The following is a 57,671-nucleotide window of genomic DNA, read 5'->3' on the forward strand; positions in this document are numbered from 1 at the left end:
TCGTCTTCGCGCACGGTGATTTCCACGCCCTGGGTGCGGGTCAGGCCTTCTTCGGTGGCCGAGCCCAGCAGGCCGCCCGCGACCGCGCCGATTACAGCGGTGACGATGCTGCCACGGCCGCCACCGATGGCGCTGCCGCCAACACCACCGATGACTGCGCCAGCAGCGCCGCCGATTGGGGTCTTGGTGCCTTCGATTTTCACCGGACGCAGGGATTCGATGGTACCCATGCGCACGGTCTGAACGCGACGCGCCTCATCACGGGAGTACGAGTCGCCGGTCAGACTCGAGGCGCAGCCACCCAACAGCAATGACAGGGTGGTAAAGCAGGCAACTAGTAAAACGGACTTACGCATAGCATCAACTCCAAAGGACAGGTATTCATTAAACGCTGTGGCTTGGCGCCTGTCACGGCAAGCCGGGCAGAAAATTGCTTTCATTCAGCCTGAGTACAGACTGCCAGCACCAGAAAACACGACCAACGGTAGCCTAACTGTGGTGCGCAACGGTGCCATCAGCTGCTTGATCATTGTAGCCGCACAATCAAAAGCGCCGAAGTCTCCTGAATAGAGACGTCGGCGCAATGGGCATGATTAAGGCGCAATGACGAAAGGTGACGCTCAGGGCGCCAGACGCTCGCGGATCCATTGAGCGTCTTGTACACGATAGTTGAGACGATCATGCAGGCGGCTGGCGCGGCCCTGCCAGAACTCGATGCGCTCGGGCAGCAAACGGTACCCACCCCAATGCTCGGGGCAATCGGGCTGGGTATCGCTGAAACGCTGTTCGGTGGCCTTGAGCAGATCGTGCAGCTCTTCACGGTCACGAATGACCCTGCTCTGCGGGGATGCCCAGGCGCCGAGGCGGCTGCCCAACGGGCGCACCTGGTAATAGGCATCCGACTCTTCAGGGGTGACCTTGACCACGCGCCCTTCAATACGCACCTGGCGTTCCAGGGTCGGCCAGAAGAACGTCATGGCCGCAAACGGCCGCGCCGCAAGTTGCTCACCCTTGGCGCTCTGGTAGTTGGTGAAGAAGGTAAAGCCCTGTGCATCCAGGCCCTTGAGCAACAGGATGCGACAGTGCGGGCGACCGTCCTGGTCGACCGTCGCCAGGGTCATGGCATTGGCCTCCACCGGCGGCTGTTCGGTTTTCACCGCGTCGCCAAACCATTGGTGGAACAACGCAAACGGCTCGCCGGGGGCCTGGGCCTCGCTCAAACCGTCCCGTGTGTAGTCACGGCGCATATCAGCCAGTGCCTGGGTCATGCGGCTTTATCCTTATGGTTCAACGGCTCAGTTTTTCGCCTGGTCGTTCGAAGCGGGTGCAGCAGCCTTGGCTTTGGTTGCAGCCGGCTTCTTCGCAGCAGGTTTGGCCGCGGCCTTTTTAGCCGCTGGCTTGGCGGCCGCTTTCTTGGCCGGAGCCTTCTTGGCTGGTGCTTTTGCCGCTGGTGCCGGGGCTGGAGCATTCTGCACGGCAACCATTTCAGCAACCGGTGGCGTCTTGCCCGAATTGTACTGGCTCAGCAGTGCAAGCATCGTTGTACGCTGAGTGAACATGATTTCCATGCGACGATTCAGCGCACGCCCCTGGTTGCTGTCGTTGGCGGCACGCGGCATAAGGTCGCCCATGCCACGCAGCATCAAGCGGTCCTGCTTCAAACCACTGAGGCTGAAGATCGAAGCAATCGACTGCGCACGCTCCTTGCTCAACGCCTGGCTCGCAGGAGCGCTGCCGGTGGCATCGACGTGGCCCAGAACCAGTACGGCGGTCTTGGGATCAGCCTCAACGGCCTTGGCCACACGAGTGAACGGGCCCAAAGTCACCGGCAGCAGCATCGCCGGACGCTTCGGGTTGTAGGAACCGTCTACCGGGGCAATCACGACCAGCACGTTGTCGCGACGCTCCAGTTGCAGCGAACTGCCCTTGATGGCCTCGCGCAGGCGTGGCTCGTAGTCGTCCAGCCAGGCTTGGGTGATTTTCGGGTCAGGCATTGGCACATTGGTCACGTCGACCTTGGCCAACGGCTTTGGCTTGCTTTCGAACGGCCACCACCAGCGGGGTTCGGCGTCGGTCTTGGCGACGACAGGTGCCGCGTCGGAAGTCGGGGTTGCGGCCTTCAGGTCGGCTTTCAGGTCGGCCTTGGCATCGGCGGCTTTTTCTTCGGCACTCTTGGTGGAGAACGGCCACCAGCTGTAGCCGGTATCAGCCTTGGCGGGCGAAGCAGGTGCAGCAGCAGCGGCGACAGGTTCAACAGGCTTGGCGCCAGCAGCTGGTTTGGCATCCGGCTTGGCGTCGGTTTGGGTCACTGCGTCCTTGGTCGCAGCCTTGTCCGATCCAAATGACCACCAATGCCCACCTTCGGCATCATTTTGTGGAGTTTGTGCGCAACCTGTAATAGTGAGGCATAGCGCCAGTGCCAAGGACTTGTTCGATAACATGAGATATCCACAAAATGAGAAAAAACCAGGGGGCCTGATGACCCGTTAAACAGACGCTTAAAGAACATTCAAGTTACAACATGTCGTTCAGCATCTTTTTATACTTGCCTTTGTAACAAAAAATTGTGAAACAGCAAGGGGTTTATAGACAACCGGCCAATATTCCGACCAACTTCTGCGCACGCGGGTCCATAAGTACGTAAGGGCCCAGGGTATTAGTCACAAAACCGAACGCTACATCATGTTCAGGGTCGGCAAAACCCACTGAGCCCCCTGCGCCGGGATGCCCGAAAGCACGTGGCCCGAGGCCGAACGTGGCATTGGGCAGCTGCGGTTGATCCAACATGCAGCCCAGGCCGAAACGGGTTTGGGTCAATAAGGTTTTATCCGGCCCAATACTGTGTTCACGGGTCAATTGTTCGAGCATGTCGCTTTCCAGCAAACTACCGTCCAACAAACCGCTATAAAACCCGGCCAGGCTGCGCGCATTACCGTGACCATTTGCCGCGGGCTGCTGCATGCGTCGCCATTCGGGCTTATTAGTACTGGTCAGAATAGACGGTGGATTGGCAAATGCCCGTGTGGTCATCGCCGCCGGTTCGCGCATCATTACTTGAAGTAACCGTTGCGCGGCCTCATCCCCCATATTGCCCTTGCTGCGCGCTATATGGGCCACCCGATAAAACTCTGCATCCGCCAGGCCAACGTGGAAGTCCAGCCCCAGCGGCCGTGCGACCCGTGCCACGATCGACTCACCCGGCCCGCGCCCATCGGCGCGGCGCAACAGTTCGCCGACCAGCCAGCCGTAGGTAATCGCCTCGTAGCCATGACCCTCGCCTGGTGTCCACCACGGCGCCTCGGCCGCCAGGGTGTCGACCATCAGTTGCCAGTCATACAGGGCTTCGGTAGGCAGCATTTCGCGGATGGCCGGCAGCCCGGCCTGGTGGCAGAGCAACTGGCGCAATGTGATCGCCTCCTTGCCCGCCGCCGCGAATTCCGGCCAGTAGTCAGCCACCGGTGCATCAAGCTTGAGCTTGCCCTCGGCCACCAGTTGCAAGGCAGTGACAGCCGTGAAGGTCTTGGTGCAGGAGAACAGGTTGACGATGGTATCACTGTGCCAGGCTTCGGCTCCGTCCTTGTCGGCAGTACCGGCCCACAGATCGACGACGGTTTGCCCGCCTACCTGGATGCACAGCCCGGCACCACGCTCCTGGGGATCATCGAACAATGCGGCAAAGGCTTCGCGTACCGCTTCGAACTGCAGCTCGTAATGACCCTGAATCTGCACCTGATTCCCCTCGCAAAGCACCATGAAAAGTGGCCGCCATTCTTTCAGCCATTGTGGGTTTTGTGAACCCGTCAACGACGAATCAATGACCGTTGCCGGAGTGCCCACCGGCATGTCCAGCGCCCTGCCCTGCGCCTTTGCCGCCCTGCCCCTGCCTGGCGCCTTCACTTTCACGCGCCGTGCGGGTCGCCTTGGCTTTTTGCGCCTCACGGCCCAACTGGTCGACCGCCGCCAGGTTGCTCTTGCGCACACTGTCAACGAAGCCCTGGAAAGGTACATCGGTGATGCCGACAAGGCCGAAATGGCCGTTTTCGCCATCCAGCAGACGCCCGGTGACCGGCTGGTCCAGGTACTGGAACCAGTGCACGCCAACAATCGACGGCTCGGCCATGGCCTGCTTGAGGAACGTGGCGTACGCCGTACCGCGATCTTCTTCGCGGGCCAATTGCGTCACGCCGCCCCAGAACGGGCCACGGTCGGCCGAGCCGAAGTTGAATTCGGTGATCAACACCGGTTTGTCCAACGCACGCAGGGCGGCGAAGTCATAACCGTCCTGGGGTTTTAGGGTGTACATGTTGAAGCTCAACACATCGCAATACTGCGCGCACGACGCCACTGCTTCCGGGGTGCTCACGGCAAAACGGCCGCCCAGCAACAGTTGATTCGGCGCGTGCCACTTCAGCGAGTCGGAAATGGTCTTGAAGTAAGCGTCGGCGAAGGTCTTCTGGAAGTACTTGAAGTCAGCTTCGATTTCCGGGTGTTCAGGGCTGGGCATCGGTGGTTCGAAGCCTGGGTCTTCCATCAGTTCCCAACCCGCCAGTTGAATGCCCCAGGCTTTGGACAGACCTTCTTCGTTGCGATATTTGTCACGCAGCTGCTTGAGGAAAGCGCGCTTGGCCGGAACATCGGTGGTCATGCGCAGGGTGCCGTAAGCCAAGGCGTAGCGGGATTTTGCATCGTCGCCAGGACCGGCCCAGGCCAGTTCGTTGTCGGCAAAAAAGCCGATCAACCACGGATCGTCGCGGTGATCACGAGCGGCGATGGCCACGGCGCGTTCGGTGGCCATCGCGAAACGTGGATCGAACGGATCGGGCATACCGCCCCACCAGTCGGTGCCGGTGCTGATGCTCGCGTAGTCACCCACAATCGACAGCGGCAGGGTATAAGGCACGCGGTCGGCAGTGGCCAGGTCCTCGTCGCTCCAGTTGCCCACGGTATTGAAACCCCAGGCTTGCAGACGGTCCAGGGTGTGCGTCACCCAGCGCTTCTGGTCCAAACCCTCGCCGCCGTAAGTGCGCTGCAGGTTGGCGCCATAAAAGTCATACCAACGCCCCGAACCAAAGCCGCGACCTTCGCCGGCACCGTTGCCGGTGCGGTTATCGCTGCTGCCGTAATACTTGTCGAAGGGTTCGCCGGCCTTGGGCAACGCCGCGAACATCCACTCACGCCCTGCCACGTAGGTCTGGCTGTTATCCGCAGCCACGGTGTTGACCCCCAGTGAATAGAACGGATGACCTTCAGGCGTCACCAGATACCAGCGGCCGTCGCGCTTCTCTGTGCGGAAAAAGCCGCTGGAATCGAACGCCGGGCCTTTGTTCCAGCCGCCGTATTGGTCCAGGGAGGATTTGTCTCGCTCAGCCAACCAGGTTTTGAGCTGCTGCTGCTCTTTGGCAGCCGACGCCTTGAGCTGCTCGTCGCTGCTGACCTTTTCCGGCCAGCGCGCCCGGGTGGACTGGCCAAAAGCATCGACCAATTCGCTGTAGGCGGCCTTCGTTACCGGCTCGCTGTCCTGCACGCCAAAGCGCTCCAGCAGGATGCTTTGGGCGGCATTGGGCTTGATCATCGACAGGGTCACCGACACCACCTGGCTGCGGTCGATTTCGCCGGCACTGCCGGCCAGCAATACGCGCTGGCCATCCACGGTCATCGGCATCGGCGGACCAGCCTTCATGCCCTGGCTCAGTGGCGAGTTGGCTTGTAATGGTACCAGCAGGGTCTGCGCAGGCCCGGCCGGCAAGTCGATGCGGCTGACCAAGGTCTTGCCGTCGGCGCTCTGCACCTTGACGTAGAGGGTCAGTGCCCAGTTCATCGCGCTCTGGATACGCAGGCTCATGGCGCTCGATTGCGACCAGTCCCACACACCGGATTGCGGGCTGAGCACCAGGCTTGGCTCGGCCGCCGGGTTGAAGGTGATACGGCGCAGCACCTCGCCTTCGGGAGTTTGTTCGGCGTTGTATTGGGGCAGGCTGGCGTCCTGAGTCGCCACCTTGACCACATCGGCAGGCCGGACGAAGTTGAACAGCGTTTGTTGCCCGGCAGGCGCGGCCATCAACGGCGCAGCGAACAGCAAGGCAAAAAGAGCGGGCAGCGTGCGAATCATACGAACAAGGTTCTCCCAAACGGCCGGTGAATGGCCTGGTGATAGTGATGAGATAGACCACAAAGTGGGCGAATTCGCCCACGGGGGTTTAAGAAATTTCGCGCCTGAACGGCGGCAACGCATTGAGGATAGCTTTGCCATAGCGTTGGGTGACCAGGCGGCGGTCAAGCAAGGTGATGGTGCCGCGGTCTTGCTCGGTGCGCAGCAAGCGCCCGCAGGCCTGCACCAGCTTCAATGAGGCATCCGGCACCGAGATTTCCATGAACGGGTTGCCGCCACGGGCTTCGATCCATTCGGCCAGTGCGGCCTCGACCGGATCATCGGGCACCGAGAACGGGATCTTGGCGATCACCACGTGTTCGCAATAAGCGCCAGGCAAGTCCACGCCCTCGGCAAAACTTGCCAGGCCGAACAATACGCTGGAATCACCGCCGTCGACCCGCGCCTTGTGCTTGTTCAGGGTTTCCTGCTTGGACAGGTTGCCCTGGATAAACACCTGTTTGCGCCAGTCGCGATCGAGGCCATCGAACACGTCCTGCATCTGTTTGCGCGACGAGAACAGCACCAGGGTGCCGCGCGAACCTTCCACCAGTGACGGCAGATCGCGAATGATCGCCGCCGTGTGGGCCGCCGCATCCCGAGGGTCAGCCTTGAGGTCCGGTACGCGCAGCACACCGGCATCGGCATGATGAAACGGGCTCGGTACCACAGCGGTAACGGCCTTTTTCGGCAAACCGGCGCGCATACGGAAGCGATCAAAGGTGCCCAGGGCGGTCAGCGTGGCCGACGTCACCAGGCAGCCGTAGGCCACGTTCCACAGGTTGCGACGCAGCATTTCAGCGGCGAGGATCGGGCTGGCGTTGACCTCGATATCAAACAGCGCACCGCTTTCCGACAGGGTAAGCCAACGGGCCATGGGCGGGTTGTCTTCCGGATCTTCCACGGTGAACGCGGTCCACAGCTCCCAGTTGCCCTGGGAGCGGGACAACAGGCTGCCGAACAGCGGGTACCACTCCTCGGCCTGGTTGCTGGCGATACCGATATTAACCTCGCCATCCATGCCTTCCTTGAGCAAATCCGTAAGGCGGGTGAACAAGTCGGTCAGGCGTGAAAAGCCTTTCTTCAGCTCGATGCCCATTTCGCGCATGTGCTCGGGGATCATGCCGCCGACAAAACGGTGGCGCGGGCGCTCACGGCCCTCGACATCTTCGCCGGGTTTGAAGTCGGCCACCTGTTCGCAGGCGCTGAACATGAATTGCTGTTGGGTCTTGATCTCCCGCGCCAGTTCCGGCACCTGTTCGATCAGCTTGCCCAGGTCGCCGGGCAGCGGATGCTGGGCCAGCAACTTGGTGAGGTTCTTGGCAGTGGTTTCCAGCCAGTCGGCAGTGGAACGCAGGCGCGTGTAATGGGCGAAGTGGCCGATGGCTTTGTCCGGCAGGTGGTGACCTTCGTCGAACACATAAAGCGTGTCGCGTGGGTCGGGCAGCACCGCGCCGCCGCCCAGTGCCAGGTCGGCCAGCACCATGTCGTGGTTGGTGACGATGACATCCACCTTGCCCATGCCTTCGCGGGCCTTGTAGAAGGCGCACTGGCCGAAATTGGGGCAATGGCGATTGGTGCACTGGCTGTGGTCGGTGGTCAGGCGCGCCCAGTCGGAGTCTTCCAGGGCGGTGGGCCAGCTGTCGCGGTCGCCGTCCCATTTGTTGCCGGCCAGTTTCTCGATCATGCTGGTAAACAGCTTCTGGCTGGCCTCGTCGACCTCGATCTTGAAGCCTTCTTCTTCGAACAGCGACGCGGTGGCGGTTTGCGCATGGCCTTCCTGCAGCAACACGTCGAGCTTGGACAGGCACATGTAGCGGCCACGGCCCTTGGCCAGGGCGAAGGTAAAGCTCAAGCCGCTGTTGCGCATCAGGTCGGGCAAGTCTTTGTAGACAATCTGCTCTTGCAGGGCGACGGTGGCGGTGGCGATTACCAGGCGCTTGCCGGCGGCCTTGGCGGTGGGGATCGCGGCCAGGCTGTAGGCCACAGTCTTGCCAGTACCGGTGCCGGCCTCGACGGCCACGACCGCAGGTTCGCCCTCGCGGCGACCTTCGTCGTCGGTGTCGATATCCCCGAGGACTTTCGCCACTTCGGCGATCATCAGGCGTTGGCCGTAGCGCGGTTTCAAGCTCTTGGCTTCGAGAAAACGCGAATAGGCGCCCTGGATCGTGGTTTTGAGTTCAGTGCTGATCATGGATAGTCGGGCGCAAAAAACGCTGGATAAATTTTCAGTGGTTCGGATCGGCCGCTATCATACCCCGCTAATTAATCCCGCGCAGAACGGAGTACCACAATGACCGCGTTTAGCCTCGCTTACACCCTGCATGTACTGGCCGCCCTGATTTGGGTCGGCGGTATGTTTTTCGCCTGGATGATCCTGCGACCCGCCGCCATGGCGGCCCTTGAGGGCCCTGCCCGGCTCAAGTTGTGGGCAAATGTGTTTCAACGTTTTTTTGTGTGGGTGTGGGTCGCGGTCGTGATTTTGCCGATCAGCGGCGTTGGTTTGCTGCAACTGCGCTTCAACGGTTTTGAAACCGCGCCGCGCTATGTGCAGGTGATGATGGGGTTGTATCTGGTGATGACCGCGCTGTTTATCCGCATCCAGGCGTTGAAGTTTCCTGAACTGAAGGCCGCGGTGGCGGCTGAGGATTGGCCGGCGGGCGCGGCTGCGTTGGGGCAGATTCGCAAGTTGGTGGGGGTTAATTTGATTGTGGGGTTGGTGGTGGTGGCGATTGCTTCGGCCCGGCCGATGTTTTGAAGGCGAGGCTTGCACTGCGATCGGGGTGTGGATATCTACACAACTGCAGTTCGCAGCACCCAACGGTAACCACGATGCGAAGCGAGCCGCTCTTGCTCTTGATCTGCGTTTGATCTCAGGCGCCCCGTCAAACCACGCTGGCCGGAATTCGACAGGGATTTGGGGGGTAAACCGGCAGGGATGCCGGTTTAGCCGCCCCGCGCCATGGATGGCGCGTGGCGGCGGCCCCCCAAATCCATGGCGGATTACGGGCACACCGAGCCCAGGCGAGGTGCCGAGTGGTGGGGCAAGAGCGCTTTGGTTACTTTCGCCTGGGCCGGCATTCCGGCTTTTCGAAAGTGACCCGCCGTAAGGGCGGAACCAATAGCAGCCGTTACCCAAACAACGGATATGTACTCGGTCTGATCCAGCATCCTGGTCGGCCCTAAGGCCGCCATCGGGGGCAAGTCGGAACAGTCGACTCAGAGCCGCTGAATAGTCACCGCCCCCGCAGGCCCAGCCGGCCCCGGCTGCCCTTCAAGCCCAGGCCGGCCCTTGTCGCCACCATCGGCGCGGTACACCAGGCAGCCCTTGGACTGCCCACCCTTGCCAGGTTTACCCGCCACGCCAGGCAACCCACCGGCACCGCCGTCCACCCAGACCTTGATTTGCTCAATCGGGAAGTCCTGCGGCAACTCCAGGCGTACCTGCGCACCCGCCGCACCCGGCAGGCCGTCACCGCCGTTGTCACCGTTAAACCCGCGCCCGGCCGAACCCCAGGTGCAGCCTGGGTCCACGCCGTTGGCGCCATCCAGGCCCGCGTACCCTTGGGCACCGGCACCGCCGCGGGCGTCTACCGACAACACTTCAGCAGTGAGGGAATTGATCCGCAAGGTCAGGTCACGCCCAGCCTTGGCAGGTTTTTCATGGGTGCCGGGGGCGCCGCGGGACGTGATCTGGCTACCCTGCTCCAGTTGCGCCTGGCGCACTTGCATTTGCAGCGCGCTAGCGCCGGGAACAATGGTGATGCGTGCGTCACGCCCCAGGTGCAACTCATCCACAGTGACCTGACTGATAGTGGCCGGAATCAGCAAAGTGCCATAGTCCGCCACGTCCAGGCGCTCAAGCTGCAACACGCTGGTACTGCTGGGCAGGCGCATCAACGAGTTGGTTTCGACACTGACGCTCTGGGCCAGGGCAATGGGGCTGACCAGCAGGGCCAACAGAAAAACCTTACGCATCATGGGGCTCCTGAGTGTTTTCAAATTTTTCTTTGAGCGCACAGTAACGACTTCTACCGGCGATTTGCCAGTGAAGGATCAAAAAACTTCCGCAGGTACGGTACAAGCCGCCGTGGCCCTGACCGCAATGTCCTAGGCTCGCACGCCCAGCCGCGCTAGTCTCTACCGTCCTGATGTGAGGATCTGCAATGACCGCTGGAATTTCTTCCCGTACACCCCAGCAAGCCCTGGCTGCCCTGCTTGAATTGCACCAGCCCAAACGCCTGCTGTTATTGGGCGCCAGCCAGTTTCCGGCGCTGGAGGCGTTTAAAACCGCGCACCCGGATGTGAACGTCTGTGTCGCCGCACCTGGGCCACTGCCTGCCGAACTGGCAGCGCAGCGTTTTGATTTGGCGCTGGTAGTCGATTGCCTTGAACACTTGCCCAAGCCTCAAGGTCTGACGCTTCTGGGCGGCATTCGAAACCTCAATGCCAGCCGGATCGCGGTGCTGGTCGACCTGCGCGCCTGCGAATGGAAGGACACCGACTTCTTTTCCCTGGCCCTGCAAGCCGGCGAGCGATTCCAGCGCGATGAGCAAGTTCTGACGCTGTTTACCTATGATCTGCTTGACTATAAACAAGTGCCCGACTGGCTCAACGCACGCTTCTGGGCCAACCCGGAGAATTTTGGAAAGTATTGGTGGTAACCCGATGAGTACATCCATTTGCCCGTGCGGCAGCGGCAATCTGCTGGATGCCTGCTGCGGCCATTATCACGCCGGCCACCCGGCGCCCTGTGCCAGTGCGTTGATGCGCTCGCGCTACAGCGCCTATGTGATGGGCCTGGTCGATTACCTGGTGGCCACCACCCTGCCCGCGCAACAGGCCGGTCTGGACCGCGACGCCATCGCCGCCTGGAGTGCGCAGAGCACCTGGCTGGGCCTTGAGGTGGAAAGCTCCGAGGTCTTCGGCGGCCAGCCGGAACACGCATTCGTCACCTTTACTGCGCGCTGGCATGACAGCACCGGCGAACATAGCCACCGCGAGCAGTCTTCTTTCGTACAGAATGAGGGGCGCTGGTACTTCATAGACCCGACGGTGGAACTGAAGGCCGGGCGTAATGACCCGTGCCTGTGCGGCAGTGGGCAGAAGTTCAAGAAGTGCTGTTCCAGCTACCTTTAATTCACTCACAGGGATAACGCCATGCTTCGGATTTATAGCTTGATGCTGGCGTTAACCCTGGGCCTGACCGGCTGCGCCTCGTGGTTCGAAGATGACTCGCCGCCACCTCACGTATCGCTGGTGAAGGTCGAAGTCGTGCGCGCCAAGCTGCTGGAGCAGAAATTCAAACTCTACTTTCGCGTGGACAACCGCGACGATGCCGACCTGACCGTGCGCGGCCTGATCTACAAGGTCACCCTTGGCGATCTGGTGTTGACCGAAGGCGAATCCAATGAATGGCTGACCGTGCCGCCGCGCGGTCATAAAGTCTTCCGGGTCTCGGTACGTACCAACCTCTGGCCACGCGTACGCGATGTGGTGCAGATGCTGAAAAATCCCGAGCGCCCCGTGCCCTATCGCCTGGAGGGCGAGCTGAAAACCGGATTATTCATCGGTAATGACGTGCAGGTGGCTCACAATGGCGAGATAATCCCCGGCGATTTTATTCCGGAGCAACATCGATGACTCAGCAACCCCATGTCCATGGTCCTGACTGCAACCACGATCACGATCACCATGATCACGACCACGGCCATGTCCACGGGCCGAACTGCGGCCACGCTCACCAGGAACCGGTGCGCAACGCCTTGAAGGATGTTGGCCGCAACGATCCTTGCCCGTGCGGCAGCGAGAAGAAATTCAAGAAGTGCCATGGCGCATAAGCCGCACTGATGATCAAAATGTGGGAGGGGGCTTTCTCCCTCCTACATTGATTTGCACATAGCTTGAGCACTCACGCAATTACACAACTCCCGCTTGCGTCGTTTCGCCGCGCTCACTAACGTAGCGCCTTTACTGACGCTACCCCCCGCAGGAGCTTTGCCATGGCCTCGCCAGCCCTCTTACACTTTCTTCCCCGGTTCGGCGTTGCCGCGGCAGTGGCCAGTGCCTTGGGCCTGGCGGGTTGCCAGCTCCAGAACACCCAGGACACCCTGCCACCCGTGGCGGGCGTACAGCCAATCAAGGGCCTGGCACAGAATGTCTCGATACGCCGCAATGCCCAAGGCATGCCGCTGATCGAAAGCAACACCTTCCACGACGCGCTGTTCAGCCTTGGTTATGTGCACGCCAGCGACCGCATTACCCAGATGGTCACCTTGCGCCTGCTGGCACAGGGCCGCCTGGCGGAAATGTCCGGGCCGCAAGTGCTGGATGTCGACCGTTTCATGCGTGCGGTCAACCTCAAGAAAAGCGCGGGCGAGCTGTACAACGCCTCGTCGCCGCGCCTCAAGCGCTTCTTTGAAGTGTATGCCCGGGGCGTCAATGCCTACCTGTTCCGCTATCGCGACAAGCTGCCGGCGGACCTGGCCCAAAGCGGTTACACACCCGAATACTGGAAGCCGGAAGACTCGGCGCTGCTGTTCTGCCTGCTCAATTTCAGCGAGTCGAGCAACCTGCATGAAGAGATTTCGTCCTTGGTGCTGGCGCAAAAGGTCGGCGTCGACAAACTCGCCTGGCTCATCCCAAGCGCGCCGGACGAAGCCGTGCCGCTGGCCGAGGCCGACAAGCTCAAGGGCGTGAACCTGGGGCAGATCAGCGGCCTCGCCGCCCTGGACACGGTAAGCCAGCAGTTGAGCGGCCTCAACACGCTCGGGGTCACCACCTCAAGCAACTGGGCCATCGCCCCGCAACGCAGCCGCAGCGGCAAAAGCCTCCTGGCCAACGATATCGCCGCCACGCCACAAGCCCCGTCGCCATGGAGCTACGTGCAGATTCGCGCGCCTAAATATCAGGCCGTGGGTGCTTCGATCGCTGGCCTGCCGACCCTGCTATCCGGTTTCAACGGCAAGGTGGCGTGGAGCATGAGCGCGGTCAAGGGCGACACCCAGGACCTGTTCCTGGAGAAGGTCAAGCGCCAGGGCAACGCGTTGTACTACGAGAACAACGGCAAATGGCTGCCGGCTGGCGTGCGCAACGAAACCTTCTTTATCAAGGGCCAGCGCTCGATTCGCGAAACGGTGTACGAAACCCGTCACGGCGCGCTGCTCAATAGTAGCCAGGCCCTCACCAGCGGTCTTGGCCTGGCCCTGCAGACTGCCGACTTCAAGGAAGACAAGAGCCTGGACGCGTTCTTCGACCTGTCCCGTGCGCAAAACGCCGGCAAGGCCTCGGACGCCACTCGCGAGATTCGCGCCATCGCGTTGAACATGATCTTTGCCGACGCCAGCAATATCGGCTGGCAAGTCACCGGTCGCTTCCCCAACCGCCGCGAGGGCGAGGGCCTGTTGCCATCGCCGGGTTGGGACACGCGCTTTGACTGGGACGGTTATGCCGATGCGATGCTGCACCCCTACGACCAGGACCCGGCCCAGGGCTGGATCGGCACGGCCAACCAGCGCACCGCACCGCGTGGCTACGGGATGCAGTTGTCCAACTCCTGGGACGCACCGGAGCGCAGCGAACGTCTGGCGCAATTGGCCGGTGCCGGCAAGCATGACAGCCGCAGCCTGATTGCCATGCAATACGACCAGACCACGACCTTCGCCGCCAAGCTCAAGAGCATGTTCCAGGCCCCGGGCATGGCCCAGCCGCTCAAACAGGCAATCGACGCCCTGCCGCCAGCGGAGCGCGCCAAGGCTCGCGAAGCACTGGAGCGCCTGATGGCATTCGATGGTCGCCTTGCGCCAACCTCGGCTGACGCGGCGATCTACGAGCTGTTCCTGCAGGAAAGCGCCAGGCAGATTTTCCTCGACAAACTCGGCCCGCAAGGCAGCGCCAGCTGGAAAGCCTTTGTCAGCAACGCCAGCCTGTCCTACTCAGCCATCGCCGACCACCTGCTGGGCCGCGAAGACAGCCCGTTCTGGGATGACACGCGGACCGCGCAAAAAGAAGACAAACCGGCGATCCTGGCCCGCACGCTTGCCGCCGCTATCACTGCCGGTGACAGCCAACTGGGTGCCGATCACAAAGCCTGGCAGTGGGGCAAGCTGCACAGCACCACCTGGAAAAACACCAGTGGCCAGGTGATTCGCGGTCCCTTCGCCAGTGGTGGCGACCACAACACCTTGAACCCGGCGCCGTATAACTGGGGTGAGGATTTCAACACCGCCCAGGTATCGGCGCTGCGCATGATCATCGACTTCGGCCTGGCCGAACCCATGCTGGGCCAGGGCGGTATCGGCCAGTCCGGCAACCCGGCCAGTCCGAACTATGCCAACGGCATCGACCCGGCGCTCAAGGCGCAATACCTGAGCTTCCCGATGCAGCCGCAGAACTTTGAAAAGGTGTACGGCAAGGCCAGGTTGACCCTGACGCCCGGCAAGTAACCCGGTTTCCCAGCAGAAACCGAATCCAAATGTGGGAGGGGGCTTGCTCCCGATAGCGGTGTGACAGTCAACACATTCATTGACTGAACTACTGCTATCGGGAGCAAGCCCCCTCCCACATTTGGATCCCATGCATTCAGATAGAACTTCTACACCCAGCCCCGCCTCATAACTAACAAGCCCATCTCCCCGGTCACCCCATGGACCTCGTCATCGCCCGCCCCGAAGGCCTCTATTGCCCTGCGGGTGATTTCTATATCGACCCCTGGCGCCCAGTGGAACGTGCGGTCATCACCCACGCCCACGGCGACCACGCCCGCACCGGCAACCAACACTACCTGGCCGCCGCCCCCGGCGAAGATATCCTGCGCTGGCGCCTGGGCCAGGACATCAACCTGCAAACCCTGGCCTATGGCGAGCAGTTGGTGCATCACGGTGTTACCTTGAGTTTCCATCCGGCCGGGCACGTGCTCGGTTCGGCTCAGGTGCGCCTGGAATATCAGGGTGAAGTCTGGGTCGCGTCCGGCGACTATAAGGTCGAACCCGATGGCACCTGCGCGCCTTTCGAGCCGGTGCGTTGCCACACCTTTATCACCGAATCCACTTTTGGCCTGCCGATCTACCGATGGCAGCCCCAAGCGCAGATCTTTGCCGGGATCAATGACTGGTGGCAGGCCAATATCGCCACGGGCAAGGCCAGCGTGCTGTTCTGCTATTCCTTCGGCAAGGCCCAGCGCATTCTGCATGGCCTCGACGCCAGCATCGGTCCGATCCTCAGCCATGGCGCCGTCGAGCCGTTGAACCGGGTCTACCGCGAGGCCGGCATCTACATTCCCGAAACCCTGTATGCCGGGGATTTCAAGAAGACCGACCCGTTGCTGCGCCAAGCTTTGATCATCGCCCCGCCCTCCGCCGGCGGCAGCACCTGGATGCGCCGTTTTGGCGACTACAGCGACGCCTTCGCCAGCGGCTGGATGCGCCTGCGCGGTACACGGCGCCGGCGTGGGGTGGATCGCGGCTTTGTACTGTCAGACCATGCCGATTGGCCCGGGCTGTTGTGGGCCATCGAACAAACCGGCGCCGAACGGGTGATGGTTACCCACGGTTCGGTCGGCGTGCTGGTACGCCACCTGCGAGAAAAGGGCCTGGACGCCCAGGGCTTCAGCACCGAATACGGTGATGACGAAGAAGAGGCCACGGCATGAAAGCCTTCGCCGAGCTGTACGCCAACCTCGACGCCACCACCTCCAGCAATGCCAAGCTCGCAGCCCTGCAAGCCTACTTCCTGCAAGCGCCGCCGGAAGATGCGGCATGGGCGGTGTACTTCCTCTCCGGCGGGCGACTACGGCAACTGGTGCCCACACGCTTGCTCAGGGATATGGCGACTGAGGCGGCGAGCATCGAGCCGTGGCTGTTCGAAGAGAGCTACCAGTCCGTAGGCGACCTGGCCGAAACCATCTCCCTGCTGCTCCCCGAATCGACCTACAGCTCTGAAGACGGGCTTGCCGTGTGGCTGGAAGAAAAACTGCTGCCGCTGCGCGGTCTATCGCCCATGGACCTTGCCGCGCGCCTGCCGGCGCTATGGGCGCAACTGGATCAACCGAGCCTGATGGTATGCATCAAGTTGATCACCGGCAGCTTTCGCGTCGGCGTCTCCAAGCTGCTGGTTACCCGCGCCCTTGCCGCCATGGCCAATCTGGATAGCAAGCGCGTGGCGCAGCGGTTGGTGGGCTATACCGACCTGTCCAACCGTCCTACAGCCGAGGGTTATCTCAAGCTGATCGCTGCCGAATCATCCGACGAACATGCACAACGTGGCGGGCAGCCGTATCCGTTTTTTCTCGCCCACGGGCTGGCGCAACCCGTCGAGCAATTCGACAGCCTGCTCGGCCCCCCCGCCGACTGGCAGGTGGAATGGAAGTTCGATGGCATCCGTGCGCAGTTGGTCAAGCGCGAGGGGCGCCTGTGGATCTGGTCACGAGGCGAAGAGTTGGTGACCGAGCGTTTCCCCGAGCTTCACAGCCTGGTCAGTGGCCTGCCCGACGGCACGGTGATCGATGGCGAAATCGTGGTGTGGAAAGACGCGGTGCAACCCTTTGCGCTGCTGCAACAGCGGATCGGTCGCAAAACCCTGAGTAAAAAGGTGCTTGAGGATGCGCCCGTCGCCGTGCTCGCTTACGACCTGCTGGAGTATCAGGGCGACGACTGGCGCAACCACATCCAGGCCGAGCGCCGCACGCAATTGGAACAGGTGATCGCTGTGTGCAACCAACCGGTGCTGTTGCCTTCGCCGCTGATCGAGGGGCCAACCTGGGCAGCGCTGGCGACCCAACGCGAAGCCTCTCGCAGCCTTGGTGTTGAAGGCATGATGCTCAAGGATCGCAAGGGCCTGTACGGTGTGGGCCGCACCAAGGACATGGGCCTGTGGTTCAAATGGAAGGTCGACCCCTTCAGCGTCGACGCCGTGTTGATCTACGCCCAGCGCGGCCATGGCCGGCGCGCCAGCCTGTACAGCGACTACACCTTCGCGGTATGGGACGGCCCGCCGGGCAGCGAGCGCACGTTGGTGCCGTTCGCCAAGGCCTATTCCGGGCTGACCGACGAGGAAATGCGCAAGGTCGATGCGATTGTGCGCAAAACCACCGTGGAGAAGTTCGGCCCGGTCAGCAGCGTGACGCCAAGCATGGTGTTTGAATTGGGGTTTGAGGGTATCGCCCTGTCCAAGCGGCATAAGAGCGGGATTGCGGTGCGGTTTCCGCGCATGTTGCGCTGGCGTCAGGACAAGACGGTGGAAGAGGCTGACAACCTCGCCACACTGCAAGACCTACTGACTTGACATAAATCCCTGTGGGAGGGGCTTGCTCCCTCCCACATTGGGATCCCCACAGACCTGCAATGGTGCACTCACTTTCAGATGCCCATTTTCGGGCATCTCCTACACTCAGCCTTGCCTTATCCCACCTTTTAAAAAGCCCGTCCGGAACTATGGTGCAGAAATTGCTACTTGTGCTGCGTCTGACACCGTTCAGTAACAGTCCTAAACGCGCCACAAGCGCTTATCTTGGTTTCCAGGGAATACATAATGAAAAAAGCATTGCTGACCCTTTCTGCACTGGCTCTGTGCATGGCCGCTGGTGTCGCTACCGCCAAGGAATACAAGGAATTGCGTTTTGGTGTCGACCCGTCCTACGCACCGTTCGAATCCAAAGCCGCCGACGGCAGCCTGGTGGGCTTCGATATCGACCTGGGCAATGCGATCTGCGCGGAGCTGAAGGTCAAGTGCAAGTGGGTTGAAAGTGACTTCGACGGCATGATCCCAGGCCTCAAGGCCAACAAGTTCGATGGCGTGATTTCGTCCATGACCGTAACGCCGGTGCGCGAAAAGGCAATCGACTTCTCCACCGAGCTGTTCTCCGGCCCCACGTCGCTGGTGTTCAAGAAAGGGGCTGGCTACTCGACACCTGAGTCCCTCAAGGGCAAGTCTGTGGGCTACGAGCAAGGCACCATCCAGGAAGCCTACGCCAAGGCCGTGCTGGACAAAGCCGGGGTAACCACCAAGGCCTACGCCAACCAGGATCAGGTGTATGCCGACCTGACCTCCGGCCGCCTCGACGCGTCGGTGCAGGACATGCTGCAAGCCGAACTGGGCTTTCTCAAGTCGCCGGCTGGCGCCGGTTATGAAGTCAGCGCCGCCATCGACGACCCGTTGCTGCCGTCGAAAACCGCTGTCGGTATCAAAAAAGGTAACACTGAACTGAAGGCGCTTTTGGATAAAGGTATCAAAGCGTTACACGATGATGGCACCTACGCCACCATCCAGAAGAAACACTTTGGCGATTTGAACCTGTACAGCGGCAAATAATGCCTGGAGCGCCCCTCCCCGCAGGGGCGCTTTTCTATCGCCATAGGTCCTGATTTATGTTCGAAGAACTGTTGCAAACCCTCGGGTTGAGCGCGCTCAGCTTGAAGGGTTTCGGCCCGCTGTTGCTGCAAGGCACCTGGATGACCATCAAGTTGTCGGTGCTGTCCCTGGCCGTCAGCGTACTGCTGGGCCTGCTCGGCGCCAGCGCCAAACTGTCCAGCCTGCCGTTCCTGCGCATTCCCGCCCAGCTCTACACCACGCTGATTCGCGGGGTGCCCGACCTGGTGCTGATGCTGCTGATTTTCTACAGCCTGCAAACCTGGCTCAGCAGCTTTACCGACTTCATGGAATGGGAATACATCGAGATCGACCCGTTCAGCGCCGGGGTGATCACCCTGGGCTTTATCTACGGCGCCTATTTCACCGAAACGTTTCGCGGCGCTATCCTCGCCGTGCCCCGCGGCCAACTGGAAGCCGCCACTGCTTACGGGCTCAAGCGCGGGCAGCGGTTTCGCTACGTGACCTTCCCGCAGATGATGCGCTTCGCCCTGCCGGGCATAGGCAATAACTGGATGGTGATGCTCAAGGCCACCGCGCTGGTATCCATCATCGGCCTGGCAGACCTGGTGAAAGCCGCCCAGGATGCGGGCAAAAGTACCTATCAACTGTTCTACTTCCTGGTACTCGCCGCGCTGATCTACCTGTTGATCACCAGCGCCTCCAACTTTGTCTTGCGCCGTCTGGAACGTCGCTACTCCGCCGGCGCCCGGGAGGCAGTGCGATGATCGAGCTATTGCAGGAATACTGGCGCCCCTTCCTTTATAGCGACGGCCAGCACATCACCGGCCTTGCCATGACGATGTGGTTGCTGACGGCTGCACTGGTCATCGGCTTTCTGGTGTCGATCCCGCTGTCCATCGCCCGCGTCTCGCGCAAGCGCCTGGTACGTTGGCCGGTGCAGTTCTACACCTACCTGTTTCGCGGTACGCCGCTCTATATCCAGTTGCTGATCTGCTACACCGGTATCTACAGCATTGCCGCCGTACGCGAACAACCGCTGCTGGATGCGTTTTTTCGCGACGCGATGAACTGCACCATCCTGGCCTTCGCGCTCAACACTTGCGCCTACACCACGGAGATTTTCGCCGGGGCGATCCGCAGCATGGCGCATGGCGAAGTCGAGGCAGCCAAGGCTTACGGCCTCAGCGGCTGGAAGTTGTACGCCTACGTGATCATGCCGTCAGCGCTGCGCCGTGCGTTGCCCTACTACAGCAACGAAGTGATCCTGATGCTGCACTCGACCACGGTGGCGTTTACCGCAACGATCCCGGACATCCTCAAAGTGGCACGGGACGCCAACTCCGCCACCTTCATGACCTTTCAATCATTTGGCATCGCCGCGTTGATCTACCTGGCGGTGACCTTTGCCCTGGTCGGCCTGTTCCGCCTGGCGGAGCGCCGCTGGCTGGCCTTTCTCGGGCCGAGCCACTAAGGAGCCTTCATGCGCCATCAGCGACATGACCTGATCGCGCCGGTGCCCGGCACGGCGCGGCAGATCCACAGTTTTCACTTCGGCCCGCAGCAGGCCGCAGGCAAGGTCTACATCCAGTCGTCGCTGCACGCCGATGAATTGCCGGGCATGTTGGTGGCCTGGCATTTGAAAGTACGCCTGGCCGAGTTGGCCGCGGCCGGGCGCTTGCGTAGCGAAATCGTGCTGGTGCCGGTCGCCAACCCGGTGGGCCTCGAACAAGTGTTGATGGACATCCCCTTGGGCCGCTATGAACTGGAAAGCGGGCAGAACTTCAATCGCCTGTTCGTCGACCTTGGCGAAGAGGTCGGCAACCAGGTCGAAGAGCTGCTGGGCGATGATCCCCAGCACAATGCCCGCTTGATCCGCAGCGCATTGTCCAGCGCCCTGGCCGCGCACACCGCCCAGACCCAACTGCAATCCCAACGCCTGGTACTGCAACGCCTGGCCTGTGATGCCGACATGGTGCTCGACCTGCATTGCGACTTCGAAGCCGTGGCGCACCTGTACACCACACCTGAAGCCTGGCCACAGGTAGAGCCATTGGCGCGGTACCTCGGCTCCGAGGCCAACCTGCTGGCCACCGACTCCGGCGGACAGTCCTTTGATGAGTGTTTCACCCTGGTGTGGTGGCAGTTGCAGCAACGTTTCGGCGAGCGCTTCCCGATTCCCATGGGCAGTTTTTCGGTGACCGTCGAACTGCGCGGCCAGGGCGATGTAAACCATGGTCTTGCCGCGCTGGACTGCCAGGCCATCATCGATTACCTGATCCACTTCGGCGCCATTACCGGCGATGTGACGCCCCTGCCCGCCCTGGCTTACCCGGCCACGCCATTGGCGGGTGTGGAGCCCGTCACCAGCCCGGTCGGCGGCTTGCTGGTGTTCAGTGCCTTGCCGGGTCAATACCTGGAGGCCGGGCAACTGCTCGCCGAAATCATCGATCCCATTACCGACCGCGTAACGCCGGTGCGCTGCGAGCACGCCGGCCTGCTGTACGCCCGTTCGCTGCGACGCATGGCCACTGCCGGGATGGTCATCGGCCATATCGCCGGCACGCAGGCCTACCGCAGCGGCTATCTACTTTCGCCTTGAGGATGCACGCCCCATGTACAAACTGACCGTTGAAGGCCTGCATAAAAGCTATGGCGACAATGAAGTGCTCAAAGGTGTTTCGCTCAAGGCCAGGACCGGTGACGTGATCAGCCTGATCGGCGCCAGCGGCTCCGGCAAGAGCACGTTCCTGCGCTGTATCAACTTCCTGGAAACCCCCAACGATGGCGCCATGACCCTGGACGGCCAGGCGATCCGCATGGTCAGCGACCGCCACGGTATGCGCGTGGCCGACGACGCCGAGCTGCAACGCTTGCGCACACGGCTGGCGATGGTGTTCCAGCACTTCAACCTGTGGAGCCATATGAGCGTGCTGGAAAACATCACCATGGCCCCGCGCCGCGTGCTGGGGTGCAGCAAGAAAGACGCCGAAGACCGCGCCCGCCGCTATCTGGACAAGGTCGGGCTGCCGGCACGTGTAGCCGATCAGTACCCGGCGTTCCTGTCTGGCGGCCAGCAACAGCGGGTAGCCATCGCCCGCGCCCTGGCGATGGAGCCTGAGGTGATGCTGTTCGATGAACCCACCTCGGCCCTCGACCCGGAACTGGTGGGTGAAGTGTTGAAGGTGATCCAGGGCCTGGCCGAGGAAGGCCGCACCATGATCATGGTGACTCACGAGATGAGCTTTGCGCGCAAGGTCTCAAGCCAGGTGCTGTTCCTGCACAAGGGCCTGGTGGAAGAGCAAGGCACCCCCGAGGATGTGCTGGGCAATCCGAAAAGCGAGCGCCTGCAGCAGTTTCTAAGTGGCAATTTGAAGTAAACCTTTGTGACGCCTGGAGGGTCTCTGCAATAGAGCCTCCAGAGCGTCCGCTGCCGCATGGCAAAAAACCCCGATTTCGCCAAACAATGGTTTGCCGCCAAAGGTTGGAAACCGTTCGCCTTTCAGAAACATGTATGGGCAGCGGTCAAGGCTGGCCAGTCAGGGCTGCTGCATGCCAGTACCGGTGCAGGTAAAACCTATGCCTTGTGGTTCGCCGCCCTCAACCATTTCGCCATCACCCGCCCGCCCGCTACCGGCAAGCGCAAGCCACCCGCTGAACCATTGACGGTGCTGTGGATCACGCCGATGCGTGCCTTGGCTGCCGATTCCGCACGTGCCCTGCAGGCACCCTTGGACGCCCTGCAAATTCCCTGGAGCGTGGGCCTGCGTACCGGCGACACCAGCAGCAGCGAGCGCGCACGCCAGACCCGCCGCCAACCCACCGCTCTGGTCACCACCCCGGAAAGCCTGACGCTGATGCTCGCACGGGCCGACAGTGAGACGAGCCTGGCGCACCTGCGCATGGTGATCGTGGATGAATGGCACGAGCTGATCGGCAATAAGCGCGGCGTGCAGTTGCAACTGGCGCTGGCGCGCTTGCGGCGCTGGCATCCTGAGTTGATGGTGTGGGGCATTTCCGCGACGCTGGGTAATCAGGCCCACGCTTTGGAGGTTCTGGTCCCACAGGGCGGTGGGATCAATGTACAGGGGCAGACGGCCAAGGCACTGCAGGTCGACACCTTGCTGCCGCCCGTCACCGAGCGCTTTCCCTGGGCCGGGCATATCGGCTTGAAGATGTTGCCGCGAGTGGTCGCAGAGGTAGAGGCCAGCAGCAGTTGCCTGGTCTTTACCAACACCCGGGCGCAATCGGAGATCTGGTATCAGGCGATTCTCGATGCCCGCCCGGACTGGGCCGGATTGATTGCCCTGCACCACGGCTCGTTATCGCGGGAGACCCGGGATTGGGTGGAGCGAGCATTGAAAGATGGGCAGCTCAAGGCGGTGGTGTGCACCTCCAGCCTCGACTTGGGTGTGGACTTCCTGCCGGTGGAGCGAGTGTTGCAGATCGGCTCCGCGAAAGGTGTGGCGCGGCTGATGCAACGCGCCGGGCGCTCCGGCCATGCACCGGGTCGGCCGTCACGGGTGACGCTGGTGCCGACCCATAGCCTGGAGCTGGTGGAGGCGGCTGCCGCCCAGGATGCAATTGCGCAGCGGCGCATCGAAGCGCGGGAATCGCCACACAAGCCGCTGGATGTGCTCGTGCAACACTTGGTCAGCATGGCCCTGGGGGGTGGGTTTACCCCGGATGCGCTGCTGGCGGAAGTGCGCGGCGCCTGGGCCTATCGCGATCTCACCGAAGCGGATTGGGCCTGGGCCCTGGGGTTTGTACGCCATGGTGGCCTGTCACTTACCGCCTATCCGGATTACCGCCGTGTTGAGCCCGATGAGCATGGCATCTGGCGTGTCCCGGATGCCCGCCTGGCACGCCGTCACCGCATGAGCGTCGGTACCATCGTCAGTGATGCCAGTATCCAGTTGAAATTCTGGAGCAAGGGTGGCGGCGGCAAGAACCTGGGCAGTGTCGAAGAGGGCTTTATTGCGCGGCTCAAGCCGGGGGATGGGTTTCTGTTCGCCGGGCGTTTGCTGGAATTGGTGCGAGTGGAAAACATGACCGCCTACGTGCGCCGCAGCAGCGCGAAAAAAGCCGCGGTGCCACGCTGGAATGGCGGGCGTATGCCGCTTTCCAATGAACTGGCCCAGGCGGTGGTCGAACGTTTTGATGCGGCGGCGCATGGGCACTTCGACGGCCCGGAGATGCAGGCGGTACAACCGTTGTTGCACACCCAACTGCGCTGGTCTGGCCTGCCGACGCGCGACAACCTGCTCGCCGAAACCCTGCAATCACGAGAAGGCTGGCACCTGTTTCTGTACCCCTTCGCCGGCCGTCAGGTACACCTGGGCTTGGCGAGCTTATTGGCGTGGCGGGTCAGTCAGCAGCAGCCGGTGACCTTCTCCATAGCCGTGAATGATTATGGCCTGGAACTGTTGAGCGCCACGCCAGTGAACTGGTCGTTGTTGTTGAATACGGCGTTGCTGAGCCCACAGCGCTTGCTGGAGGATGTGGCCGCCAGCCTTAACGCAGGAGAACTGGCCCTGCGCCGCTTTCGCGAAATCGCGCGGATCGCCGGGCTGGTGTTCGCCGGGTATCCCGGTGCGCCGAAAAGCACGCGGCAGGTGCAGGCTTCCAGCGGATTATTCTTTGAAGTGTTCAAGCAATATGACCCGCAGAACCTGCTGCTGGCCCAGGCAGGGGAAGAAGTCTTGCGCGATGAGTTGGATATTCGTCGGCTGGAAGAGACATTAAGTCATCTATCGGCACTGAAACTGGACGTGCATACGATTCAGCGGCCCACGCCCCTGGCCTTCCCGCTGTTGGTGGAACGAATGCGCGAAAGCATGAGTTCGGAGAAGTTGTCGGAGCGCATCGCCCGGATGGTCAAGGACCTGGAAAAAGTCGCCGACAAAGGAAAAGCTTGATGCATTGTGCACTGACGCTTGCAGGCGAAGAACTGTGGTTATTGGCGGACAAGGCCGTGTACTGGCCCGCTCGCCAGTGCCTGCTTATTGCCGATGCGCACTTTGGCAAAGCATCGGCCTATCGCAGCCTGGGACAACCTGTGCCCCAGGGCACCACCACGACGAATCTGGAACGCCTGGACAGGCTGTTGTCGGCACTGTCGTGCGCGCAGTTGATCTTTCTCGGTGACTTCCTGCATGGCCCAGGTTCTCACGCCAGCGGCACCCTCAGCGCGATCCGGGCCTGGCGTGCACGCAATGGCGAACTGGCCTTGACCTTGATTCGCGGCAATCACGATAAACGGGCAGGCGACCCGCCTGCTGACCTGAGGATCGAGGTGGTGCCAGAGCCACTGCTGATGGGCCCTTTCGCCCTGCAACATGAGCCTGACGCCCATGCCAGCCACCACGTATTGGCGGGGCATGTGCATCCGGTGTACCACTTGCGCGGCAAGGGCCGCGAGCGCTTGCGCTTGCCGTGCTTCCAGATCGGCGAACGGGTCAGCCTGCTGCCGGCGTTTGGCGCCTTTACCGGGGGCTATGCCGTGCAGCAGGGTGATGAGCACCGAATCTTTGTCATCGGCGAACACAAGGTTTGGCCCATCAGTAAGTGACTGATTGGCCGTCCAGGTATCAGGCGACAGGCGCGGGTGGTGGCTCGTCTGGCAGGGTCGGCTCACCGGGCTCGGTAGGCTGGGGGTAATCGGGCTCGGGCTGGCCTGGAATGCCGCCCGCATGGGCAGGGTTAGCCATCAGGGACCAGGCCAGAACACCAATCTGGTTGGGTTCAAGCCGGGCGAGTTCTGCGCTGATTCGCGGGTCGATCTTCATAAGGTACTCCTCAAGCGTGGCCCGACGCGTTTTGCACGCGCCGAGGCAGTACACCTGAATAGAGTCACTTTGTGCAGACTAATTCCCTTTAACCGTAGGAGCTTTCGATCAAGCGCGTGGGAGAGTGACGCCACGTTGGCCCTGGTACTTGCCGGCGCGGTCTTTGTAGGACACTTCACAAGCCTCGTCGGACTGCAGGAACAGCATCTGTGCCACGCCCTCATTGGCATAGATCTTTGCCGGCAAGGTGGTGGTGTTGGAGAACTCCAGGGTCACATGACCTTCCCACTCCGGCTCAAGCGGGGTGACGTTGACGATAATGCCGCAACGAGCGTAAGTGCTTTTACCCAGGCAGATGGTCAATACGTCGCGGGGAATGCGGAAGAATTCCACGGTACGCGCCAGGGCGAAGGAGTTGGGCGGGATGATGCACACGTCGCTCTTGACGTCGACGAAGCTTTTTTCATCGAAGTTCTTCGGATCGACAATCGCCGAATTGATGTTGGTGAACACCTTGAATTCATCGGCGCAACGCACGTCATAGCCATAGCTGGAGACCCCGTACGAAATCACCCGCTCATCACCTTCGCCACGAATCTGGCGCTCGACGAACGGCTCGATCATGCCGTGTTCCTGCGCCATGCGGCGAATCCACTTGTCCGATTTGATGCTCATGGCGGTGTCCTGAATAGCGAGGTGGAAAAAATCTGTGGGCCATCTTACCGGGGCCAGCCTTGGGGTTCAAAGGCCGCAAGGGTTTTCTTGATCAAAGCCCTGCCCGCTATAAGCCTCAGCCAACGCGGCCGGGGCCGGTATTGCCGTCAGGGATGGCTGTAAATACCACCGCCAGTCACGAAAATAGAGAAACCTTCGGAAATACCATTGGCACGTTCCGGAAAAAGGGTTAAGGTGGCGCCACTGTGCTGCTTGTGTCACTGAGAATCTCTACACGATATGTTGAATTTCGATCCAACCATCTCCAAGAATTTTTCCTGCTCTTTGCACTCAGTCTCGGCCAGGGCTTTTCCTGAGTCGCAGTTAACTTTGTCCAAGGAGTTACACCATGTCTAATCGCCAAACTGGTACCGTTAAGTGGTTCAACGATGAAAAAGGCTTCGGCTTCATCACTCCACAATCCGGTGACGACCTGTTCGTTCACTTCAAAGCTATCCAATCCGACGGCTTCAAAAGCCTGAAAGAAGGCCAACAGGTTTCTTTCATCGCTACCCGCGGTCAGAAAGGCATGCAAGCTGAAGAAGTTCAAGTTATCTAACTTGTACTGACTCAGTCGAAAAACCCCGCCCTTAAAAGCGGGGTTTTTTTATGCCTGGATTTTGAGAGAGGCCTGAACAAAAGCCGGGCATAAAAAATGTGGGAGGGGGCGTACCCCCTCCCACATCCAAGCTTTCAAGCTGCGTCGCTTACTGGAACAACGACTCACTCGACAAGCCATTCTTCTCAAGGATCTCACGCAAGCGCTTGAGGCCCTCCACCTGGATCTGCCGCACCCGCTCACGGGTCAGGCCAATCTCCAGGCCTACATCTTCCAGGGTGCTGCTCTCGTGACCACGCAGGCCGAAGCGGCGAATCACCACCTCACGCTGCTTGTCCGTAAGCTCTGACAGCCACTGGTCAATACTTTGGGAAAGATCATCGTCCTGCAACAGCTCGCAGGGATCGGTCGGGCGATCATCCGTCAGGGTGTCCAGCAGGGTTTTATCCGAATCCGGCCCCAGCGAGACATCGACCGACGATACACGCTCGTTAAGGCCCAGCATGCGCTTGACCTCCCCTACCGGTTTTTCCAGCAGGTTGGCGATCTCTTCAGGCGAAGGTTCATGATCGAGTTTTTGCGTCAGCTCACGCGCCGCCCGCAGGTAGACGTTGAGCTCCTTGACCACATGGATCGGCAGCCGGATCGTGCGGGTCTGATTCATGATCGCCCGTTCGATGGTCTGGCGAATCCACCAGGTGGCATACGTCGAGAAGCGGAAGCCCCGCTCGGGGTCGAACTTCTCCACCGCCCGAATCAAGCCCAGGTTGCCCTCTTCGATCAAGTCCAGCAGCGACAGCCCACGATTGACGTAGCGTCGGGCGATTTTCACCACCAGGCGCAGGTTGCTTTCAATCATGCGTTTGCGCCCAGCCGGATCGCCCTTCTGCGACAAGCGCGCAAAATGGACTTCTTCTTCGGGAGTGAGCAGAGGGGAAAAGCCGATTTCATTGAGGTACAACTGAGTCGCATCGAGCGCCCGAGTGTAGTCAATGTACTTGTGTTGCTTTAACGCGGAGGCGTTCCTGGATTTGGTACGAACTGAAGGTGGTGCCGCTCCTTCATTATCTGACATCGGATCCGTATCGATGCCGGCCTCCATAAGGAGAACCTCATCGTCGATGTCAAACTCCGGCGCTTCTTTACTGAGAGCCATTGTTATAGTCCTTTGGTGAGTTCGACCTCAAGCTCAAGCGACGCCTTTATCCTTGGCAACGCTGGAGCCTGTTCCTTCTACGTGAGGGAACAGGCTGTGCAACACATCAACGACGGGGCAGGAATTGCAGCGGATCTACAGGCTTCCCTTGGCGGCGAATCTCAAAGTGCAGTTTCACCCGGTCTGTGCCCGTTGAACCCATTTCGGCAATTGTCTGTCCGACTTTGACCTGCTGCCCCTCCCGAACCAACAGCCTGCGGTTATGACCGTAGGCACTGACGTAGGTATCGCTGTGTTTGATGATGACCAGCTCGCCGTAGCCCCGTAGACCACTCCCGGCGTACACCACTGTCCCATCAGACGCAGCTAAAACAGGCTGTCCCAAATCCCCGGCGATATCAATGCCTTTATTCAAACTACCGTTTGAAGAGAATTTTCCAATCAGTACGCCATTTGAAGGCCATCCCCAGCCGGTCGGCGCCGGCCCTGCAGGTGGCAACGGCGCGGGTGCGGGCTTGCTTGCAACGCTAGGCGAAGCACTGCCTGCAGGCCGGGTGATGACGGTGGTTTTGCTCGAAGACGATGGCGAAGATCCCGACTTTGTCACAACTGCCGTAGCCGCCGAACCTGTGCGGCCATCGAAACGAATGGTCTGCCCTGGATGAATGGTGTAGGGCACGGGAATGTTGTTACGAGCGGCCAGCGCCTTGTAGTCCCAGCCATAACGGAAGGCAATGGAGAACAGTGTGTCGCCTTTGCGCACCACATACTGGCCCGTGGTCACCGTGGGCCGCTGCGGTGCTGCGTTGGTGCGGTCAACGACACGCGCACCGCCCGATGGCGTGCTCGAGCAGGCGGCCAATAAGGAACTCAAGACAAGGCCAAGCACCAGTCGCTGAAAGCTTGTTTTACTCATTCGCTGCGCAGGACCTGTGAGACTCACCCGCCGCTCCCTTTGTGGTGGCTGAACGTTAACGCCTGGATCAGGCTTGAAATATGACGCAAGTATAACTGGGCATTGGCTTTTTACTGGCACCCGACTGAAACGAAAAATTCATCTTGTTCAATTGCGGCTGCCAAGCCTGTTGATTCAATAGACCCCGGCGTAAGACACATCCTCGCCAGCAGAATTCACTGCCAGGGAATAAATGCTCAGGCCAAGGGGCCATTCAACAGCGGCACGAAGCGCACGGCGCCCAGCACGTGCCGGGAAAAGCCTTCTTCCTCGCGGATAATAAGCATCAACTGTTGCACTTCGCCGGAGCCCACCGGGATGACCAGCCGCCCGCCCGGCGCCAACTGATCCAACAGAGCTTGAGGCACATCGGTGGCCACGGCGGTGACAATAATGCCGTTGTACGGCGCCAGCGCCGGCCAGCCTTCCCAGCCATCGCCCCAGCGAAACACCACGTTGCGCAGGTTCAGTTCTACCAGGCGCTCCTTGGCACGGTCCTGCAGCACCTTGATGCGCTCTACCGAAAACACTCGCTCTACCAACTGTGACAGCACAGCTGTCTGGTAACCGGAGCCGGTGCCGATCTCCAGCACCTTGTCCAGGGGCCCGGCCGCCAGCAACAGCTCGCTCATGCGCGCAACCATGTAGGGCTGGGAGATGGTCTGGTTGTGGCCGATAGGCAACGCCGTGTCTTCATAGGCGCGGTGCGCCAGGGCCTCATCGACAAACAGGTGCCGCGGCGTACGCCGAATCACTTCCAGCACCTGGGCGTTGGACAAGCCTTCTTCGTACAGACGCTGGATCAACCGCTCCCGGGTGCGCTGGGAAGTCATCCCGATGCCACGGCGCAACAAGTCGTCTTGTTCACGAGCCATCAACGCAGTCCCTCCAGCCAGCCATCGAGGCCACTGAAGGCATCACTGAAGGTGCGATCCAATTGCAACGGGGTAATTGACACATAGCCTTGCATCACCGCATGAAAATCCGTGCCTTCCCCGCCATCCTCGGCATCACCGGCCGCGGCGATCCAATAGCCTTCCTTGCCGCGCGGGTCGACCACCTTCAGGGGCGCCGCCGCGCGCGCGCGATGGCCCAGGCGCGTCAGCTGGATACCGCGGATACGGTCGAGGGGCAGATTGGGAATATTCACGTTGAGTACCGTACGCGGCGGCAGGTCCAGAGACTCATGGGCCTGCACCAGCTTGCGCGCGAAATACGCCGCGGTCGCCAGGTTATCCAGTTGCCGCGAAGCAAAGGAAAAGGCGAACGCGGTGCGCCCCAGGAAGCGCCCTTCAAGGGCCGCCGCCACGGTGCCGGAATACAGCACGTCATCACCCAGGTTGGCGCCCAGGTTGATTCCCGACACCACCAGGTCCGGCTCATGCTCCAGCAAACTGTTGATTGCCAGGTGCACGCAGTCGGTGGGGGTGCCGTTTACGCTGATAAAGCCATTGGCCAGAACCTGCGGGTGCAGCGGACGGTCGAGCGTCAGCGAACTGCTGGCGCCGCTCTTGTCCTGGTCGGGGGCAACCACCACGCACTCGGCGTAATCCTGCAGCGCAGCATAGAGCGCGGCAAGACCGGGTGCGGTGGCACCGTCATCGTTTGATATCAGAATACGCATGGGCTGTCCGTCTGCCCCACCGGCACCAGATCAACAAGCTCGCGCACCAAGACAGTGGCGAAGCATCCGGCCGGCAGGACGAATTCCAATTGCAGAATGTCAGGCCCGGGATAATGCCACGTCAACCCGCCAATGGGCAGTCGCAGAATGCGACGTTCCTGGCTCATTCCTGCATTCACCAGCCAATCACGTAGGTCGGATTCGCTGGCAGCGACAGATTGTTCCAGATCATGCGTAAGACCTTTCGCCGGCGAGTCGCCTTCGCCCCATTGTGGGCCAGTCGGGTGCAAGTCCAGGATCGCCAGGCGCGGGTCGCTGCATTCAGCCTCCCCGGCAGGGAAAAAGCTGCGACTGTCGGTAAAGGCCAGCAGGTCACCCACCTGGGCGCGCTGCCAGGAACCGTCGGCGACACGCGCTGCCAGCACTTTGTTGAACAAGTAGCTACGAGCGGTGGACAGCAACCGCGAACGCACGTTGCGTTGCTCCGGCAGGGCCTTGCGAGCAGCCCATTCACGGGCATCCACCACGTTGCCACCGTTGTGGCCAAAGCGCTGGGCGCCGAAATAATTGGGAATGCCATGCCGGGCAATCAACTGCAAACGCGCGTCGATGGCGGCGGTATCGCCGGCCAGTTGGGTCAGACGCAAGGTAAAGCCGTTGGCCGAATGCGCACCACGTTGCAACTTGCGCTTGTGGCGGGTGGTTTTCAGGATCTTGAGGGTGTCGTTTTCCGCACCGCTCAGGTCCGGGTCGGCCTTGCCGGGCAACTGTACGCTGAACCATTGGCGGGTCAGGGCCTGACGGTCCTTGAGCCCGGCATAGCTGACGGTGCGCAGCGGCACACCGGCGGCCTTGGCGATACGCCGTGCGGCCTCTTCAGTATTCAAGCCGCGCTTTTCCACCCACAGCCACAGGTGCTCACCGTCACCAGTCAACGGGATGTCCAGCACCTCATCAACCTGGAAGTCTTCTGCCGTCGCCTTCAGCACCGCGCTGCCCAAGGCCTCGCCGTAGGCCCGCGGGCCCAGCAGTTGCAAATCGTTCATGCGCGCAGCAACAAGGCAACGGAGTGCACGGCGATGCCCTCTTCACGACCGGTAAATCCGAGCTTTTCGGTGGTGGTGGCTTTCACGTTGACTTGATCCAATTCAATTTGCAGGTCTGCGGCAATCAGCGCACGCATCGCTTCGATATGGGGGGCCATCTTGGGCGCCTGGGCCACGATGGTGTTGTCGACGTTGCCGACCTTCCAGCCCTTGGCATGGATCAACCCGACCACATGGCGCAGCAACACACGACTGTCCGCACCTTTGAAGGTCGGATCGGTGTCCGGAAAGTGCTTGCCGATATCGCCCAATGCCGCCGCGCCGAGCAAGGCATCGCTCAAGGCATGCAAGACAACGTCGCCGTCGGAATGAGCCAGCAACCCATGGTGGTGTGCGATGCGCACGCCGCCCAAGGTGATGAAATCGCCCTCAGCGAAACGGTGCACATCGTAGCCGTGGCCAATACGCATAAAAAAACGCCCCGATTTAATTCAGGGCGTGATTCTACCTACTTTTGCCTCACATTAACCGAGCAAAGCACGACCATGATGGCGCAAATGGTCTTCGATGAAGCTGGCGATGAAAAAGTAGCTGTGGTCGTAGCCAGGTTGCAGGCGCAGTTCCAACGGATGGTTGGCCGCCTTGGCCGCTTGCTGCAGGGCCTCGGGCTTGAGCTGAACCGCAAGGAAATCGTCACGATCGCCCTGGTCCACCAGTAGCGGCAGTTTTTCCGAGGCTTCGCTGATCAGCACGCAGGCATCCCATTCACGCCACTTGGAACGCTCTTCGCCCAGGTAACGGGAAAAAGCTTTCTGGCCCCAGGGGCAGTCCATCGGATTGTTGATTGGCGAAAACGCCGACACCGATTGGTAGCGTCCCGGGTTACGCAGCGCGCATACCAATGCGCCATGTCCGCCCATGGAGTGACCGCTGATGCCGCGTTTAGCCGACGCCGGGAAATGCGCCTCCACCAAGGCCGGCAACTCCTGCACTACGTAGTCATGCATCCGATAGTGCTGGGCCCAGGGCTCCTGCGTGGCGTTCAGATAGAAACCAGCGCCGAGGCCGAAGTCCCAGGCGTTGTCCGGATCGTCCGGCACACCGGGGCCGCGGGGGCTGGTGTCCGGTGCGACGATAATCAAACCCAGCTCGGCGGCCATGCGCTGGGCGCCAGCCTTCTGCATGAAGTTCTCATCGGTGCAGGTCAAGCCGGACAGCCAGTACAGTACCGGCAACTTACCGCCCTGCTCTGCTTGCGGCGGCAGATAGACGGCGAAGGTCATGTCGCAACCGAGCACATCGGAATGATGCTTGTAGCGTTTATGCCAGCCGCCGAAGCTCTTCTGGCATGACAGGTTTTCCAGACTCATGGCCGACCTCAGAAGTGAATGACGGTACGAATGCTCTTGCCTTCATGCATCAGGTCAAACGCTTTGTTGATATCTTCAAGGCCCATGGTGTGGGTGATGAAGGTGTCCAGCGGGATCTCACCGGTCTGGGCCATTTCCACGTAGCTTGGCAGCTCTGTGCGCCCACGCACGCCACCGAATGCCGAACCGCGCCAGACGCGCCCGGTGACCAGTTGGAACGGACGCGTAGCGATTTCCTGGCCGGCACCGGCCACGCCGATGATCACCGACTCGCCCCAGCCTTTATGGCAGCACTCAAGCGCCGCACGCATCAGTTGCACATTGCCGATGCACTCGAAGGAAAAGTCCACGCCGCCGTCGGTCAAATCGACAATCACGTCCTGGATTGGGCGGTCGTAATCTTTCGGGTTAATGCAGTCGGTAGCCCCCAGTTGCTTGGCGATTTCGAACTTGGCCGGGTTGATGTCGATGGCAATGATGCGACCGGCCTTGGCCTTGACCGCGCCGATCACGGCCGACAGGCCGATACCGCCCAGCCCGAAGATAGCCACGGTGTCGCCCGGTTTGACCTTGGCGGTGTTGAGCACCGCGCCGATGCCTGTGGTGACGCCGCAACCAAGCAGGCAGACTTTTTCCAGCGGAGCTTCCTTAGGAATCTTGGCCACGGAGATTTCCGGCAACACGGTGTACTCGGAGAACGTCGACGTGCCCATGTAGTGGAAAATCGGCTGGCCCTTGTAGGAAAAGCGCGTAGTGCCATCCGGCATCAGGCCTTTGCCTTGGGTAGAACGGATGGCCTGGCACAGGTTGGTCTTGCCCGACAGGCAGAATTTGCACTTGCCACATTCCGGGGTGTACAGCGGGATCACATGATCGCCGACAGCGACTGAAGTTACGCCCTCGCCGATGGCTTCGACCACTGCGCCGCCTTCGTGACCCAGGATCGACGGAAAAATGCCTTCCGGGTCCGCACCCGACAACGTATAGGCATCGGTGTGGCACACGCCGGAGGCAACCACCCGCAACAGCACCTCGCCAGCCTTGGGCATGGCGACGTCCACTTCCACGATCTCAAGGGGCTTCTTGGCTTCGAAGGCTACGGCGGCGCGGGACTTGATCATCCGGGTTTCTCCAGGGGGTTAAAAATTGATTGCAGCAGTGTAAAACATGGCTGCCTGATTAATAATCCAGGCGAAAGCAAAACTTTATTGCTGTACAGGGATAATGACCATGCTGGAAAACCGCTGGGAAGGCATCGATGAATTCGTCGCAGTGGCCGAGTGCAGCCAATTCACGGCGGCGGCAGAGCGCCTGGGAGTATCGTCGTCCCATATAAGCCGCCAGGTGGCACGCCTGGAGGAGCGGTTGCAAACGCGCCTGTTGTATCGCAGTACACGCAAGGTGACGCTGACCGAAGCGGGTCAGACGTTTCTGCAACATTGCCAGCGTTTGCAGGATGGTCGCGAAGAAGCCCTGCGGGCAGTAGGCGACCTCACCAGCGAACCCAAGGGCATGTTGCGCATGACCTGCGCAGTCGCCTATGGCGAGCGCTTTATCGTGCCACTGGTGACCCGGTTCATGGCGCTCTATCCGCAACTGCGGGTGGATATCGAACTGAGCAACCGTCAATTGGATCTGGTGCACGAGGGCCTGGATTTGGCCATCCGCCTGGGTCGCCTGCAAGACTCGCGCATGGTCGCCAGCCGCCTGGCACCGCGGCGCATGTACCTGTGCGCCTCCCCTTCCTACCTGGAACGCTATGGTCGGCCACATAGCTTGTCGGAACTGAGTCGGCATAACTGCCTGATCGGCAGCTCGGATATCTGGCAACTGGCCCAGGACGGGCGGGAATTTTCCCAAAGGGTTCAGGGAAACTGGCGCTGTAACAGTGGGCAGGCGGTGCTGGATGCGGCGCTGCAAGGTGTAGGGCTGTGTCAGCTGCCGGATTATTACGTGCTGGAGCATTTGCACAGTGGTGCGCTGGTGTCGTTGCTGGAGGCGCATCAGCCACCGAATACGGCGGTGTGGGCGCTGTACCCGCAGCAGCGGCATTTGTCGCCGAAGGTCAGGAAGCTGGTGGACTTTCTCAAAGAAGGCTTGGGTGACAATTCGGTCTATCGAACATAAACAGCTACCGTTCGTGCATTGCCTGGACACCGGTTAATAACCGCTTTCATTAGAAAACCAGGCAAGCCCATGACGTCCAACACTCGGCAACTCCAGCATATCAATCATTTTGTCCGAAAGGTTCTGGCCGACTTTCCGGTGCCCAGCGCAATCGCAGCCCAATTGCTTTGCGAGCATCTACAACCATTCACTCAGGAACAACTGGACCCGGATACTACGTTCCTGACCACTCTGGAATACAACCTCGACAATCCCAATGCACCCTACACTGCAGTGATCGTCCAATCCATGAGCCTGACCGAGGCCATGATCTGCAATGCGCCCCATGCCCCTGGCGGCATGATCAACAACACGGGCTTTTCCACTATCGCGCCGTACTTCAATATCGTCGATGAACTGCCGCGCCTGATGGATAACCGCATACCGCAAATGTTCAACGAAGAGTTCATCACTTCCGGCTGGATCCCGCCCAGACGGTATGAGGCGCTTTACCGGCAAAGCGAACCTCAGGCCTACGACCCGACCACCCAACTGGAGATCGCGCCAGCCGTTCTCAGAAAGGTGATTGACTCAAGCAACTTTGAACAAACCTATGACAAGGCCATCACCCAATTCTGGGGGGAGCATCGGGACAATTACACCACCCTGATGCGCATTGCCTTCGCCAAGGCTTACCTCAATCAGTACGAAGAATTCACGCTCACCGAAGCAGAACGGCAACTGGCCGCACGAGCGGCAGGTATCGGCGTCGACAGGGACGCCAGCAACCTGACCCTTGAAGATTTTCAGGCGCCCTACTCACCGGATAAAAACTTATCCGTGCGCGTGCTGCGCATTCATCAGTTCGACGCCACCGACATTCTTACGATTACCGACACCCAGAGCCAGATCACCCTGCTGTACGTCCCCGGCAACTCCTCCCCCATCCATGGTTTCAACAGCCCAACGGACATGCGCAATGCGCTGGTAAAAGTGGCCAAGGACCCGACCCAGCGCAAAGCGCTGACCAACCACTTTGAACCCGACTCGATTGACTCCGGCCTGATCTACTGTGGTGTCGAGGAAGCATTGATCGGTATGGCGATGTACCCGGAATCTTCCAGCCCCGCCGGTTTTTTCAATAGCTTGTTGCGCAACGGTTATTGGGACCCCGAGCAATACATTAATAACCCAATGTATCCGGCGCTCAGAAGCAACCCATTTGCGTTTATCGCACGACAGATCCGCAGTCGGATTGCAAAATTGGCAGCCAAAACCGTTGTCTCGCCCTTGGACACATTCAAAGCCGACACCCTCGACGCCTTGGATAAAGCCTGCCTGCTGGCGATCCCCGTGGCGCTGACCATGGGCACCGCGTTGCTGGCGGAGTTTTGTTTCATTACCTCAGGTTTGACTGGCATGGCGATCGGCGCCGATGACGTGCTCAAGGACAAACCCCACGCCGTTGAGCGCATGGTGTTCGGCGCCCTGAACGCGCTCCCGGTGGTTATCCACGGCATCAGCAAAGGCGCGAGCAGTCTCGAGGCGTTACGCCCCGTGCTTGGCCCGGCTACGCGGGCAGAGGAGGGCCAGATCAACGTCAAGGTGATCACTCAGGCCTCCGCCCAAACCGAGACTCGCCCCCTGGTCGCTGCAACATCTCCCAGCGGCTTGCAGACCGTCAAGATTCAGGGCGAGACCTTCCTGACCTACAAAAGCCCGAATGACTGGGGTTCTTTTGAGCTGTTCGTGAATAATCCAGAAGCCCCCGAGAAGACTCAAGCCACGGGTCTCTACGCTATTCAGAGCTCCGACCTGCAATGGCGACGTGCCGGATTGACCGGAGGGGGGGCATTTCGCAATGCCTGGCAACGGGTTTACAAACTGTTCGATAGCACCCAGCAGTTGAGTTTCTTCAGCGCCTACCAGATGCCAGCGCCCGTGCGCGAGACCGTCGTGCAGATGCTCACCGACACCAGCTCATTTTCGGAAGATTTCGAACCCTTCGGAATGGATGCACAGTCGATCAGCAACGCCCGGAGACTGTTCTTTGAGAAAAGGAGCCAATTAAACCAGGATTCGGCGATCTTCTTTCACCACCTGCCCTACTCGCCCCTGCAGCCGGTCCTCCCCCGCTTGAGCTTGAACGAATCACAGCAAAGCATTATCGAGAAACTGCTACGTGCCAGTGACGGCCTCGTGATCGGCGAAAGCCACAGCGCCGAATCGAGCAAAGCCTTTCTGATCGACAACATGCAGATACTCGCCAGCCAAGGTGTCAAACGCATCTACTTCGAACATCTGCTGACGGATGTGCATATTCCGATGCTGAAGGCTTTTTACCGGTCGAAGAACGCCCCTATGGCCGAGGCGCTGACAAACTTCCTGAACGGGATCTACCCATTGCCCCGAAACCACTATTACTCATTCACAAACGTCGTGACCAAAGCCCGAGAGGCCGGAATCAAGATCCAGCCGATCGACTGCACCGTGAGCTACATACTTCGCGATATGCGCGACAGTGCGGGAACCCTGCGCCAGCGGATGATGAACTATTACGCTACCGAGGTGATTCAGTGGATCCAGACCTCCAAGCGCCAACCCGGTAAATGGGTCGCACTGGTGGGCGATACCCATACCAATACGTTCAAGGACATCCCTGGGCTGGCCGAACTCACCGGCAGCATCGGCCTGCGGATAGAAGATAGGATGGGCACCCACCCGTTGGGCATCGAAGTCGATCCGGGGCGCACCGCCAGCCTGGGCCTGAACAAAGGGGAAGGCACGGTCAAAGCCAACCTGGTCTTGCGCGTTGATCCTGCCGCGTTGCAGCACTCAATGGAATCACAGCCCGGCCCTTCGCACAGTCGAGTGGTGAAGTCGGCCCAGGCACTGCTGACACGGCCAGGCCAATTCATGCTCACCGAGGCCACCCACATTGACTATCGGTCCCGACGCGGGGACCTGCGCAGTTTCAGGATCAACAGCCAGGAAGGCCGGAACTCCATCAACGTGGTCGGCTGGCCTATTGATGAGAAGCCATTCGACAGCATTGAGGCATTGGTGAGCGAGCTGAAAACCCTGCCCGGGTTGGAGCAAGTCTACGGCTGAGGGTCAGGACGCCTGATAAGCCCGGCGCTGACGCAGCCATTCAAGGTCTTCGGGACGGGTGACCTTTATATTGTCTGCACGCCCTTCGACCAGCCGCGGCGCCTGGCCGGACCATTCCATGGCCGACGCTTCGTCGGTGATCACGGCGTCCGCCACCAGGCTGTCGGCCAAGGCGCGGTGCAAGGCCCCCAGGCGGAACATCTGCGGCGTATAAGCCTGCCAGATCAGGCTGCGGTCAACGGTTTCCACCACGCGGCCATGCTTGTCGACGCGCTTGAGCGTGTCGCGAGCCGGCACCGCCAGCAGACCGCCCACCGGGTCATCCGCCAGTTCAGCCAAGAGTTTGTCGAGGTCATCACGGCTCAAGTTAGGCCGCGCCGCGTCATGCACCAGCACCCAGTCATCATCACTGGCACCCAGGGCATTAAGGTGCAGCAGTGCATTAAGCACCGAGCCCGAGCGTTCCGAGCCACCGTCCGCACGCTGGATGCGCGGGTCTGTGGCGCACGCCAGGGTGGGCCAATAAGGATCATCAACAGCAAGACTGACCACCAGGCCCTTGAGCGAGGGGTGGTCGAGAAAACAGCCGAGGCTGTGTTCGAGAATAGTGCGCCCGCCCAATTGCAGGTATTGCTTGGGACGGTCCGCGGCCATACGGGCACCGACGCCCGCGGCAGGAATCACGGCCCAGAAGGCCGGTAGATCGTTATTCATTGGGCCAACTGGTAGAGGGTCTCGCCCTCCTTGACCATGCCCAACTCATGGCGAGCCCGCTCTTCAACGGTCTCCGTACCTTTTTTCAGCTCAAGCACTTCGGCGTCCAGGACACGGTTGCGCTCCAGCAGGCGTTCGTTTTCGGCACGCTGGTCGGCAATTTGCTGGGTCAGCTCTTCCACCTGCGCAAAGCTGCCATTACCGACCCATAGGCGGTACTGCAGGCCAGCCAGCAACAAGAGCAAGACGAGGAACAACCAATTGGGACTGCGCATCGAAATCCGGATATCCAGTGAAAAAAGACAGTCATGCAAACCTTTTGCAGCAACTGATAGCACAAAGCCTGGAAAAACCAGGCTTGCGCTTGTCAGTCAGCAGATTAGCGCCGAAATTCACACTTTCGTGAAATTTCTGACGCAACCCGCCGACTTTTTACCATTTACTGCTTAGCCGCGAAACTCGCCGCGACCGTTGTACTTGGCTTTACCTGCCAATTGCTCTTCGATGCGCAGCAATTGGTTGTACTTGGAAACGCGATCGGAACGGCACAGGGAGCCGGTCTTGATCTGGCCCGCCGAAGTGCCCACGGCCAGGTCGGCAATGGTGGAGTCTTCGGTTTCGCCGGAGCGGTGGGAGATCACAGCGGTGTAGCCCGCAGCCTTGGCCATCTGGATGGCTTCCAGGGTTTCGGTCAAGGTGCCGATCTGGTTGAACTTGATCAGGATCGAGTTGGCGATCTTCTTGTCGATGCCTTCTTTAAGGATCTTGGTGTTGGTCACGAACAAGTCGTCGCCCACCAGCTGGATTTTCTCGCCGATCTTGTCGGTGAGGATTTTCCAGCCATCCCAATCGGACTCGTCCAGGCCGTCTTCGATCGAGATGATCGGGTAGCGCTGGGTCAGGCCCTTCAGGTATTCAGCGAAACCTTCTGAGTTGAACACCTGGCCTTCGCCGGACAGGTTGTACTTGCCATCTTCATAGAATTCGCTGGCCGCACAGTCCAGGGCCAGGGTCACGTCGGTGCCCAGTTTGTAGCCAGCGTTGGCCACAGCTTCGGAGATCACTTTCAGCGCATCTTCGTTGGACGCCAGGTTCGGTGCGAAACCACCTTCGTCACCCACAGCGGTGCTCAGGCCACGGGCCTTCAGTACAGCCTTGAGGTGATGGAAAATCTCGGTGCCCATGCGCAGGCCTTCGGAGAAGGACTTGGCGCCCACCGGCTGCACCATGAATTCCTGGATGTCGACGTTGTTATCCGCGTGCTCGCCACCGTTGATGATGTTCATCATCGGTACCGGCATCGAGTAGACGCCCGGGGTGCCGTTCAGGTTGGCGATGTGCGCGTACAACGGCAGGTCCTGGTCCTGAGCTGCTGCCTTGGCGGCAGCCAGGGACACGGCGAGGATTGCATTGGCGCCGAGGCTGCCTTTGTTTTCAGTGCCGTCGAGCTTGATCATCGCGTGGTCCAGGGCTTTCTGGTCCAGCGGGTCCTTGCCCAGCAACAGGTCACGAATCGGACCGTTGATGTTGGCTACAGCCTTGAGTACACCCTTGCCCAGGTAACGGCTCTTGTCGCCATCACGCAGTTCCAGCGCTTCGCGCGAACCGGTGGAAGCACCGGACGGCGCGCAGGCGCTGCCGATGATGCCGTTATCGAGAAGCACGTCGGCTTCGACGGTGGGGTTGCCACGGGAGTCGAGAACTTCACGACCTTTGATGTCGACGATTTTTGCCATTGTTGTAAACACTCCAAAGTTGACGAAAACGACGCAGCTGAAGGAAATCTTTTGACCGACCGCAAGGGTGGAACAACGGGGCAGGCTTGCAGACGACAAGGCTCAGGCCCAAGGGCCTGAGCATTTAGCGTGGGAAATTCTACCGGAGAAATGGCAGTTACGCGGTCTCTACCGTCGGAAAACTCTTGACCAGCTCGTCCAACTGCTTGAGTTGGGCCAGGAATGGCTCCAGCTTGTCCAGGCGCAGGGCGCATGGGCCATCACATTTGGCGTTGTCCGGGTCTGGGTGGGCTTCAAGGAACAGGCCTGCCAGGGACTGGCTCATGCCCGCCTTGGCCAGGTCGGTGACCTGGGCACGGCGACCGCCGGCGGAGTCCGAGCGACCACCGGGCATTTGCAGCGCGTGGGTCACGTCGAAGAACACCGGGTATTCGAACTGTTTCATGATGCCGAAACCGAGCATGTCCACCACGAGGTTGTTGTAGCCGAAGCTCGAACCACGCTCGCAGAGGATCAACTGGTCGTTACCCGCTTCCACGCACTTGCTCAGGATGTGTTTCATCTCCTGAGGGGCGAGGAACTGGGCTTTCTTGATGTTGATCACAGCGCCGGTCTTGGCCATGGCGACCACGAGGTCGGTCTGGCGCGACAGGAAGGCCGGCAACTGGATGATGTCGCACACCTCGGCGACCACGGCAGCCTGCTCAGGCTCGTGGACGTCGGTGATGATCGGCACGCCGAAGGCTTGCTTGATGTCCTGGAAGATCCGCATGCCTTCTTCAAGGCCCGGGCCGCGATAGGAGGTCACGGAAGAACGGTTGGCCTTGTCGAAACTGGCCTTGAACACGTATGGGATGCCCAGCTTCTGGGTAACCCGCACGTATTCTTCACAGACCTGCATCGCCATGTCGCGGCTTTCCAGCACGTTCATGCCGCCGAACAGCACCATGGGCTTGTCGTTGGCAATCTCGATATCGCCTACGCGAATGATCTTCTGGGCCATCAGGGTTACGCCTTCTTCTGATGTTGCGTCAGTGCTGCTTTGACGAAACCGCTGAACAACGGGTGACCGTCGCGCGGCGTCGAGGTGAACTCCGGGTGGAACTGGCAGGCCACGAACCACGGATGATCCGGCGCTTCGACCACTTCAACCAGCTTGCCGTCACCGGAGCGACCGGAAATCTTCAGGCCAGCCTCTTTGATCTGCGGCAGCAGATTGTTGTTCACTTCATAGCGGTGACGGTGACGCTCGACGATTACGTCCTTGCCGTAGCAGTCGTGTACCAGCGAGCCGGCTTCCAGCAAGCAGTCCTGCGCACCAAGGCGCATGGTGCCGCCCAGGTCGGACGTTTCGGTACGGGTTTCAACGGCGCCGGTGGCGTCTTCCCACTCGGTGATCAGGCCGACGACCGGGTGGCCGCTGCTGTGATCGAACTCGGTGGAGTTGGCGTCTTTCCAGCCCAGCACGTTACGGGCGAACTCGATAACGGCCACTTGCATGCCCAGGCAGATACCCAGGTAGGGCACCTTGTTCTCGCGAGCGTATTGCACCGCGGTGATCTTGCCTTCCACGCCACGCAGGCCGAAACCGCCCGGCACGAGAATCGCGTCAACGCCTTCGAGCAGCGCAGTGCCCTGGTTCTCGATATCTTCGGAATCGATGTAGCGCAGGTTGACCTTGGTACGGTTGCTGATGCCGGCGTGGCTCATCGCTTCAATCAGCGACTTGTACGCGTCCAGCAGCTCCATGTACTTGCCGACCATGGCGATGGTGACTTCATGCTCAGGGTTGAGCTTGGCGTCGACCACGGCTTCCCACTCGGACAGGTCCGCGCCATTGCACTGCAGGCCGAAACGCTCGACCACAAAATCATCCAGCCCCTGCGAATGCAGGATGCCCGGGATCTTGTAGATGGTGTCGGCGTCTTCCAGCGCGATCACCGCACGCTCTTCAACGTTGGTGAATTGCGCGATCTTGCGGCGCGAGGAAATGTCGATCGGGTGATCGGAACGGCAAACCAGTACGTCCGGTTGCAGGCCGATGGAACGCAGCTCCTTGACCGAGTGCTGGGTAGGCTTGGTTTTGGTTTCGCCGGCGGTGGCGATGTACGGCACCAGTGTCAGGTGCATCAGCATCGCGCGCTTGGCGCCGACTTCGAAACGCAGCTGGCGGATGGCTTCAAGGAACGGTTGGGATTCGATGTCGCCCACGGTGCCACCGATCTCGACCATCGCCACGTCGGCATCGCCTGCACCCTTGATGATGCGGCGCTTGATTTCGTCGGTGATGTGCGGGATCACCTGGATGGTTGCACCCAGGTAGTCACCACGGCGCTCTTTGCGCAGCACGTGCTCGTAGACACGGCCAGTGGTGAAGTTGTTGTTCTGGGTCATGGTCGTGCGGATGAACCGCTCGTAGTGGCCCAGGTCCAGGTCGGTCTCGGCGCCGTCGTGAGTGACGAACACTTCACCGTGCTGGAACGGGCTCATGGTGCCCGGGTCGACGTTGATGTACGGGTCCAGCTTGAGCATGGTGACTTTAAGCCCCCGCGCCTCCAGGATGGCCGCCAATGAAGCGGAGGCAATGCCTTTCCCCAATGAAGAAACAACACCGCCCGTGACGAATATGTAGCGCGTCATGAAAAACCCTAGAAGTCTGCGTTAAAGCGGTCCGAGCCGCCGGGGAAAGCGAAGGAAGGCCGAAGCCCCCGATCACCTGCATTAATCACAGTGCACCTTTCAAAAAAACCGCCGCGTTGTGACAGACCAGCAAGGAAACACCGGTACGTTGATCGCTACACATTTTTTGGAATCGCCCAGCAAAGACTGCTTGGTAATCGGCAACTGCTGCGATTCAGTCGAATCCACAGAAGTTGTATCAAGAAGGGAGCGTAGTCTACCGGAAAGGCGCTATCAGCTCAAACCTTGATCGCAGGTCTGTGGCAACCAATGTAATTGCCAGTCATCCAGCGGACTGGCCCTCAGCCCCGCAAGCGTTGGTACAGCCAGCAATTGCTCGCCCCGATAGACCAGCGGCAATCTGCCACGGACGAAGCCCGGCATACCACTTTCATTCAACAGGCGCTTGAGATCACGCCGGCCTCGACCTGGCACTTCGACGATTTCGCCACCCTGGCGATAACGAATCGACAAGGGTCCCTCGGGAGCCTTGCCGGCAAACATCAGTTGGCCGTTCCCGGGTAACTCTAGTGGATTTCGCGGATCGGGCCAGCTCACCGACACGTCGGAAAATTCCGACCACGTGGAAGGCAGCCACCAAATGCGTTCGCCGCAACGATGAAGCTGACCGTCGGCCAGGCGCCATAACGGCTGTGCGTCCCCCTTGGCATCGCGCAGGGCGTACCAACTGGCCCAGTGGTCACTGTCGGGCAGACGAGTCAGGGGATTCAGCCAATGACGCAAGGCATTGCGCTGGCGCGCATCGGAAAGATCGCGCAACGGAGCAAGGACCAAGGAAGGCAAAGGCAACCAGGGAAACGCTGAAGGCTGATCCGCAGCGATCAGGTCCATGTGCGCCAGCTCATCGAGCAGGCCCTGGGCTTCACTCAGGTGCTCGGCAGTGCGCGCCAGGCTTGATACTGCCTGAGGCCAGCGCTGCGTCAGCGTTGGAAAGACCTGGTGACGCAGGTAATTGCGCGAGAACCGTGGATCGGCGTTCGAAGGGTCTTCAATCCACTTCAATTGGTGTTCGTGGGCGTAGGCTTCCAATGCTCCCCGGGAAACCGCCAGCAATGGCCGCACCAAGTGCCCCGTCGCCAACGGGCGACGCTCGGGCATTGCCGCCAACCCACGCACTCCGGCTCCGCGTAACAGGCGGAACAGCAGGGTCTCGGCTTGATCGTCGCGATGCTGGGCGGTGAGCAGCACCTCCCCTGCCCCGATCACCTCGGTAAACGCCTGGTAACGTGCGTTACGCGCGGCACGCTCCAGGCTGGCACCGGGTTGCACCTGCACACGCAAGACCTGCAAAGGTATGCCCAGGCTGTCACATAACGCTTGGCAATGACTGGGCCAGGCGTCAGCGGCCGCTTGCAGCCCATGATGGACATGCACAGCGCTGATGGGCGGCAGGGTTTCGGTGTTTGCCAGGGAAGCCAGAAGGTGCAGCAGGACGGTGGAGTCGAGGCCACCGGAGAATGCAATGCGCCAGGCCGGAGCATTGCGCCAGGGGGCCAGGGTTTTCAGGAGTCTGGCGGGTAGAGCCGGTTTCATCAGATGTCCCCGCCGCAAATCTGGAATACATAAGCCGAGCATACACAAAGCAAATGTGGGAGGGGGCTTGCTCCCGATTGCTGAGTGTCAGTCACTGCATCTGGTGACTGATCCACCGCTATCGGGAGCAAGCCCCCTCCCACATTGAGTTACGGCGTCGACTTTAGAGACCGTAGCTCATAAGGCGCTCGTAACGACGGGCCAGCAGCGCTTCGTTATCCAGCTTCTTGAGCATCGCCAGTTGCGAGCCCAGTTCAGCACGGATGGTCGCGGCAGCCGCGGCCGGGTCACGGTGGGCACCGCCCAGTGGCTCGGCGATCACTTTGTCCACGATACCCAGGCCCTTGAGGCGATCGGCGGTGATGCCCATGGCTTCAGCCGCATCCGGCGCCTTCTCTGCGGTTTTCCACAGGATCGAGGCGCAACCTTCCGGCGAAATCACCGCGTAGGTCGAATATTGCAGCATGTTCAACTGGTCGCACACGCCAATGGCCAGCGCACCGCCGGAACCACCTTCACCGATCACGGTGGCGATGATCGGGGTTTTCAGGCGAGCCATGACGCGCAGGTTCCAGGCAATCGCTTCACTCTGGTTGCGCTCTTCGGCGTCGATACCCGGGTATGCGCCCGGAGTGTCGATGAAGGTCAGGATCGGCATCTTGAAGCGCTCGGCCATTTCCATCAGGCGGCAAGCCTTGCGGTAGCCTTCCGGACGCGGCATACCGAAGTTGCGACGGACTTTCTCGCGCACTTCACGGCCTTTCTGATGGCCGATCACCATTACCGGCTGGTCGTCCAGGCGAGCGATACCGCCCACAATGGCCGCGTCGTCGGAGAAGTGGCGGTCGCCGTGCAGCTCATCGAACTCGGTGAAGATGTGTTCGATGTAGTCCAGGGTGTACGGACGGCGCGGGTGGCGAGCCAGGCGCGCGATCTGCCAACTGGTCAGCTTGCCGAAGATGTCTTCGGTGAGCGTGCTGCTTTTGTCTTGCAGGCGAGCGATTTCGTCGCCGATATTCAGCGAATTGTCATTGCCGACCAGGCGCAGCTCTTCGATCTTGGCTTGCAGGTCAGCGATCGGCTGTTCGAAATCAAGAAAATTCGGGTTCATAAGCGTCCGTCTTGGGTCGACGGCCAAGGAGTGCCTGGCCAGCCGGTTGTCTATTCGCGCCCTACCTTAAGGGAGAGGCGCGTTTAGGTCGAGATTAAATGTTCAGCCGAGGTCAGGGGTACTGACCGTCAACGGTATTGGAGGAAGACGTTGTCTCGCCCGAACTGGTCACGCAAAGCTTGAATCAAGCCATCAGCCGGATCAATCCGCCACGTCTCACCAAACTGCAACATGGCCTTGGCGTCGCTGCCGGTGTACTCCATGGTTACCGGGCACGCGCCGCGGTGGCGCTTGAGCAGGTCACCCAACCAGCGTAGCTGATCGCCCTTGAGCGCTTCGGTCTTGACCTTCAAGCGCAGGCTTTCGGCCAGGTTGGTGCGCGCATCTTCCATGCTCATCACCCGTTTGATACGCAGGCGCAGGCCACCGGAGAAGTCATCATTGCTGACCTCCCCTTCCACCACCACCATGGCGTCGGTCTGCAAAAGTGACTGGGCGGAGTGGAACGCGTCGGCAAACAGTGACGCTTCGATCCGGCCCGAGCGGTCATCCAGGGTGATGAAACCCATTTTGTCGCCCTTTTTATTTTTCATCACCCGCAGGGCGATGATCATGCCGGCGACGGTCTGGGTATCCCGCGCGGGCTTGAGGTCGATAATGCGCTGGCGGGCGAAACGGCGGATTTCGCCTTCGTACTCGTCAATCGGGTGGCCGGTGAGGTACAGGCCCAAGGTGTCTTTCTCACCTTTGAGGCGTTCCTTGAGGGTCAGCTCCTTGGCCTTGCGATGATTGGCGTAGACATCCGCATCCTCTTCGACGAACAGCCCGCCAAACAGGTCGGCGTGGCCGCTGTCATGGGTGCGGGCAGTCTGTTCGGCAGCCTTGATCGCCTCTTCCATGGCGGTGAGCAGCACCGCACGGTTACGGTCGATATTGGCCTGGTAAGCCTTCGGCTCATCATGGAAATACGGGCCGAGACGGTCGAGCGCGCCGCTGCGGATCAAGCCATCAAGGGTACGCTTGTTGATGCGCTTGAGGTCAACACGCGCGCAGAAGTCGAACAGGTCCTTGAATGGCCCATCCTGACGCGCTTCGGTGATGGCCTCCACCGGGCCTTCGCCCACGCCCTTGATCGCGCCGAGGCCATAGATGATGCGACCTTCGTCATTCACCGTGAACTTGAACTCAGAGGCGTTCACGTCCGGCGCATCGAGGCGCAGCTTCATGGTGCGCACTTCCTCGATCAAGGTCACGACCTTGTCGGTGTTGTGCATATCGGCCGACAGTACCGCAGCCATGAACGGCGCCGGGTAGTGGGCTTTCAGCCAGGCGGTCTGGTACGACACCAGGCCATAGGCGGCGGAGTGGGATTTGTTGAAACCATAACCGGCGAATTTTTCTACCAGGTCGAAGATGTTACCGGCCAGGTCGGCGTCGATGTTGTTGGTGGCGCAACCTTCAATGAAACCGCCGCGCTGCTTGGCCATTTCCTCGGGTTTCTTTTTACCCATTGCGCGACGCAGCATGTCCGCACCACCGAGGGTGTAGCCGGCCATTACCTGGGCGATCTGCATCACCTGTTCCTGATACAGGATGATGCCGTACGTCGGCGCCAATACAGGCTTGAGGCCCTCGTATTGATAGTCGGAGTGCGGGTAAGCCAGCTCGGCGCGACCGTGCTTGCGGTTGATGAAGTCATCCACCATGCCCGATTGCAGCGGGCCCGGACGGAACAGCGCCACCAGTGCGATCAAGTCTTCCAGGCAGTCGGGCTTGAGCTTTTTGATCAGCTCTTTCATGCCCCGGGATTCAAGCTGGAACACCGCCGTGGTTTCGGCCTTTTGCAGCAGGCTGTAGGTCGGTTTGTCGTCCAGCGGGATAAACGCGATATCCAGCGGTTCTTCGCCGACCTTGGCGCGGTCGCGGTTGATGGTCTTGAGTGCCCAGTCGATGATCGTCAGGGTACGCAGGCCGAGGAAGTCGAACTTCACCAGGCCGGCCGCCTCCACGTCATCCTTGTCGAACTGGGTGACCAGGCCGTCGCCTTCTTCATCGCAGTAGATCGGTGAAAAGTCGGTGAGCTTGGTCGGCGCGATGACCACACCACCGGCGTGTTTACCGACGTTACGCACCACGCCTTCGAGCTTGCGCGCCATGTCCCAGATTTCGGCGGCTTCTTCATCGACCTTGATAAAGTCGCGCAGGATTTCTTCCTGCTCGTAGGCTTTTTCCAGGGTCATGCCGACTTCGAACGGGATCATCTTCGACAGGCGGTCGGCCAGGCCGTAGGACTTGCCCTGCACCCGCGCCACGTCGCGAATTACCGCTTTCGCCGCCATGGAACCGAAGGTGATGATCTGACTTACCGCGTTGCGGCCGTATTTCTCGGCCACGTATTCAATCACGCGGTCACGACCATCCATGCAGAAGTCGACGTCGAAGTCGGGCATCGACACCCGTTCCGGGTTCAGGAACCGTTCGAACAGCAGGTCATATTCCAGCGGGTCAAGGTCGGTAATCTTCTGAACATAGGCCACCAGCGAGCCAGCACCTGACCCCCGGCCGGGACCTACCGGTACGCCGTTGTTTTTGGCCCACTGGATAAAGTCCATTACGATCAGGAAGTAGCCGGGGAATCCCATCTGGATGATGATATCCAGCTCGAAATTCAGCCGATCAACGTAGACCTGGCGCTTGGCTTCGTAGTCTTCAGTGGTGTCCTTGGGCAGCAGAACGCTAAGGCGTTCTTCCAGGCCATCGAACGACACTTTGCGAAAGTATTCGTCGATGGTCATGCCATCGGGTATCGGGAAGTTGGGCAAAAAGTGCTTGCCCAGTTTCACTTCGATGTTGCAGCGCTTGGCGATCTCGACGGAGTTTTCCAGGGCCTCGGGCAAATCGCTGAACAGCTGCGCCATTTCATCGGCGCTTTTGAGGTATTGCTCTTCGCTGTAATTCTTCGAGCGGCGCGGGTCATCCAGGGCCCGGCCTTCGCCGATGCACACGCGGGTTTCATGGGCCTCGAAATCTTCTTTCTTGATAAACCGCACATCGTTGGTCGCCACCAGCGGAGCACCCAGCTTATCGGCCAGGGCTACGGCAGCATGCAGATGTTCTTCATCGTTGGGGCGGTTGGTACGCTGGACTTCCAGGTAGAAACGGTCCGGGAATACCTGCATCCACTCACGTGCCAGCACCTCGGCTTCCTGGGGATTACCGCCCAGCAACGCGATACCGATCTCGCCCTCTTTAGCCGCCGAGAGCATGATCAGGCCTTCGCTGGCTTCGGCCACCCACTCGCGCTCGATGATGATCGAGCCGTTGCGCTGGCCGTCGATAAAGCCGCGGGAAATCAGCTCGGTGAGGTTGCGATAACCCACGCCGTTCATCGCCAGCAGGCTGATGCGGCTCAGTGGGTTATCCGGGTCCTTGTTGGACAGCCACAGGTCGGCGCCACAGATCGGCTTGATGCCGGCGCCCATGGCGTTCTTGTAGAACTTGACCAGGGAACACATGTTGTTCTGATCGGTTACCGCCACCGCAGGCATATTCATGCCCACCAGGGTTTTGACCAGTGGTTTGATCCGTACCAGGCCGTCGACCAGGGAGTACTCAGTGTGCAGGCGCAGGTGAACGAATGAAGCCGGCATAGTGATCCTGTCTTGATACATGAAAACAACAAGGCCCGGATTGTACCGGGCCTTGGTAAAAACATCAGCCTTGCTGCTAAACCTCGATCAGACTTTCGCGGGCCTCATAAGCCAGGCGTACCGGGGCAAACGAGCGGCGATGGATCGGGGTCGGGCCCAGCCGAGCCAGAGCTTCCAGATGAACGGGCGTCGGGTAGCCTTTATGGCCGCCAATCCCGTAGCCGGGGTAGATCAGTTCGAACGCAGCCATTTCACGGTCACGGCTGACCTTGGCCAGGATCGAGGCGGCGGCAATGGCTGGAACCTTGCTATCGCCCTTGACCACCGCTTCCGACGGCATCGCAAGCTTCGGGCAACGGTTGCCATCGATCATCGCCATTTTCGGGGTGATATGCAGCCCTTCAACAGCACGCTGCATGGCTAACATGGTTGCATGGAGGATATTAAGTTTGTCGATTTCCTCGACTTCAGCGCGAGCGATATGCCAACTCAGGGCCTTTTCACAGATCTCGTCATAGAGCTTTTCGCGACGGGCCTCGGTAAGCTTTTTCGAATCATTGAGGCCCAGGATCGGGCGGTTCGGATCTAGGATTACCGCCGCCGTGACCACTGCGCCACACAGCGGGCCGCGTCCTACTTCGTCAACACCGGCCACCAGTTCGTGAGCTTGGGCAACCAGGCTGAAATCCAGCCCCATTTGCGTGGTCATAAGGCTTCCTGTTTATGGCCGATCAAGGTCAACACGGCGTCGGCCGCCTGGTTCGAGGCATCACGACGCAACGTGCGATGAATGTCGTCGAAACCACGGGTCTGCTCTTCGCCGCCGTCAATCAAGGGCAGTAGGGTCTGCGCAAGCGCTTCAGGCGTTGCATCGTCCTGCAACAACTCTGGCACCAGCAGGCGCTGGGCCAGCAGGTTGGGCAGGGAGATATAAGGGCTCTTGACCATGCGCTTGAGAATCCAGAAGGTCAGCGGCGCCAGGCGATAGGCTACAACCATTGGCCGCTTGTACAGCAAGGCTTCAAGGGTGGCAGTGCCCGACGCAATCAACACCGCATCGCAGGCTGCCAGAGCCAGATGGGACTGGCCGTCAAGCAGGGTCAGCGGCAGGTTGCGACCTTCCAGCAGGGTCTCGATCTGTGCGCGGCGTTGCGGGCTGGCACACGGCAGCACGAAGCGAACCCCCGGCTTTTGTGCCTGCAGACGTTCGGCGGCATCAAAAAACAGCGCACCCAGACGCCCTACCTCTCCGCCACGACTGCCCGGCATCAACGCCACCAACGGGCCGTCGGGCAAACCCAGCTCGGCACGCGCGGCAGCACGATCGGCTTGCAACGGAATGGCATCGGCCAGGGTATGGCCGACAAACCGCACCGGTACGCCCTTCTCTTCGTAGAACCTGGCTTCGAACGGCAACAGGGTCAACATCAGGTCGCAGCCTTCGCGGATCTTCAACACGCGCTTCTGCCGCCACGCCCATACGGATGGGCTGACGTAGTGCACGGTCTTGATCCCGGCCTGACGCAATTTGAGTTCGATATTGAGCGTGAAATCCGGTGCATCGATGCCGATAAAGACGTCAGGCTTTTCATCGATCAGCGTCTTGATCAACAGCTTGCGGCGAGCGAGCAGCTCACGCAGGCGTCCCAACACCTCCACCAACCCCATGACCGACAGCCGCTCCATGGGGAAGTAGGAGGCAAGCCCTTCGGCCTGCATCAGCGGCCCACCCACACCGATAAACTCCACCGCAGGATGCTGGGCCTTGAGGGCTCGCATCAGGCCAGCACCCAGAATATCGCCGGACGCTTCACCGGCCACGAGTGCAATACGCAGATTGGCCATGATCAGCGAGTGATGCCGCGAGTCGACGCCTGGATCGAGTCACGGAACACCGCGACTTCCGGAAACAGGGTTGCCGGCTCGGTCAGTTCGGTCAGCGCCTGCTCAACCGTCAGCCCCTGACGGTAAACCGTCTTGTAGGCACGGCGCAGAGCGTGGATCGCCTCTTCGCTGAAACCGCGGCGGCGCATGCCTTCGAAGTTCATGCTGCGAGCCTCGGCAGGGTTGCCGAACACCGTCACGAATGCAGGCACATCCTTGCCAATGGCGGTGCCCATGCCGGAAAAGCTGTGGGCGCCGATATGGCAGTACTGATGCACCAGGGTGAAACCGGACAGGATCGCCCAGTCGTCAACGTGCACATGGCCTGCCAACGCAGTGTTGTTGACCAGGATGCAATGGTTGCCGATCACGCTGTCATGGCCGATGTGCGCATAGGCCATGACCAGGTTGTGATCACCCAAAGTGGTTTCAGCGCGATCCTGTACGGTGCCGCGGTGAATGGTGACGCCTTCACGGATGATGTTGTGGTCACCGATTACCAGGCGTGTTTCTTCACCCTTGTACTTCATGTCCGGGGTGTCTTCGCCTACCGAGGAAAACTGGTAGATACGATTGTGTTTGCCAATACGGGTCGGACCTTTAAGGATCACGTGTGGCCCGATGACAGTCCCCTCGCCGATTTCCACACCTGCGCCGACGATCGACCAGGGGCCGACCTCAACGTCGGCGGCCAGTACGGCCGACGGATCGATGATTGCGCGAGGGTCAATCAAACTCATAGTTTGCGTTCCGCACAGATGATCTCGGCAGAGCACACCGGCTTGCCATCTACCGAGGCCTGGCATTCGAACTTCCAGATCTGGCGCTTGCAGCTGATGAACCTGGCTTCCAGGATCAACTGGTCACCCGGGGTGACCGGGTTGCGAAAACGCAGCTTGTCGGAGCCCACGAAATAATAAAGCGTGCCGTCGGCAGGCTTGAGGTCGAGCATTTTGAAACCAAGGATACCGGCAGCCTGGGCCATCGCTTCGATGATCAACACGCCCGGCATGATGGGATGCGCTGGGAAGTGACCGTTGAAGAATGGTTCGTTGATGCTGACATTCTTGTAGGCACGAATGCGCTTTTCCTCGACATTGAGGTCCACTACGCGGTCCACCAGCAGGAACGGGTAACGGTGAGGCAGGTATTCGCGAATCTCGTTGATGTCCATCATTTCGGGGGGAAGCCTGTAATAAAGATTGGGGGCGGGCGAACTAAGCGCACGCCCCGCTAGCAAATCAAGGAGGCAGTCTAGCGGCTGTGCACACTTGATATGGAAATGGTATCAGCCTTCAGATGAAGCATTACCGCCAGGGGTCACGTCCCCAACACGCTTTTCCAGCTGTTTGATACGTCGTGCCATGTCGTCGATCTTCCTCAAACGCGCCGCACTCTTGCGCCATTCAGCCGCAGGTTGCATGGCGGTACCGGAAGAATAGGCCCCCGGCTCGGTAATCGAGTGAGTCACCATGGTCATGCCGGTGATAAAGACGTTGTCGCAAATATCGATATGCCCCACCAGCCCGACGCCGCCGGCGAGCATGCAATGCTTGCCGATTTTGGTGCTGCCGGAAATACCCACGCACGCAGCCATGGCGGTGTGATCGCCAATCTGCACGTTGTGGGCGATCTGGATCTGGTTGTCGAGCTTCACGCCGTTACCGATCACCGTATCGGCCAAAGCCCCGCGATCCACCGCAGTGTTTACACCGATCTCCACATCGTCGCCGATCAATACGCCGCCGACCTGGGCAATCTTGTGCCAGACACCTTTGGCGTTGGCAAAGCCAAAGCCTTCGCCGCCGATAACAGCGCCGGACTGAATGACCACACGCTGACCAATACGCACATCGTGGTAGAGGGTTACACGTGGGGCCAGCCAACCATTGGCACCGATTTCACAGCGTGCGCCGATAAAGCAGTGGGCGCCCACGGTGACACCTGCACCAATACGCGCCCCGCTCTCGATCACTGCAAACGCCCCGATGCTGGCCGCAGGGTCAACCTGGGCATCATCGGCAATTACCGCAGATGGGTGAATGCCACCGGCCGCTTTCGGCTTGGGATCGAACAGGTGTGACGCCTTGGCGTACGACAGGTACGGGTCGGCCACCACCAGCGCATCCCCGATAAACCCTTCAGCGTCAGCGGCCTTCAGCAACACGGCTGCGGCCTGGCAATCAACCAGGTATTTACGGTATTGGGGATTTGCGAGGAAGCTCAACTGAGCTGGGCCAGCCTCCTGCAAGGTGGCTAGCCCAGTGATTTCTTTCTCCGGGGAGCCACGCAAGGTGGCTCCCAGGAACTCGGCCAACTCGCCGAGTTTGATAGTCGCGGTCATGGCTTACTTCAGCTGGTTCATGCGCTCGATCACCTGACGGGTGATGTCGTATTGAGGCTTGACGTCAATCACGGCGCCGCGCTCGAACACCAGGTCAAAGGCACCCTTCTTGATGACTTCTTCCACGGCGCTGTCGAGCTTGGGCTTGAGCTGCTTGAGCATTTCACGGTCGGCAACAGCCTTGGCTTCGTTCAGCTCCTTGGACTGGAACTGGTAGTCACGGGCCTTTTGCTTGAATTCAAGCTCCAGACGCTCGCGCTCGCCTTGCTGCATCTTGTCGCCACCGGCTACCAGACGATCCTGGATGCCCTTGGCGCTGCTTTCCAAGGTTTTGAGCTTGGTCAGTTGCGGACCGAATTTCTTCTCGGCATCCACGGCGTACTTCTTGGCCGCGTCGGATTCCAGCAGGGCCATCTGATAGTTCAGGACGGCGATTTTCATTTCGGCGAAGGCCGGGGTGGTTACCAGCACAGTGGCCAGCAAGACCAATTGAGTCAACTTACGCACGATGTACTCCTACAGAATCCGTTGTCGTTATCTTGGGTCAGACGCTTAGAACGTCTGGCCGAGGGAGAATTGGAAAATCTGGGTTTCAGCGTTATCCGGTTTCTTGATCGGCATGGCCAGCGCAAAGCTCAACGGGCCCAGCGCAGTCACCCAGGTCACACCCACGCCCACGGAGCTCGCCAGGTTGCTGAGGCTCACGTCGTTGCATTGGGTGTTGGACCGCGAACCGTTCGGGTTGGTGACTTGTTCACACTTGGAGTCGAACACGTTACCCACGTCCCAGAAGACTGAGGTGCGCAGCGAACGCTGGTCCTTGACGAATGGCAGCGGGAACAGGATCTCTGCACCACCCTGGATCAGCACGTTACCACCGAATGGCAGCGGGTCGTTGTCGTCGTCACGTCGAGTTCCGACGTTACCGGTGTCAGCAAAACCACGGCTTGGCGTACCACGCGGGCCCAAAGTACTGTCCTTGAAGCCACGTACCGAGTTGAAACCGCCGGCGTAGTAGTTCTCATAGAACGGCAAGCCATCAGTGGAACCATAACCGTCGCCATAACCCAGCTCTGTGTGCAGGCGCATGGTGTAGTTATCGCTCAACGGCTGGAACAACTGGCCGCGGTAGTCGAGCTTGAAGAACGACAGGTCGCTGCCCGGTGTGGTGACTTCCGCAGTCAGGCTCTGGGAATGACCACGGGTTGCCAGTACACCTTTGTTCAAGGTCGACTCGGACCAGCCGGCAGATGCCTTGAAGTTCAGGAACTTGTCACCTTCACGACGAGTGAAGTCGAAGATCTCGTCCACGGTATATACACCGGTCTTGATCTCGTCCTGTTGCGCGGTGATGCCGAAGGTCAGGCGCGAGGTTTCGCTGATCGGGTAACCGATGTTTGCGCCCACACCCAGGCTGTCGATCGCATAGCTTGCAACGTCGACGTCGAGGTCTTTGTAGTCGGTGGTGCGGTAGAAGGCGTTATAGCCCAGGCTCACACCGTCAGCTGTCCAGTAGGGGTCGACATAACCGAAGTTATAGCGGCTCTGGTATTCGCTTCGGGTCAGGCCGATGGAAACCTTGTTACCGGTACCGAGGAAGTTGTTCTGGGTGATCGAGCCACCCAGGATCAGGCCGGCGCTCTGTGCGAAACCGACGCTGGCGGTGATCGAGCCCGAAGCTTGCTCTTCAACGGCGTAGTTCACGTCAACCTGGTCATCCACACCCGGTACGGCCGGGGTTTCGACGTTGACTTCCTTGAAGAAGCCCAGACGCTCAAGACGGGTCTTGGACTGGTCGATCAGGTAGGTCGAAGCCCAGCCACCTTCCATCTGACGCATTTCACGACGCAGCACTTCGTCCGCAGACTTGGTGTTGCCACGGAAGTTGATGCGGTTTACGTAGGCGCGCTTGCCAGGATCGACGACGAAGGTGATGTCTACCGTGTGATCTTCATCATTCGGGGTCGGCACGCCGTTGACGTTGGCGAAGGTATAGCCTTCGTTACCCAGGCGGCGAGTGATCAGTTCGGAGGTAGTGGTCATCAGCTTGCGCGAGAACACCTGATCCTTCTGCACCAGCAGCAGGGACTTGACCTGGTCCTCAGGGACTTTCAGGTCGCCGCTGAGCTTGACGTCACGAACCTTGTACTTCTCGCCTTCGTTGACGTTCACGGTGATATAGACGTGCTTCTTGTCCGGGGTGATGGACACCTGGGTCGAAGCGATGTCCATGTTGATGTAGCCACGGTCCAGGTAGTAGGAGCGCAGGCGTTCAAGGTCACCGGAAAGTTTTTCACGGGCGTATTTGTCATCGTTCTTGAAGAACGACAGCCAGTTGGTGGTCTTGAGCTCGAACAGGTCGATCAGGTCGTCATCAGCGAATTTGGTGTTGCCCACCACGTTGATGTGCTGAATGGCCGCGACGGTACCTTCGTTGATGTTGACCTTGAGGCCCACACGGTTACGAGGCTGCGGGATCACTTCGGTTTCCACGGTCGCGGAGTAGCGGCCCTGGGCAACGTACTGGCGTTGCAGTTCGTTACGCACACCCTCAAGGGTCGCGCGCTGGAAGATCTCGCCTTCGGCCAGGCCGGATTGCTTCAGGCCCTTCATCAGGTCTTCAGTGGAGATGGCCTTGTTACCTTCGATCGCGATACTCGCAACGGAAGGTCGTTCGACGACCGTGATGACCAGGACGTTGCCTTCGCGACCCAGTTGGATATCTTGAAAGAACCCGGTTTTGAACAGCGCACGAGTGGATTCCACCAGGCGACGATCATCCGCCTGTTCCCCGACGTTCAACGGCAAGGCACCAAAGACGCTACCCGCGGAAACCCGCTGGAGGCCGTTGACGCGAATATCGGAGATGGTGAAGGACTCGGCGTGAACTTCGGCGATCATCAATACGGTGAGAACCGCAGTTAGCAGCAGACGTTTCATGAAGTCCTTTCTTATTCCAACTGGCAATAAACAAACTGCCGCAAAATGCGGCAGATTCGCAATTCAGCGAAGCGTTACAGTCGTCCCAGATCGTTGACCAGAGCTAACAACATCACCCCGACCACCAAACTGATACCGATCTGTATCCCCCAACCCTGCACCCGATCCGACAAGGGGCGACCACGCACCCACTCGACCAGATAAAACAGCAGATGCCCCCCATCCAATACTGGAATGGGCAGCAAATTCAGAACCCCAAGGCTAATACTCAGATAAGCCAGGAAATTCAGGAAATCCGCGACACCCGACTGGGCAGAAGCGCCCGCCACTTTAGCAATGGTTATCGGTCCACTCAAGTTTTTTACCGAGAGCTCACCGAACAACATTTTCTTGAGGGATTCGAGGGTCAGTACGCTCATGGTCCAGGTGCGTTTCGCACCCTCGCCAATCGCGGCCAAAGGCCCGAAGCTGACCTCTCGAACCATCGATAGCGGCCATTCGACACCTTTGACCCCGGCACCCAGGTAACCCCCGGCCGCCTTGGCCTCCCCGCGAACCGACAAGGTCACGGGAACATCGATTTGAGCACCCTCGCGCTCAACTTTCAGCACAATTCTGGTATCAGGACGCACACGTACCAGGTCGACCACTTGCTGCCAGTCACCCAGCGCCTGGCCATCGAGGGCCAGCAGGCGATCACCGGTTTTCAGGCCTGCGGCCTGGGCCGGACCTTTCGGATCCAGCTCAGCCAGTACCGGCGGCAAGGCCGGACGCCAAGGACGAATCCCCAGGGATTTGATCGGATCAGGCTCATCGGCGCCCTTGAGCCAGTGGTCCAGAGCCAACGCCCGCGGGGTTTCGGCACTGGAATCCTGGTCACGCACCACCACATTGACGGTGCCGCTTTCACCCAGGCGGCGCACCAACTGCAAATTGACCGCGCCCCAACCGGTGGTCGGCTCGCCATCAATGGAAACAATTTCCTGCCCTGCCACCAAGCCGGCCCTGGACGCGATGCTGTCCGCCTCGACTGCACCGATGACCGGGCGCACCTGCTGGCTGCCCATCATGGCCAGAACCCAGAAGAACACCATTGCCAACAGGAAGTTGGCGATCGGGCCCGCTGCAACAATTGCGATACGCTGACGAACGGTCTTG

Annotated in this window: 51 protein-coding genes (2 of these 51 only partly in view); 18 read left to right on the top strand and 33 right to left on the bottom strand. The window is 60.1% G+C overall.

What is annotated here, in order from left to right:
* From E4O98_RS04990 to dinG, 6 genes are all read right to left on the bottom strand, one after another.
* On the bottom strand, positions 1–356 hold the 5' portion of the coding sequence (locus E4O98_RS04990) for a glycine zipper 2TM domain-containing protein (protein ID WP_003189251.1). The gene continues 109 nt to the left of window position 1, outside the view; the window shows 356 of its 465 coding nt (coding positions 1–356); it begins with the start codon at positions 354–356; the stop codon falls past the left edge of the window.
* A gap of 264 nt (positions 357–620) precedes the next feature.
* On the bottom strand, positions 621–1,268 hold the full coding sequence (pdxH, locus tag E4O98_RS04995; RefSeq protein WP_032877344.1) for a pyridoxamine 5'-phosphate oxidase: 648 nt from the start codon (positions 1,266–1,268) through the stop codon (positions 621–623).
* Positions 1,269–1,295: 27 nt separating this feature from the next.
* Positions 1,296–2,441 (bottom strand): OmpA family protein, encoded by a 1,146-nt coding sequence (locus E4O98_RS05000; RefSeq protein ID WP_005785808.1) that lies wholly within the window; start codon positions 2,439–2,441, stop codon positions 1,296–1,298.
* Positions 2,442–2,583: 142 nt separating this feature from the next.
* Complete coding sequence (locus E4O98_RS05005) at positions 2,584–3,729, bottom strand: EstA family serine hydrolase (protein ID WP_032881067.1); 1,146 nt, start codon at positions 3,727–3,729, stop codon at positions 2,584–2,586.
* A gap of 82 nt (positions 3,730–3,811) precedes the next feature.
* On the bottom strand, positions 3,812–6,109 hold the full coding sequence (locus tag E4O98_RS05010) for a beta-galactosidase (protein WP_103733461.1): 2,298 nt from the start codon (positions 6,107–6,109) through the stop codon (positions 3,812–3,814).
* An 88-nt stretch (positions 6,110–6,197) separates the two neighbouring features.
* Complete coding sequence (gene dinG, locus E4O98_RS05015) at positions 6,198–8,342, bottom strand: ATP-dependent DNA helicase DinG (RefSeq protein WP_005785803.1); 2,145 nt, start codon at positions 8,340–8,342, stop codon at positions 6,198–6,200.
* Positions 8,343–8,441: 99 nt separating this feature from the next.
* On the opposite strand from dinG, the gene E4O98_RS05020 reads away from it, so the two are divergent.
* The gene (locus E4O98_RS05020; RefSeq protein ID WP_032877347.1) at positions 8,442–8,906 is read left to right on the top strand and encodes a CopD family protein; all 465 of its coding nucleotides are present in this window, start codon (positions 8,442–8,444) and stop codon (positions 8,904–8,906) included.
* Positions 8,907–9,367: 461 nt separating this feature from the next.
* Here the strand turns inward: E4O98_RS05020 and E4O98_RS05025 are convergent, their stop codons facing one another.
* The gene (locus tag E4O98_RS05025; protein WP_032877348.1) at positions 9,368–10,126 is read right to left on the bottom strand and encodes a collagen-like protein; all 759 of its coding nucleotides are present in this window, start codon (positions 10,124–10,126) and stop codon (positions 9,368–9,370) included.
* Between the two features lie 188 nt (positions 10,127–10,314).
* Here E4O98_RS05025 and E4O98_RS05030 point away from each other — a divergent pair, with 188 nt between their 5' ends.
* The 14 genes from E4O98_RS05030 to pdeM all read left to right on the top strand — a co-directional run bounded on the left by E4O98_RS05030 (position 10,315) and on the right by pdeM (position 25,043).
* On the top strand, positions 10,315–10,812 hold the full coding sequence (locus tag E4O98_RS05030; protein ID WP_032877349.1) for a DUF6231 family protein: 498 nt from the start codon (positions 10,315–10,317) through the stop codon (positions 10,810–10,812).
* A gap of 4 nt (positions 10,813–10,816) precedes the next feature.
* Positions 10,817–11,287 (top strand): YchJ family protein, encoded by a 471-nt coding sequence (locus tag E4O98_RS05035; RefSeq protein WP_032877350.1) that lies wholly within the window; start codon positions 10,817–10,819, stop codon positions 11,285–11,287.
* Between the two features lie 21 nt (positions 11,288–11,308).
* Positions 11,309–11,791 carry an LEA type 2 family protein gene (locus E4O98_RS05040; RefSeq protein WP_005785795.1) on the top strand — a complete coding sequence of 161 codons (483 nt, stop codon included), beginning with the start codon at positions 11,309–11,311 and terminating at the stop codon, positions 11,789–11,791.
* Entirely contained in the window at positions 11,788–11,988 is a 201-nt protein-coding gene (locus tag E4O98_RS05045) for an SEC-C metal-binding domain-containing protein (RefSeq protein WP_003189235.1), read from the top strand. Before E4O98_RS05040 ends, E4O98_RS05045 begins: the two co-directional genes overlap by 4 nt.
* 162 nt (positions 11,989–12,150) lie before the next feature.
* Positions 12,151–14,592 (top strand): penicillin acylase family protein, encoded by a 2,442-nt coding sequence (locus E4O98_RS05050; protein WP_248134348.1) that lies wholly within the window; start codon positions 12,151–12,153, stop codon positions 14,590–14,592.
* 200 nt (positions 14,593–14,792) lie between these two features.
* Complete coding sequence (locus tag E4O98_RS05055) at positions 14,793–15,797, top strand: ligase-associated DNA damage response exonuclease (RefSeq protein WP_248134350.1); 1,005 nt, start codon at positions 14,793–14,795, stop codon at positions 15,795–15,797.
* On the top strand, positions 15,794–17,428 hold the full coding sequence (locus E4O98_RS05060) for an ATP-dependent DNA ligase (RefSeq protein ID WP_248134352.1): 1,635 nt from the start codon (positions 15,794–15,796) through the stop codon (positions 17,426–17,428). Before E4O98_RS05055 ends, E4O98_RS05060 begins: the two co-directional genes overlap by 4 nt.
* Positions 17,429–17,674: 246 nt before the next feature.
* Positions 17,675–18,454, top strand: a complete 780-nt coding sequence (locus E4O98_RS05065; protein ID WP_005785784.1) for a transporter substrate-binding domain-containing protein — start codon at positions 17,675–17,677, stop codon at positions 18,452–18,454.
* A gap of 56 nt (positions 18,455–18,510) precedes the next feature.
* Complete coding sequence (locus E4O98_RS05070; protein WP_005785781.1) at positions 18,511–19,239, top strand: ABC transporter permease; 729 nt, start codon at positions 18,511–18,513, stop codon at positions 19,237–19,239.
* Positions 19,236–19,946, top strand: coding sequence for an ABC transporter permease (locus tag E4O98_RS05075; RefSeq protein ID WP_032877354.1), 711 nt, complete (start codon positions 19,236–19,238; stop codon positions 19,944–19,946). Before E4O98_RS05070 ends, E4O98_RS05075 begins: the two co-directional genes overlap by 4 nt.
* A gap of 9 nt (positions 19,947–19,955) precedes the next feature.
* Positions 19,956–21,074 carry a succinylglutamate desuccinylase/aspartoacylase family protein gene (locus tag E4O98_RS05080; protein WP_032877355.1) on the top strand — a complete coding sequence of 373 codons (1,119 nt, stop codon included), beginning with the start codon at positions 19,956–19,958 and terminating at the stop codon, positions 21,072–21,074.
* A gap of 13 nt (positions 21,075–21,087) precedes the next feature.
* Positions 21,088–21,852, top strand: coding sequence for an ATP-binding cassette domain-containing protein (locus E4O98_RS05085; RefSeq protein WP_005785775.1), 765 nt, complete (start codon positions 21,088–21,090; stop codon positions 21,850–21,852).
* A gap of 57 nt (positions 21,853–21,909) precedes the next feature.
* Positions 21,910–24,390, top strand: coding sequence for a ligase-associated DNA damage response DEXH box helicase (locus E4O98_RS05090; RefSeq protein ID WP_248134354.1), 2,481 nt, complete (start codon positions 21,910–21,912; stop codon positions 24,388–24,390).
* On the top strand, positions 24,390–25,043 hold the full coding sequence (pdeM, locus tag E4O98_RS05095; protein WP_248134356.1) for a ligase-associated DNA damage response endonuclease PdeM: 654 nt from the start codon (positions 24,390–24,392) through the stop codon (positions 25,041–25,043). Before E4O98_RS05090 ends, pdeM begins: the two co-directional genes overlap by 1 nt.
* 19 nt (positions 25,044–25,062) lie before the next feature.
* On the opposite strand, the gene E4O98_RS05100 is transcribed toward pdeM, so the two are convergent.
* Together E4O98_RS05100 and dcd are read right to left on the bottom strand one after the other, a co-directional pair.
* Positions 25,063–25,260 carry a hypothetical protein gene (locus E4O98_RS05100; RefSeq protein WP_005785769.1) on the bottom strand — a complete coding sequence of 66 codons (198 nt, stop codon included), beginning with the start codon at positions 25,258–25,260 and terminating at the stop codon, positions 25,063–25,065.
* A gap of 108 nt (positions 25,261–25,368) precedes the next feature.
* A complete protein-coding gene (gene dcd / locus E4O98_RS05105) occupies positions 25,369–25,935 on the bottom strand; it encodes a dCTP deaminase (RefSeq protein ID WP_003189215.1) in 567 nt (188 codons plus the stop codon).
* 388 nt (positions 25,936–26,323) lie between these two features.
* Here dcd and E4O98_RS05110 point away from each other — a divergent pair, with 388 nt between their 5' ends.
* Positions 26,324–26,533, top strand: coding sequence for a cold-shock protein (locus tag E4O98_RS05110; RefSeq protein WP_002554837.1), 210 nt, complete (start codon positions 26,324–26,326; stop codon positions 26,531–26,533).
* Between the two features lie 148 nt (positions 26,534–26,681).
* Here the strand turns inward: E4O98_RS05110 and rpoS are convergent, their stop codons facing one another.
* The 8 genes from rpoS to E4O98_RS05150 form a co-directional block, all read right to left on the bottom strand.
* Positions 26,682–27,689 (bottom strand): RNA polymerase sigma factor RpoS, encoded by a 1,008-nt coding sequence (gene rpoS / locus E4O98_RS05115; RefSeq protein ID WP_032877359.1) that lies wholly within the window; start codon positions 27,687–27,689, stop codon positions 26,682–26,684.
* Positions 27,690–27,795: 106 nt separating this feature from the next.
* Entirely contained in the window at positions 27,796–28,632 is an 837-nt protein-coding gene (locus tag E4O98_RS05120; protein WP_032877360.1) for a peptidoglycan DD-metalloendopeptidase family protein, read from the bottom strand.
* A 209-nt stretch (positions 28,633–28,841) separates the two neighbouring features.
* Complete coding sequence (locus E4O98_RS05125) at positions 28,842–29,477, bottom strand: protein-L-isoaspartate(D-aspartate) O-methyltransferase (protein ID WP_010176736.1); 636 nt, start codon at positions 29,475–29,477, stop codon at positions 28,842–28,844.
* 41 nt (positions 29,478–29,518) lie between these two features.
* Entirely contained in the window at positions 29,519–30,268 is a 750-nt protein-coding gene (gene surE, locus E4O98_RS05130) for a 5'/3'-nucleotidase SurE (protein WP_005785760.1), read from the bottom strand.
* Complete coding sequence (gene truD / locus E4O98_RS05135; RefSeq protein WP_032877362.1) at positions 30,256–31,314, bottom strand: tRNA pseudouridine(13) synthase TruD; 1,059 nt, start codon at positions 31,312–31,314, stop codon at positions 30,256–30,258. Before truD ends, surE begins: the two co-directional genes overlap by 13 nt.
* Positions 31,311–31,784, bottom strand: coding sequence for a 2-C-methyl-D-erythritol 2,4-cyclodiphosphate synthase (gene ispF, locus E4O98_RS05140; protein ID WP_032877363.1), 474 nt, complete (start codon positions 31,782–31,784; stop codon positions 31,311–31,313). The genes truD and ispF overlap by 4 nt, the downstream gene beginning before the upstream one ends.
* A 54-nt stretch (positions 31,785–31,838) precedes the next feature.
* Positions 31,839–32,684 (bottom strand): S-formylglutathione hydrolase, encoded by an 846-nt coding sequence (gene fghA, locus E4O98_RS05145; protein ID WP_032877364.1) that lies wholly within the window; start codon positions 32,682–32,684, stop codon positions 31,839–31,841.
* Positions 32,685–32,692: 8 nt separating this feature from the next.
* A complete protein-coding gene (locus E4O98_RS05150; RefSeq protein ID WP_005785751.1) occupies positions 32,693–33,805 on the bottom strand; it encodes an S-(hydroxymethyl)glutathione dehydrogenase/class III alcohol dehydrogenase in 1,113 nt (370 codons plus the stop codon).
* A 109-nt stretch (positions 33,806–33,914) separates the two neighbouring features.
* On the opposite strand from E4O98_RS05150, the gene E4O98_RS05155 reads away from it, so the two are divergent.
* Together E4O98_RS05155 and E4O98_RS05160 are read left to right on the top strand one after the other, a co-directional pair.
* Positions 33,915–34,811: a LysR substrate-binding domain-containing protein gene (locus E4O98_RS05155; protein WP_005785749.1), complete on the top strand. Its 897-nt coding sequence runs from the start codon at positions 33,915–33,917 to the stop codon at positions 34,809–34,811.
* A gap of 69 nt (positions 34,812–34,880) precedes the next feature.
* Positions 34,881–37,901: a membrane-targeted effector domain-containing toxin gene (locus E4O98_RS05160; protein ID WP_228309473.1), complete on the top strand. Its 3,021-nt coding sequence runs from the start codon at positions 34,881–34,883 to the stop codon at positions 37,899–37,901.
* A gap of 3 nt (positions 37,902–37,904) precedes the next feature.
* Here the strand turns inward: E4O98_RS05160 and ispD are convergent, their stop codons facing one another.
* The 16 genes from ispD to rseP all read right to left on the bottom strand — a co-directional run.
* Positions 37,905–38,615 (bottom strand): 2-C-methyl-D-erythritol 4-phosphate cytidylyltransferase, encoded by a 711-nt coding sequence (gene ispD, locus E4O98_RS05165; protein ID WP_005785745.1) that lies wholly within the window; start codon positions 38,613–38,615, stop codon positions 37,905–37,907.
* Positions 38,612–38,890 carry a cell division protein FtsB gene (gene ftsB, locus E4O98_RS05170; RefSeq protein ID WP_003189195.1) on the bottom strand — a complete coding sequence of 93 codons (279 nt, stop codon included), beginning with the start codon at positions 38,888–38,890 and terminating at the stop codon, positions 38,612–38,614. The genes ispD and ftsB overlap by 4 nt, the downstream gene beginning before the upstream one ends.
* 171 nt (positions 38,891–39,061) lie before the next feature.
* Positions 39,062–40,351 (bottom strand): phosphopyruvate hydratase, encoded by a 1,290-nt coding sequence (gene eno / locus E4O98_RS05175; RefSeq protein ID WP_003189193.1) that lies wholly within the window; start codon positions 40,349–40,351, stop codon positions 39,062–39,064.
* A gap of 157 nt (positions 40,352–40,508) precedes the next feature.
* The gene (kdsA, locus tag E4O98_RS05180) at positions 40,509–41,354 is read right to left on the bottom strand and encodes a 3-deoxy-8-phosphooctulonate synthase (protein ID WP_003189190.1); all 846 of its coding nucleotides are present in this window, start codon (positions 41,352–41,354) and stop codon (positions 40,509–40,511) included.
* A gap of 5 nt (positions 41,355–41,359) precedes the next feature.
* Positions 41,360–42,991, bottom strand: a complete 1,632-nt coding sequence (locus E4O98_RS05185; RefSeq protein ID WP_005785740.1) for a CTP synthase — start codon at positions 42,989–42,991, stop codon at positions 41,360–41,362.
* A 273-nt stretch (positions 42,992–43,264) separates the two neighbouring features.
* Positions 43,265–44,584, bottom strand: a complete 1,320-nt coding sequence (gene tilS, locus E4O98_RS05190) for a tRNA lysidine(34) synthetase TilS (protein ID WP_103733454.1) — start codon at positions 44,582–44,584, stop codon at positions 43,265–43,267.
* 163 nt (positions 44,585–44,747) lie between these two features.
* Positions 44,748–45,695 carry an acetyl-CoA carboxylase carboxyltransferase subunit alpha gene (locus E4O98_RS05195; protein ID WP_003189182.1) on the bottom strand — a complete coding sequence of 316 codons (948 nt, stop codon included), beginning with the start codon at positions 45,693–45,695 and terminating at the stop codon, positions 44,748–44,750.
* A 128-nt stretch (positions 45,696–45,823) separates the two neighbouring features.
* Positions 45,824–49,345 (bottom strand): DNA polymerase III subunit alpha, encoded by a 3,522-nt coding sequence (gene dnaE, locus E4O98_RS05200; protein ID WP_032877369.1) that lies wholly within the window; start codon positions 49,343–49,345, stop codon positions 45,824–45,826.
* Positions 49,346–49,421: 76 nt separating this feature from the next.
* A complete protein-coding gene (rnhB, locus tag E4O98_RS05205; protein ID WP_032877370.1) occupies positions 49,422–50,054 on the bottom strand; it encodes a ribonuclease HII in 633 nt (210 codons plus the stop codon).
* A complete protein-coding gene (gene lpxB, locus E4O98_RS05210; protein ID WP_032877371.1) occupies positions 50,051–51,190 on the bottom strand; it encodes a lipid-A-disaccharide synthase in 1,140 nt (379 codons plus the stop codon). The genes rnhB and lpxB overlap by 4 nt, the downstream gene beginning before the upstream one ends.
* Before the next feature lie 2 nt (positions 51,191–51,192).
* On the bottom strand, positions 51,193–51,969 hold the full coding sequence (gene lpxA / locus E4O98_RS05215) for an acyl-ACP--UDP-N-acetylglucosamine O-acyltransferase (protein WP_005785728.1): 777 nt from the start codon (positions 51,967–51,969) through the stop codon (positions 51,193–51,195).
* Entirely contained in the window at positions 51,966–52,406 is a 441-nt protein-coding gene (gene fabZ / locus E4O98_RS05220; protein WP_005785726.1) for a 3-hydroxyacyl-ACP dehydratase FabZ, read from the bottom strand. Before fabZ ends, lpxA begins: the two co-directional genes overlap by 4 nt.
* Before the next feature lie 111 nt (positions 52,407–52,517).
* Entirely contained in the window at positions 52,518–53,573 is a 1,056-nt protein-coding gene (gene lpxD / locus E4O98_RS05225; RefSeq protein ID WP_005785724.1) for a UDP-3-O-(3-hydroxymyristoyl)glucosamine N-acyltransferase, read from the bottom strand.
* 3 nt (positions 53,574–53,576) lie between these two features.
* Positions 53,577–54,080, bottom strand: a complete 504-nt coding sequence (locus E4O98_RS05230) for an OmpH family outer membrane protein (RefSeq protein WP_003172279.1) — start codon at positions 54,078–54,080, stop codon at positions 53,577–53,579.
* A gap of 45 nt (positions 54,081–54,125) precedes the next feature.
* On the bottom strand, positions 54,126–56,513 hold the full coding sequence (gene bamA / locus E4O98_RS05235; RefSeq protein ID WP_032877372.1) for an outer membrane protein assembly factor BamA: 2,388 nt from the start codon (positions 56,511–56,513) through the stop codon (positions 54,126–54,128).
* A gap of 74 nt (positions 56,514–56,587) precedes the next feature.
* Positions 56,588–57,671: the 3' portion of a sigma E protease regulator RseP gene (gene rseP / locus E4O98_RS05240; protein WP_248134358.1), read on the bottom strand. 269 nt of this gene lie beyond the right edge of the window; 1,084 of the gene's 1,353 nt are visible here — the last part of the coding sequence; its start codon lies off the right edge, out of view; it ends in the stop codon at positions 56,588–56,590.

It is taken from the genome of Pseudomonas sp. W2Jun17 (assembly GCF_023127795.1).
Lineage (GTDB): Bacteria > Pseudomonadota > Gammaproteobacteria > Pseudomonadales > Pseudomonadaceae > Aquipseudomonas > Aquipseudomonas synxantha_A.

Bases quoted from the DNA above. Each gene is read 5' to 3' on its own strand.
- pdxH (WP_032877344.1), bottom strand. From the start codon at position 1,268: ATGACCCAGGCACTGGCTGATATGCGCCGTGACTACACACGGGACGGT.
- E4O98_RS05000 (WP_005785808.1), bottom strand. From the start codon at position 2,441: ATGTTATCGAACAAGTCCTTGGCACTGGCGCTATGCCTCACTATTACA.
- E4O98_RS05010 (WP_103733461.1), bottom strand. From the start codon at position 6,109: ATGATTCGCACGCTGCCCGCTCTTTTTGCCTTGCTGTTCGCTGCGCCG.
- dinG (WP_005785803.1), bottom strand. From the start codon at position 8,342: ATGATCAGCACTGAACTCAAAACCACGATCCAGGGCGCCTATTCGCGT.
- E4O98_RS05020 (WP_032877347.1), top strand. From the start codon at position 8,442: ATGACCGCGTTTAGCCTCGCTTACACCCTGCATGTACTGGCCGCCCTG.
- E4O98_RS05025 (WP_032877348.1), bottom strand. From the start codon at position 10,126: ATGCGTAAGGTTTTTCTGTTGGCCCTGCTGGTCAGCCCCATTGCCCTG.
- E4O98_RS05030 (WP_032877349.1), top strand. From the start codon at position 10,315: ATGACCGCTGGAATTTCTTCCCGTACACCCCAGCAAGCCCTGGCTGCC.
- E4O98_RS05035 (WP_032877350.1), top strand. From the start codon at position 10,817: ATGAGTACATCCATTTGCCCGTGCGGCAGCGGCAATCTGCTGGATGCC.
- E4O98_RS05040 (WP_005785795.1), top strand. From the start codon at position 11,309: ATGCTTCGGATTTATAGCTTGATGCTGGCGTTAACCCTGGGCCTGACC.
- E4O98_RS05045 (WP_003189235.1), top strand. From the start codon at position 11,788: ATGACTCAGCAACCCCATGTCCATGGTCCTGACTGCAACCACGATCAC.
- E4O98_RS05050 (WP_248134348.1), top strand. From the start codon at position 12,151: ATGGCCTCGCCAGCCCTCTTACACTTTCTTCCCCGGTTCGGCGTTGCC.
- E4O98_RS05055 (WP_248134350.1), top strand. From the start codon at position 14,793: ATGGACCTCGTCATCGCCCGCCCCGAAGGCCTCTATTGCCCTGCGGGT.
- E4O98_RS05060 (WP_248134352.1), top strand. From the start codon at position 15,794: ATGAAAGCCTTCGCCGAGCTGTACGCCAACCTCGACGCCACCACCTCC.
- E4O98_RS05065 (WP_005785784.1), top strand. From the start codon at position 17,675: ATGAAAAAAGCATTGCTGACCCTTTCTGCACTGGCTCTGTGCATGGCC.
- E4O98_RS05070 (WP_005785781.1), top strand. From the start codon at position 18,511: ATGTTCGAAGAACTGTTGCAAACCCTCGGGTTGAGCGCGCTCAGCTTG.
- E4O98_RS05075 (WP_032877354.1), top strand. From the start codon at position 19,236: ATGATCGAGCTATTGCAGGAATACTGGCGCCCCTTCCTTTATAGCGAC.
- E4O98_RS05080 (WP_032877355.1), top strand. From the start codon at position 19,956: ATGCGCCATCAGCGACATGACCTGATCGCGCCGGTGCCCGGCACGGCG.
- E4O98_RS05085 (WP_005785775.1), top strand. From the start codon at position 21,088: ATGTACAAACTGACCGTTGAAGGCCTGCATAAAAGCTATGGCGACAAT.
- E4O98_RS05090 (WP_248134354.1), top strand. From the start codon at position 21,910: ATGGCAAAAAACCCCGATTTCGCCAAACAATGGTTTGCCGCCAAAGGT.
- pdeM (WP_248134356.1), top strand. From the start codon at position 24,390: ATGCATTGTGCACTGACGCTTGCAGGCGAAGAACTGTGGTTATTGGCG.
- E4O98_RS05100 (WP_005785769.1), bottom strand. From the start codon at position 25,260: ATGAAGATCGACCCGCGAATCAGCGCAGAACTCGCCCGGCTTGAACCC.
- dcd (WP_003189215.1), bottom strand. From the start codon at position 25,935: ATGAGCATCAAATCGGACAAGTGGATTCGCCGCATGGCGCAGGAACAC.
- E4O98_RS05110 (WP_002554837.1), top strand. From the start codon at position 26,324: ATGTCTAATCGCCAAACTGGTACCGTTAAGTGGTTCAACGATGAAAAA.
- rpoS (WP_032877359.1), bottom strand. From the start codon at position 27,689: ATGGCTCTCAGTAAAGAAGCGCCGGAGTTTGACATCGACGATGAGGTT.
- E4O98_RS05125 (WP_010176736.1), bottom strand. From the start codon at position 29,477: ATGACTTCCCAGCGCACCCGGGAGCGGTTGATCCAGCGTCTGTACGAA.
- surE (WP_005785760.1), bottom strand. From the start codon at position 30,268: ATGCGTATTCTGATATCAAACGATGACGGTGCCACCGCACCCGGTCTT.
- truD (WP_032877362.1), bottom strand. From the start codon at position 31,314: ATGAACGATTTGCAACTGCTGGGCCCGCGGGCCTACGGCGAGGCCTTG.
- ispF (WP_032877363.1), bottom strand. From the start codon at position 31,784: ATGCGTATTGGCCACGGCTACGATGTGCACCGTTTCGCTGAGGGCGAT.
- fghA (WP_032877364.1), bottom strand. From the start codon at position 32,684: ATGAGTCTGGAAAACCTGTCATGCCAGAAGAGCTTCGGCGGCTGGCAT.
- E4O98_RS05150 (WP_005785751.1), bottom strand. From the start codon at position 33,805: ATGATCAAGTCCCGCGCCGCCGTAGCCTTCGAAGCCAAGAAGCCCCTT.
- E4O98_RS05155 (WP_005785749.1), top strand. From the start codon at position 33,915: ATGCTGGAAAACCGCTGGGAAGGCATCGATGAATTCGTCGCAGTGGCC.
- E4O98_RS05160 (WP_228309473.1), top strand. From the start codon at position 34,881: ATGACGTCCAACACTCGGCAACTCCAGCATATCAATCATTTTGTCCGA.
- ispD (WP_005785745.1), bottom strand. From the start codon at position 38,615: ATGAATAACGATCTACCGGCCTTCTGGGCCGTGATTCCTGCCGCGGGC.
- ftsB (WP_003189195.1), bottom strand. From the start codon at position 38,890: ATGCGCAGTCCCAATTGGTTGTTCCTCGTCTTGCTCTTGTTGCTGGCT.
- eno (WP_003189193.1), bottom strand. From the start codon at position 40,351: ATGGCAAAAATCGTCGACATCAAAGGTCGTGAAGTTCTCGACTCCCGT.
- kdsA (WP_003189190.1), bottom strand. From the start codon at position 41,354: ATGGCCCAGAAGATCATTCGCGTAGGCGATATCGAGATTGCCAACGAC.
- E4O98_RS05185 (WP_005785740.1), bottom strand. From the start codon at position 42,991: ATGACGCGCTACATATTCGTCACGGGCGGTGTTGTTTCTTCATTGGGG.
- tilS (WP_103733454.1), bottom strand. From the start codon at position 44,584: ATGAAACCGGCTCTACCCGCCAGACTCCTGAAAACCCTGGCCCCCTGG.
- E4O98_RS05195 (WP_003189182.1), bottom strand. From the start codon at position 45,695: ATGAACCCGAATTTTCTTGATTTCGAACAGCCGATCGCTGACCTGCAA.
- dnaE (WP_032877369.1), bottom strand. From the start codon at position 49,345: ATGCCGGCTTCATTCGTTCACCTGCGCCTGCACACTGAGTACTCCCTG.
- rnhB (WP_032877370.1), bottom strand. From the start codon at position 50,054: ATGACCACGCAAATGGGGCTGGATTTCAGCCTGGTTGCCCAAGCTCAC.
- lpxB (WP_032877371.1), bottom strand. From the start codon at position 51,190: ATGGCCAATCTGCGTATTGCACTCGTGGCCGGTGAAGCGTCCGGCGAT.
- lpxA (WP_005785728.1), bottom strand. From the start codon at position 51,969: ATGAGTTTGATTGACCCTCGCGCAATCATCGATCCGTCGGCCGTACTG.
- fabZ (WP_005785726.1), bottom strand. From the start codon at position 52,406: ATGATGGACATCAACGAGATTCGCGAATACCTGCCTCACCGTTACCCG.
- lpxD (WP_005785724.1), bottom strand. From the start codon at position 53,573: ATGACCGCGACTATCAAACTCGGCGAGTTGGCCGAGTTCCTGGGAGCC.
- bamA (WP_032877372.1), bottom strand. From the start codon at position 56,513: ATGAAACGTCTGCTGCTAACTGCGGTTCTCACCGTATTGATGATCGCC.